The organism is Paenibacillus thiaminolyticus (genome assembly GCF_003591545.1).
Taxonomy (GTDB): Bacteria; Bacillota; Bacilli; order Paenibacillales; family Paenibacillaceae; genus Paenibacillus_B; species Paenibacillus_B thiaminolyticus_A.
This window is the reverse complement of record NZ_QYZD01000015.1, coordinates 57,672-115,342: the sequence shown is the minus strand read 5'-3', so window position 1 is coordinate 115,342 and position 57,671 is coordinate 57,672. Positions and strand designations below refer to the sequence as shown.

51 protein-coding genes, 2 pseudogenes and 1 riboswitch (2 of these 54 cut by a window edge) are annotated in these 57,671 nt (G+C 55.0%); of the genes and pseudogenes, 14 read left to right on the top strand and 39 right to left on the bottom strand.

Going from position 1 to position 57,671, the window contains the following annotated elements; all coding sequences use genetic code 11:
* From DQX05_RS33215 to DQX05_RS17050, 4 genes are all read right to left on the bottom strand, one after another.
* On the bottom strand, positions 1 to 320 hold the 5' portion of the coding sequence (locus tag DQX05_RS33215; protein ID WP_119794735.1) for a MauE/DoxX family redox-associated membrane protein. 181 nt of this gene lie to the left of the window's left edge; only the first 320 of its 501 coding nucleotides appear in the window; it begins with the start codon at positions 318 to 320; the stop codon falls past the left edge of the window.
* 24 nt (positions 321 to 344) lie between these two features.
* On the bottom strand, positions 345 to 752 hold the full coding sequence (locus DQX05_RS17060) for a TlpA family protein disulfide reductase (protein WP_119794734.1): 408 nt from the start codon (positions 750 to 752) through the stop codon (positions 345 to 347).
* A gap of 20 nt (positions 753 to 772) precedes the next feature.
* Positions 773 to 1,255, bottom strand: a complete 483-nt coding sequence (locus tag DQX05_RS17055; RefSeq protein ID WP_119794733.1) for a thioredoxin domain-containing protein — start codon at positions 1,253 to 1,255, stop codon at positions 773 to 775.
* 275 nt (positions 1,256 to 1,530) lie between these two features.
* A complete protein-coding gene (locus tag DQX05_RS17050) occupies positions 1,531 to 2,358 on the bottom strand; it encodes a C45 family peptidase (RefSeq protein WP_119794732.1) in 828 nt (275 codons plus the stop codon).
* A gap of 367 nt (positions 2,359 to 2,725) precedes the next feature.
* Between DQX05_RS17050 and DQX05_RS17040 the strand changes: the two are divergent.
* Positions 2,726 to 3,271 (top strand): annotated as a pseudogene (locus tag DQX05_RS17040) (DUF2087 domain-containing protein); the annotation flags it as partial.
* A 283-nt stretch (positions 3,272 to 3,554) separates the two neighbouring features.
* Here the strand turns inward: DQX05_RS17040 and DQX05_RS17035 are convergent.
* The 5 genes from DQX05_RS17035 to DQX05_RS17015 all read right to left on the bottom strand — a co-directional run bounded on the left by DQX05_RS17035 (position 3,555) and on the right by DQX05_RS17015 (position 9,577).
* A complete protein-coding gene (locus DQX05_RS17035; protein WP_119794730.1) occupies positions 3,555 to 4,568 on the bottom strand; it encodes a zinc-dependent alcohol dehydrogenase in 1,014 nt (337 codons plus the stop codon).
* A gap of 24 nt (positions 4,569 to 4,592) precedes the next feature.
* Positions 4,593 to 5,414: a carbohydrate ABC transporter permease gene (locus DQX05_RS17030; RefSeq protein ID WP_119794729.1), complete on the bottom strand. Its 822-nt coding sequence runs from the start codon at positions 5,412 to 5,414 to the stop codon at positions 4,593 to 4,595.
* A 43-nt stretch (positions 5,415 to 5,457) separates the two neighbouring features.
* On the bottom strand, positions 5,458 to 6,390 hold the full coding sequence (locus tag DQX05_RS17025) for a carbohydrate ABC transporter permease (RefSeq protein WP_119794765.1): 933 nt from the start codon (positions 6,388 to 6,390) through the stop codon (positions 5,458 to 5,460).
* Positions 6,391 to 6,511: 121 nt separating this feature from the next.
* Positions 6,512 to 7,831, bottom strand: a complete 1,320-nt coding sequence (locus tag DQX05_RS17020; protein ID WP_259392070.1) for an ABC transporter substrate-binding protein — start codon at positions 7,829 to 7,831, stop codon at positions 6,512 to 6,514.
* Positions 7,832 to 8,185: 354 nt separating this feature from the next.
* Positions 8,186 to 9,577, bottom strand: a complete 1,392-nt coding sequence (locus DQX05_RS17015) for an extracellular solute-binding protein (protein ID WP_119794728.1) — start codon at positions 9,575 to 9,577, stop codon at positions 8,186 to 8,188.
* 319 nt (positions 9,578 to 9,896) lie between these two features.
* On the opposite strand from DQX05_RS17015, the gene DQX05_RS17010 reads away from it, so the two are divergent.
* Both DQX05_RS17010 and map read left to right on the top strand, forming a co-directional pair.
* Positions 9,897 to 10,832 (top strand): helix-turn-helix transcriptional regulator, encoded by a 936-nt coding sequence (locus DQX05_RS17010; protein WP_119794727.1) that lies wholly within the window; start codon positions 9,897 to 9,899, stop codon positions 10,830 to 10,832.
* A gap of 261 nt (positions 10,833 to 11,093) precedes the next feature.
* Positions 11,094 to 11,843, top strand: coding sequence for a type I methionyl aminopeptidase (gene map / locus DQX05_RS17005; protein WP_119794726.1), 750 nt, complete (start codon positions 11,094 to 11,096; stop codon positions 11,841 to 11,843).
* A gap of 114 nt (positions 11,844 to 11,957) precedes the next feature.
* On the opposite strand, the gene DQX05_RS17000 is transcribed toward map, so the two are convergent.
* Positions 11,958 to 12,350, bottom strand: a complete 393-nt coding sequence (locus tag DQX05_RS17000; protein ID WP_119794725.1) for a rhodanese-like domain-containing protein — start codon at positions 12,348 to 12,350, stop codon at positions 11,958 to 11,960.
* A 248-nt stretch (positions 12,351 to 12,598) separates the two neighbouring features.
* On the opposite strand from DQX05_RS17000, the gene DQX05_RS16995 reads away from it, so the two are divergent.
* Entirely contained in the window at positions 12,599 to 12,961 is a 363-nt protein-coding gene (locus tag DQX05_RS16995) for a VOC family protein (RefSeq protein ID WP_119794724.1), read from the top strand.
* A gap of 189 nt (positions 12,962 to 13,150) precedes the next feature.
* Here DQX05_RS16995 and DQX05_RS16990 read toward each other — a convergent pair whose 3' ends face one another.
* Positions 13,151 to 13,483: a MazG nucleotide pyrophosphohydrolase domain-containing protein gene (locus DQX05_RS16990; protein ID WP_119794723.1), complete on the bottom strand. Its 333-nt coding sequence runs from the start codon at positions 13,481 to 13,483 to the stop codon at positions 13,151 to 13,153.
* A gap of 78 nt (positions 13,484 to 13,561) precedes the next feature.
* Here DQX05_RS16990 and DQX05_RS16985 point away from each other — a divergent pair, with 78 nt between their 5' ends.
* The 5 genes from DQX05_RS16985 to DQX05_RS16965 all read left to right on the top strand — a co-directional run bounded on the left by DQX05_RS16985 (position 13,562) and on the right by DQX05_RS16965 (position 17,777).
* Positions 13,562 to 14,140 carry an LOG family protein gene (locus DQX05_RS16985; protein WP_119794722.1) on the top strand — a complete coding sequence of 193 codons (579 nt, stop codon included), beginning with the start codon at positions 13,562 to 13,564 and terminating at the stop codon, positions 14,138 to 14,140.
* A gap of 969 nt (positions 14,141 to 15,109) precedes the next feature.
* Positions 15,110 to 16,027 carry a transposase gene (locus DQX05_RS16975; RefSeq protein ID WP_119794763.1) on the top strand — a complete coding sequence of 306 codons (918 nt, stop codon included), beginning with the start codon at positions 15,110 to 15,112 and terminating at the stop codon, positions 16,025 to 16,027.
* Positions 16,028 to 16,483: 456 nt separating this feature from the next.
* Positions 16,484 to 17,128 (top strand): hypothetical protein, encoded by a 645-nt coding sequence (locus DQX05_RS16970; RefSeq protein ID WP_147385198.1) that lies wholly within the window; start codon positions 16,484 to 16,486, stop codon positions 17,126 to 17,128.
* A gap of 32 nt (positions 17,129 to 17,160) precedes the next feature.
* Positions 17,161 to 17,310 (top strand): YjdF family protein, encoded by a 150-nt coding sequence (locus DQX05_RS32200; RefSeq protein WP_259392069.1) that lies wholly within the window; start codon positions 17,161 to 17,163, stop codon positions 17,308 to 17,310.
* Between the two features lie 20 nt (positions 17,311 to 17,330).
* A complete protein-coding gene (locus DQX05_RS16965; RefSeq protein ID WP_259392068.1) occupies positions 17,331 to 17,777 on the top strand; it encodes a DUF2992 family protein in 447 nt (148 codons plus the stop codon).
* 106 nt (positions 17,778 to 17,883) lie between these two features.
* Here DQX05_RS16965 and DQX05_RS16960 read toward each other — a convergent pair whose 3' ends face one another.
* Positions 17,884 to 19,626 (bottom strand): protoglobin domain-containing protein, encoded by a 1,743-nt coding sequence (locus DQX05_RS16960; RefSeq protein ID WP_119794719.1) that lies wholly within the window; start codon positions 19,624 to 19,626, stop codon positions 17,884 to 17,886.
* A 225-nt stretch (positions 19,627 to 19,851) separates the two neighbouring features.
* On the opposite strand from DQX05_RS16960, the gene DQX05_RS16955 reads away from it, so the two are divergent.
* Together DQX05_RS16955 and DQX05_RS16950 are read left to right on the top strand one after the other, a co-directional pair.
* Positions 19,852 to 21,345, top strand: coding sequence for a gluzincin family metallopeptidase (locus DQX05_RS16955; RefSeq protein WP_119794718.1), 1,494 nt, complete (start codon positions 19,852 to 19,854; stop codon positions 21,343 to 21,345).
* A gap of 113 nt (positions 21,346 to 21,458) precedes the next feature.
* Positions 21,459 to 22,527, top strand: a pseudogene (locus DQX05_RS16950) (IS3 family transposase); the annotation flags it as partial.
* Positions 22,528 to 22,613: 86 nt separating this feature from the next.
* On the opposite strand, the gene DQX05_RS16945 reads toward DQX05_RS16950, so the two are convergent.
* From DQX05_RS16945 to cobD, 25 genes are all read right to left on the bottom strand, one after another.
* On the bottom strand, positions 22,614 to 23,489 hold the full coding sequence (locus tag DQX05_RS16945; RefSeq protein WP_182914793.1) for a sugar phosphate isomerase/epimerase family protein: 876 nt from the start codon (positions 23,487 to 23,489) through the stop codon (positions 22,614 to 22,616).
* A gap of 85 nt (positions 23,490 to 23,574) precedes the next feature.
* A complete protein-coding gene (locus DQX05_RS16940) occupies positions 23,575 to 25,551 on the bottom strand; it encodes a hypothetical protein (RefSeq protein ID WP_119794716.1) in 1,977 nt (658 codons plus the stop codon).
* A gap of 36 nt (positions 25,552 to 25,587) precedes the next feature.
* On the bottom strand, positions 25,588 to 26,655 hold the full coding sequence (locus tag DQX05_RS16935) for a Gfo/Idh/MocA family protein (protein WP_119794715.1): 1,068 nt from the start codon (positions 26,653 to 26,655) through the stop codon (positions 25,588 to 25,590).
* Positions 26,656 to 26,731: 76 nt separating this feature from the next.
* Entirely contained in the window at positions 26,732 to 27,595 is an 864-nt protein-coding gene (locus DQX05_RS16930) for a sugar phosphate isomerase/epimerase family protein (protein ID WP_182914792.1), read from the bottom strand.
* Between the two features lie 625 nt (positions 27,596 to 28,220).
* Positions 28,221 to 28,961 carry an ankyrin repeat domain-containing protein gene (locus DQX05_RS16925; RefSeq protein ID WP_119794713.1) on the bottom strand — a complete coding sequence of 247 codons (741 nt, stop codon included), beginning with the start codon at positions 28,959 to 28,961 and terminating at the stop codon, positions 28,221 to 28,223.
* 129 nt (positions 28,962 to 29,090) lie between these two features.
* Positions 29,091 to 31,103, bottom strand: a complete 2,013-nt coding sequence (locus tag DQX05_RS16920; RefSeq protein ID WP_119794712.1) for an endonuclease MutS2 — start codon at positions 31,101 to 31,103, stop codon at positions 29,091 to 29,093.
* Positions 31,104 to 31,771: 668 nt separating this feature from the next.
* Positions 31,772 to 32,713, bottom strand: a complete 942-nt coding sequence (locus DQX05_RS16915; RefSeq protein ID WP_119794711.1) for an AraC family transcriptional regulator — start codon at positions 32,711 to 32,713, stop codon at positions 31,772 to 31,774.
* Between the two features lie 222 nt (positions 32,714 to 32,935).
* Positions 32,936 to 34,405 (bottom strand): MDR family MFS transporter, encoded by a 1,470-nt coding sequence (locus DQX05_RS16910; RefSeq protein WP_119794710.1) that lies wholly within the window; start codon positions 34,403 to 34,405, stop codon positions 32,936 to 32,938.
* A gap of 308 nt (positions 34,406 to 34,713) precedes the next feature.
* Positions 34,714 to 35,415, bottom strand: a complete 702-nt coding sequence (locus DQX05_RS16905) for an ABC transporter permease (protein ID WP_119794709.1) — start codon at positions 35,413 to 35,415, stop codon at positions 34,714 to 34,716.
* Between the two features lie 15 nt (positions 35,416 to 35,430).
* The gene (locus DQX05_RS16900; protein ID WP_119794708.1) at positions 35,431 to 36,327 is read right to left on the bottom strand and encodes a glycine betaine ABC transporter substrate-binding protein; all 897 of its coding nucleotides are present in this window, start codon (positions 36,325 to 36,327) and stop codon (positions 35,431 to 35,433) included.
* A 62-nt stretch (positions 36,328 to 36,389) separates the two neighbouring features.
* A complete protein-coding gene (locus DQX05_RS16895) occupies positions 36,390 to 37,049 on the bottom strand; it encodes an ABC transporter permease (RefSeq protein ID WP_119794707.1) in 660 nt (219 codons plus the stop codon).
* Between the two features lie 3 nt (positions 37,050 to 37,052).
* Positions 37,053 to 38,216, bottom strand: a complete 1,164-nt coding sequence (locus DQX05_RS16890) for an ABC transporter ATP-binding protein (protein ID WP_119794706.1) — start codon at positions 38,214 to 38,216, stop codon at positions 37,053 to 37,055.
* Between the two features lie 335 nt (positions 38,217 to 38,551).
* Positions 38,552 to 39,067, bottom strand: a complete 516-nt coding sequence (locus DQX05_RS16885; protein ID WP_119794762.1) for a DUF2179 domain-containing protein — start codon at positions 39,065 to 39,067, stop codon at positions 38,552 to 38,554.
* A 389-nt stretch (positions 39,068 to 39,456) separates the two neighbouring features.
* Positions 39,457 to 40,281, bottom strand: a complete 825-nt coding sequence (locus DQX05_RS16880; RefSeq protein ID WP_119794705.1) for an alpha/beta hydrolase — start codon at positions 40,279 to 40,281, stop codon at positions 39,457 to 39,459.
* Between the two features lie 741 nt (positions 40,282 to 41,022).
* Entirely contained in the window at positions 41,023 to 42,636 is a 1,614-nt protein-coding gene (locus tag DQX05_RS16870) for a cobyric acid synthase (RefSeq protein WP_119794703.1), read from the bottom strand.
* Positions 42,637 to 42,641: 5 nt separating this feature from the next.
* Positions 42,642 to 43,481 carry an adenosylcobinamide-GDP ribazoletransferase gene (cobS, locus tag DQX05_RS16865; protein WP_119794702.1) on the bottom strand — a complete coding sequence of 280 codons (840 nt, stop codon included), beginning with the start codon at positions 43,479 to 43,481 and terminating at the stop codon, positions 42,642 to 42,644.
* A complete protein-coding gene (gene cobU, locus DQX05_RS16860; protein ID WP_119794701.1) occupies positions 43,478 to 44,089 on the bottom strand; it encodes a bifunctional adenosylcobinamide kinase/adenosylcobinamide-phosphate guanylyltransferase in 612 nt (203 codons plus the stop codon). The genes cobS and cobU overlap by 4 nt, the downstream gene beginning before the upstream one ends.
* The gene (gene cobT / locus DQX05_RS16855; protein ID WP_119794761.1) at positions 44,086 to 45,165 is read right to left on the bottom strand and encodes a nicotinate-nucleotide--dimethylbenzimidazole phosphoribosyltransferase; all 1,080 of its coding nucleotides are present in this window, start codon (positions 45,163 to 45,165) and stop codon (positions 44,086 to 44,088) included. Before cobT ends, cobU begins: the two co-directional genes overlap by 4 nt.
* A 364-nt stretch (positions 45,166 to 45,529) precedes the next feature.
* Positions 45,530 to 46,465 carry an ABC transporter ATP-binding protein gene (locus tag DQX05_RS16850; protein WP_259392067.1) on the bottom strand — a complete coding sequence of 312 codons (936 nt, stop codon included), beginning with the start codon at positions 46,463 to 46,465 and terminating at the stop codon, positions 45,530 to 45,532.
* Complete coding sequence (locus DQX05_RS16845; RefSeq protein WP_119794700.1) at positions 46,462 to 47,505, bottom strand: FecCD family ABC transporter permease; 1,044 nt, start codon at positions 47,503 to 47,505, stop codon at positions 46,462 to 46,464. The genes DQX05_RS16850 and DQX05_RS16845 overlap by 4 nt, the downstream gene beginning before the upstream one ends.
* Before the next feature lie 20 nt (positions 47,506 to 47,525).
* Complete coding sequence (locus DQX05_RS16840; RefSeq protein WP_119794699.1) at positions 47,526 to 48,521, bottom strand: ABC transporter substrate-binding protein; 996 nt, start codon at positions 48,519 to 48,521, stop codon at positions 47,526 to 47,528.
* A gap of 329 nt (positions 48,522 to 48,850) precedes the next feature.
* Positions 48,851 to 49,072: riboswitch (cobalamin riboswitch) on the bottom strand.
* A gap of 149 nt (positions 49,073 to 49,221) precedes the next feature.
* Complete coding sequence (locus tag DQX05_RS16835) at positions 49,222 to 50,106, bottom strand: histidine phosphatase family protein (protein ID WP_119794698.1); 885 nt, start codon at positions 50,104 to 50,106, stop codon at positions 49,222 to 49,224.
* Positions 50,107 to 50,138: 32 nt separating this feature from the next.
* Entirely contained in the window at positions 50,139 to 51,101 is a 963-nt protein-coding gene (gene cbiB, locus DQX05_RS16830; protein ID WP_119794697.1) for an adenosylcobinamide-phosphate synthase CbiB, read from the bottom strand.
* A gap of 95 nt (positions 51,102 to 51,196) precedes the next feature.
* On the bottom strand, positions 51,197 to 51,934 hold the full coding sequence (locus DQX05_RS16825; RefSeq protein WP_119794696.1) for an adenosylcobinamide amidohydrolase: 738 nt from the start codon (positions 51,932 to 51,934) through the stop codon (positions 51,197 to 51,199).
* Positions 51,935 to 52,183: 249 nt separating this feature from the next.
* The gene (gene cobD, locus DQX05_RS16820; protein ID WP_119794760.1) at positions 52,184 to 53,281 is read right to left on the bottom strand and encodes a threonine-phosphate decarboxylase CobD; all 1,098 of its coding nucleotides are present in this window, start codon (positions 53,279 to 53,281) and stop codon (positions 52,184 to 52,186) included.
* A 332-nt stretch (positions 53,282 to 53,613) separates the two neighbouring features.
* Between cobD and DQX05_RS16815 the strand changes: the two genes are divergently transcribed.
* Entirely contained in the window at positions 53,614 to 54,072 is a 459-nt protein-coding gene (locus tag DQX05_RS16815; RefSeq protein WP_119794695.1) for a phosphatase, read from the top strand.
* Between the two features lie 92 nt (positions 54,073 to 54,164).
* On the opposite strand, the gene DQX05_RS16810 is transcribed toward DQX05_RS16815, so the two are convergent.
* On the bottom strand, positions 54,165 to 54,722 hold the full coding sequence (locus DQX05_RS16810) for a nitroreductase family protein (protein ID WP_119794694.1): 558 nt from the start codon (positions 54,720 to 54,722) through the stop codon (positions 54,165 to 54,167).
* A gap of 150 nt (positions 54,723 to 54,872) precedes the next feature.
* On the opposite strand from DQX05_RS16810, the gene DQX05_RS16805 reads away from it, so the two are divergent.
* Positions 54,873 to 55,877: a lipoate--protein ligase gene (locus DQX05_RS16805; RefSeq protein WP_119794693.1), complete on the top strand. Its 1,005-nt coding sequence runs from the start codon at positions 54,873 to 54,875 to the stop codon at positions 55,875 to 55,877.
* Between the two features lie 94 nt (positions 55,878 to 55,971).
* Here the strand turns inward: DQX05_RS16805 and DQX05_RS16800 are convergent, their stop codons facing one another.
* Complete coding sequence (locus DQX05_RS16800) at positions 55,972 to 56,829, bottom strand: MurR/RpiR family transcriptional regulator (RefSeq protein WP_119794759.1); 858 nt, start codon at positions 56,827 to 56,829, stop codon at positions 55,972 to 55,974.
* 208 nt (positions 56,830 to 57,037) lie between these two features.
* Here DQX05_RS16800 and DQX05_RS16795 point away from each other — a divergent pair, with 208 nt between their 5' ends.
* A protein-coding gene (locus DQX05_RS16795) for a DMT family transporter (RefSeq protein WP_119794692.1) crosses the window boundary here: on the top strand, positions 57,038 to 57,671 show its 5' portion. 281 nt of this gene lie beyond the right edge of the window; the window shows 634 of its 915 coding nt (coding positions 1–634); it begins with the start codon at positions 57,038 to 57,040; its stop codon lies beyond the right edge, outside the window.

The window sequence follows — 57,671 nt, the reverse complement described above, 5'->3', positions numbered from 1 at the left end:
ATGGGGTATTTGTTTAGAATGCTATTATTTCCAAAGCATGAGCAACTCCCTTGAAGTCTTATCTTTTTCTTTTTTACCAAAATAAGAATAAAAAAGCTTAAAACGATAATAGTCACTAGTTCTCTCCAAACATGAAAAACATCAAAAATGTAGAAAACAACTAATGAAAACTCAATTACTAACAACAAGTAAACAGCAATGACAGTCAATTTTTTGTTGAACATTCGTAATGAATTAACTTCTTGAATGAAAACTTGTATGTCTAGTAATTTAGAATAAACGGACAACGCGAATATAAACGAAAGAATAAATTGCAACATTATACTCAAACTCATGTCTCACACCTAAAACATATCCATGACTTCAGAAATATCAGACGCCTGAGTTTGTCTCATAACTTGTCCGTCTGGACTAACAAGAAGTAGATATGGGGTTTTCTCAGTACCTAATTTGTTTAAGGGTCCACGATAAGAAATGATAGGGAATGTGAAATTAAAATATTTATGTATTTCAGCATTATCTTCCTCGGTTCCATCAGTCACCAGAATAAAAGTATTGCTGTCATTTATTCGCTTAAGTTCCGGCAGGAGATCAATACAATGAGTACAACTGAGAGAAATGAGACAGAAAACGCTTTTCCGAGTGATTGGTTCCTCTAGTTTCAAAAGTTCGAAAGGAAATCGGTTGCTGTTAAATTCGTGATTATCAGCCATTTCTTTCTCTGCCTTTTGAAAAATACTTTTTAAACTCATTAGAAACCCTCCTAAATTATCTATATATTCAATTTTTTTAATGGTTCCTTAAGTTTGTTGTACCAATACTCATCACTACAAGTTTCTACAACCAATACCTGGCCAAGTTTATTAAGTGTATATCCCTTGGGAAATTGATATATACTCAATTCTTCATTCATCCTTGTTTTAGATAACAAAAATATCCTGAATTTGTTACTATAATATTCTTTTAGCATGTCCAATATTTCTTCTGAAGTGTTTACAAAGCCCACGATATTCAAATTCGAATTCTGATCATAAAATCTATCTAAAGCCTCCATAGCTGGTTGACATGAATCACAATCTGTACTAAAAAATGCAGCAATCATATGATCATTTTTTATTAATTCGTACATTCTTACTGTCCCCATACCATCATTTAATATGATGTCGGTCATATAATCGCCCACGTCTAATTTTCGATGTGAGGGCATTTTAAGAAATTTCTTGTGGATTTCGGCTCTCGTCAAAGTATTGTCCATCGTATCCCCCTATGCATTTACGAAATTGGAAATTCAGGTTAATTCTGTTCTTTATCTATATATTACCTTGTATTTCATCCTTTTTCCATATATAATTTACTTTTATTTTTTTATTGACTTAGAACGTGTCTTCAAACTATAAAAACACTCCAAAACATCGTAAACTTTTATCAAACTGGTCCAAAATATAAAAAACTATTGCCTACAAAGAGGCAATAGTTCTTTCCTTCCCTGTCGATTTTGAATTCGGTCTAATCCTAACATTCAAGAGAGGATTACATTTCTCTCCAAAATTGATCCGGATCATCAATATGCACATCTTCATATTTGCACACAACTTCTTGAATTCCTACGGGCTCATCAAAGTCAAAAGAGTGCCATTCATTCATATCCGGAGGGCCAAAACTAACCTTCAATTTCTTATCTGTTACATCAAATATCATACTTCTGAGCGTTCCCATTCCACTTGAATAAAAATGGCAGCATGGGCCAAAGGGATACTTTGTCGACATTAAGTTCGTTATCTTGTCATGATCAACGTTTGGTGCTACCCGCAATAAAGTATTCCAGACAGCGGTATAACGCATTTCCGAATGCCAAAAATGATATTCATCGAACTCTTGCATTTCATTGCTCAGATAGTGATTGGTAGCAAGGGAAAAGCCCATGTGCTTGGGTTTTCCTTTTACACGGGTAATGCACAAACTTCTCTCGTCCCTTACAAAATACTCATAACTTCTCCCAACGTAAAAGTGCCCATCACTTGTATTTGAAGGAAGAACAGCGAATTGACAGCAATTCGGGGCGGTATGAAATGAATTGGCGTAACATACAATTTTTTCTGGTTCCGTATTTATTTCATCAGCAAATCCCTGTATTTCATCAGTAAACCCGGGACACATTTTATCAATCATCATCATTCTTTTATGGGCCTCAGTCGAACAGAGAAAATCCTTTCCTTCCATAGGAGTGATATAGTAGTCAATATCTTCCGGATAATGTTCCTTAAATGTAATCGCCCGTTGCTTGCCTACCTCATAGTGGGTTCCTTCCGTGACATGGATATCAAAAATCATCGGTTCTTTATGATCGCTATTTTCCATAAGGATCACCCTTTCCGCCGGTTAATTGTTGGTTTTGTAATTCGCTATATGCATATTTTACTATATAATAAATTTATTTCAAATTTTATTGATTACGACTTCATTGCGTCCAAAAACGTTAAGAACATTCCTGATTCTCGGCCGGGGCGGAGTAGACAAATGCAACAGGGTGCGGGGAAAGGACACCACTAGACAGGTACCTTCTACGTGTTTGTTTTGATTAAGAAGACATGGGTTAAATATCAGGCCTGTTGATAACCGCTTAACGGATTCATAGTTTGTTCCATAGTATATACACCACACCATCGGACCAGCGCCTGCATGCGCTCCTTGCCATCTTCCGAAAGTCTCCAATGCTGCTTGACAACTCGTCCTTATCGCCCAAGAGGAGTACAGCGGGCAGCGGCTGGCCGAACGGCTCGGCGTTACCCCGGCCACCATTACCCACCATGCCGCCAAGCTGAGGGAGGCCGCCCTCATTAACGAACGCCGGGACAAAAATACGATCTATTTTTCATTGAACGATTACTTTATGAAAATAAACGCGACGGCGACCTTTGACTTCATCTATCGCCATGCCGCCCACAAGGAGGACAGTCTTATGCAAGACCAAGAAGCCCAACAGAAATACCAGCAGTCCGTTATCAACAATTTCTTCACGGCGGATGGCCGCTTGAAGACGATTCCGGCCCAATTGAAGAAAAAGCTCATCGTGCTCGAGCATCTGGTCTCGCGCCTGGAGCACGGGCGGAAATATACGGAACCGGAAATCAACGCGTTCATCCGCTCCTATCACGACGATTTCGCGACCTTACGCCGGGAATTTGTTATGCAGCATTTCATGTACCGGGAGAATAGCATCTACGAACTGAACCCGCCCGAAATGTGGGTCTCCTGGAAACAACTCAAATAAACCGGCCCGGGCGCCTCAAGCTAGAGGAGACAGGAGCCGACGCTGGCTGTCAACCTTCAAGACATGCAAGGAAAGTACGGGTAACAACGCTACGGAGCCAACTCCGAACAGAATAAACGCAGAACTGAGCAACAACGCAACGGAACTAACTCGGAACAGAGTAAATGAACAACCAAGCAACAGCGCAACGGAGCAGACACGGAACCGAGTAAACGCGCAACAGCCCGGTCCGGGGCTGGATAGCATCCAATCCCGGAACCGGGCGCCTCATTCGCGCCGCTTCCTATGGCCGGCTGGCTTCCGCATAGCGCAGCACGACGCCAATCGTATCCTTCGGCGACTGCTTGTAGCGCGCGTAAGCGATGTCCGCCTTCTCCATCGGCAGCTCCGCCGAGATAAGCGGCTCGACGCGAATCCGACCCCCGGCCAGCAGGCGGACATACTCGGCCACATTGCGGCCCTCCGTCCAGCGCACATAGCCGAGCGGATAATCGAATCCGCCCACCTCATAGTCACGCGCATACCGTCCCGGGCCGCCTGCCCGCGAGATAAGCACCTCCGCTTCCTTCGCGAACATGCGCCCGCGTTCGAACTCCATTTTCAGGTCGCCGACGATGACGACCTTGCCCCGATCTCGCAGCCAGCCGAGCGACCTGTCGATCAGATCGGTGGCGCTGCCGCCGGCGCAGAGCAGCACCGCATCGGCACCCTCCCCATTCGTCAGCTCCCGAATCGCCGCTTCCAGCTCCTGCCGGTCGGCATAGACCGCCTCGACGCCTGCCTGCTTCAGCATCGCGCACCGCTCCGGCAGCAGGTCATAGCCGATGACGGTATAAGCTGCCGCATGGGCCACTTGCGCGATGATCTGCCCCAGGATGCCGAGGCCGACCACCACGACCCGCTCCCCGAATTGAAGCTGCGCCTGCCGCAGCGCGTGAATCGCAATGGCGCCGAGCCCCGCGAAGGACGCTTTTCGCAGCGATACTTGCGGGGGCAGCGGCGCGGCCAGATGCTTCGGCACGGCGAGCAGCGAAGCGTGATTGACGAACGGCGCCCCGTAGCAGGCCACCCGGTCTCCCGGTCGGAGATGGCTGACGCCCTCGCCGATCTCCCTGACGATGCCGGCGGCGCTGTAGCCCAGAGCGAACGGCCCCTGCACCTTTTGCTGCATCGACATCTCGGTTCCCGGACTTATCGCCGAATAGACGGTATCCACCAGCACGAAATGAGGCTGGAGAACCGGCGCCTCCTTTTCCACGGTGTGGACGACGCCATCTGTAGATACGACTGCTCTCATGGGTAATCTCCTTTTTCTATGATGTTAAGAGTTGATACCGGACATGGCGATCCCTTCCGTGAAATACCGCTGGAAGAAGACGAAGATGAGGAAGGTCGGCACGAAGGAGATAGCCGCTCCCGCCATTTCGATTCCGAAATTCCCTTCTTTCGTCAGCAAGGACGCCAGTCCGACCGTAATCGGGTACATCAGTTCCGATGTCATGAAAATCAGCGGCGTGAACAGATCGTTCCAGCAGCTGATGAACGCGAACGTCCCGATCGTCGCGATGGCCGGCTTCGCCAGCGGCAGCATAATGCGGAAGAAAATCGTGAAATCCCCTGCTCCGTCGATATAAGCCGCTTCCTCCAGATCCTTCGGGATCGTCATCATGAACTGCCTCACGAGGAAGACCCCCATAATGGCCCATAGCTCAGGAACGACAATCGCCCCGTACGTGTTGATCCAGCCGAATTGGCTAAACATGATATACTTTGGAATAATGAGCAGCTGGCCGGGCACCATGACGACAGCCATCATGAGCCAGAACACAATCTCCCTGCCTGGGAACTGCTTCTTGGCGAAAATATATCCGAGAACCGCTCCGAAAAATATCTGGGTCGCCACCGGGATGAGTGTGATGACAAGCGAGTTCTTAATCCAATGCAGGAACGAACTCTGCCCGATAATGTACGTGAAATTGTACAGCGTCGGGTTCGTCGGAATCCAGAACAACGGATCAGCCGTTGCCTTCTCCACCTTTTGCAGCGAACCGAGAATCATCATCGCAAAAGGAAAAAAGAACAGGATGCCGAGAATGACGAGCAGCACATAAATGGCGGCTTTATGCTTCAATCGAATATTCATGCGAGCCCCTCCTTCGGATGCCGGCGTTCACTGCGGGCGCGCATCAGTAATGCACCTCTTTGCCCAGCACGCGGCGCTGCACGAGCGATATCGCGAAAATGATGAAAAACAGTGTATACGCAAGCACGCTGGCATATCCAAGGCGAAGTCCGGTGAAGCCTTCCTCATACAAGTAATACACCAGAGTCGTCGTTGCATAGTTCGGTCCCCCGCCCGTAATGAGGAACGCGGAATCGAAGACTTGAAAAGAACCGATCGTCGTAATGATGGCAACGTAAAAATGAATCGGCAGCAGCAGCGGGAACGTGACGCTCCAGAATGTGCGCCAGCGTCCGGCGCCATCGATCTTGGCCGCCTCGTACAAGTGGTTCGGAATCGATTTGAGTCCGGCATAATAGTAGACCATCGTGCTTCCCGCCACTTTGAAAATACTCAGCCCCGCCAGCACCGGCAGCGCCTGCGACGAATTCGAGAAGAACAGCTGCGGCTCAATGCCGAACCAGCTGAGCGCATAGTTCATCATGCCGTATTCGGTTCCTTTGAACAGCCACAACCAGATTCCCGAGATAATAACGAAGGAAGTGACGACGGGCAAGAAGTACAAGCCCTTGAAGAAGCCGGCCGCGCGTACGCCCGAGTTGACCAGCAGCGCCAACAGCAGCCCGACCCCCATCGTCGGAACGATATAGTAGACCGAGAAGAGAACCGTATTCCAGATCGCCTTCCAGGCAATCTCATCCGTGAAAAAATAACGCCAGTTCGCCAGCCCGACGAAGGACGGCGAGCCGATGATGGGCCAATCCATGAACGTCAGCACGAGACTGAAGGCCAGCGGGAACACTTGGAAAATAAGAAAATGGATCAGTATCGGAATCAAAAATACGTACACGATGGCGTTCCGCCGGAATTCCTGCCGGAACCGCTCTCCCGGCGGCCGCCGTGCGGCAGATTCCCGAGCGGCGGCTCCCTGCTTCACTGTTTGCACGTGCTATCACCTTCCATCCCTGTTAATGAGGCCGGCAGCGCCACGCGAGACAGCGGGCTGAGCAGCGGCCGGCATATCCGATCCGCGCCCTCCCGCCGCATCCTGCCAAGAGTTAGCTTTTATTCATATCGTCCTGAATCGCCTTCGCCGCCGCATCCGCCGCTTCCTGCGGAGCTTTGCCGCCTTCCAGCATCGCCGCGAGCTCGGCCTGGATCTTCGGCATAATGGTGCGCGCCACTAGACTCATCACGCCGGGACGAGTATAAGGCGTTACCGTCAGGAAGATTATCATATCTTTATCCCCTTCATAGATGGACGAAGCCGACTTCCGGGTCGGGATATAATTGGCCAGTTTATTGAACTTCTTCTGCGCTTCCGTATTGGTCAATACTTTGATGAACTCCACCGCTGCTTGCTTGTTCTTGCTGTTCTTCGGCACGGCGAACATGCCGACCGTTCCGAAGCTGGCTTGCTCCGCGCCTTTGAGCGGCGGGCCGGCCGCATAATTGAACTTCTCTTCCTTCAGTACGGTTTGGGTCAAGCCCGAGCCCCAGACCGACAGCATTTTACCGGACAGGAATTCCGCAGACTGATCCTGGTTCGAAATGGAATCCTTCGGAATCCAACCCTTGTCGTACATATCTTTAATCATCTGGAACGTGCGAACGCCCGCTTCGTTATTGATGACGATCTCGCCGTTGCCGTCGATGACGTCGCCGCCTTGCTGCCACAGAATCGGATACAGCGTTGCGTTGCAGCATGCGCTGCCGCCGTTGAAATCACGGGCGTAATAGCCCTTCGCCACGGCCTTCTCAGCCCATACATTGAACTCATCCCATGTCTGCGGCAGCGCCGAAGGGTCCTCGCCAATCTCCTTAATGATGTCCGCGTTGTAGAACATGAGCTGCGCTTCCTGCAGAATCGGCAGCGCATACAGCGTATCCAGATATGTGCCCGCCGCCAGCGCGCCCGGGGTGAAATCATCCATCTGATTGTCATCCATATAAGGGCCTAGCGGCTCAAGGACATCCTTGCTTGCGAACTGCGGGATCTGGTCGGGAAGCTGATAGAATACATCCGGCCCGTTCCCTGCCGCGATCGCTGTTAATATTTTTTGCTCCCGGTTCTTCCACGGAATTTCCTCCAGCTTCACCTTCACATCCGGATATTTGCTGTTGTATTGCGAGATAACGCCGTCGAACACCGCTTTCATGTCGTTCTTTTTCTCCTCCGACACATAAGGATGCAACCATACCGTAATCGTGCCGGACAGCGTTTGCTCTTGCTTCCCCTCCGGCTGGTCAGCGCCCGGAGTGGCTGTTTCATTTCCCGGGGACTCGGAGCTTCCCGCTCCTCCCGAGCCGCAAGCCATCAGCAGCATGGACAGCGCCAGCACAAAGGCCAGCATCAACAGACTGGAACGTTTCGTCATCTTGTGAGACCATCCCTTCTTTTCATAACTTTTATAATCTAGATGTAGACCAATCCCCTTCGCTTCCGTCCTGACTGCAGTTTCTCACTACCTTTGAAATGAAGATAATTTGACAGCTCCCGCCTCTCCTTCCTTGCTATTTTGTATCAAAATCCTTAATTACCCCTGATCATCATGCATGGATTGCAATGAGCCAGACAAGTTGGATTGTAGTTCATATCTGGTATGTAAAACATCATAGACTCCAAAGAAAGCGCTGTCAATCCTGTTTTTAAAAAGACGAATTAAAGACAGAACGGAAATTCGCGGCCATGCCACGGGCGTCCTTGCTTATGGCACATAAAAAAACCGCCCTTAACGGGCGGCCCTCTCGGACAGCAGGCCCTCCAGTCTGCTGCACATCGCTGCTTCGTCTTCGAGACGCGACCAATACAGCTTCAATGCATTGCATACGTGCTGCAAATCCGCGGAACGCAGCCCCACCTCCGTGAAGAAGCGGAGGGATGGAATAATTTCGCGGTACATCGAGAAGCGGCTCGGCCGCGGGAACATTTCCTTCCCGTTCCATTCCGCCGCCTTCTTGTGTGCCGGGATGCTGAACGTATGCTGCCGGATATGGAGCTGGGCTTCATATGAGAGCAAGTAATCGACCAATTCAAGCGCCGCTTCCTTCACCGCCGACGTCCGGTTCACCATCAGGCCGATAACGAGCAGCAGCGACTTCGCCTCGTTCAAGTAAGGCAGCGGCGCCACATCGAACGCAAACGGCGCATCCTTCAAATGGTTCAGGCTGAAGTAGGTCGCGATAATGACCGACAGCTTGCCCTGCAGGAACAGCCGTTCGGCATCCATATCATTCTCCGACAGGTAGGCCGGATACGCGCTCTGCCTGTCGATCAGCTCGCGGGTCAGCCGGAGACCCTCCATGAGCTTCGTCCCGCAGACAGGGACATTTCCCGCTTCGTTGGGCTCGAACCGTCCGCCGCTCTGCAGCAGGAACACCGGCCAGCGGTTGTTCGAGAGCATATGGAAGTAGAAGCCGAACGTGCCCGGCTCTTGGCCGAGCCGCTCCGCCGCAGCCATCAGCTCGGACCACCGCCAGCTGCTGTCGGGCTCGGGCAGATCATGCGCCAGGAAATGATCCCGGTTGTAGCAGAGCATGACCGGCGAGAAGATGAACGGCAGGCCCAAGAGCTGCCCTTCATGCCGGAAGCAGTCCGCGATGAACGGATACAATTCTGAGCGGGGAGCCAGCGGCTCCAGCAGCTCATGATGCCCCTCATCCGCGAGCGAGAGGAAATCATTGTAATTGACCGTCGCCACATCCAGCATGTCATGCCCGATATAGCCGGAGACCGCATCGGGATAATTTTCGTACGGAAGGGGAACGAGCTCTACCCGTATATGCGGATGAGCCTGCTGGAATCCCGCGATAAGCTGGTCCAGCGCCGCCTCCTGGATGACGGAGCGGTAATATCCGAACCGCAGCAGCACCGTGCCAGAAGCTCCCGGATCCGCGATCCGGTTCCCGACCCGGGGCACCTTCTCGATCAGCTTCTCCTCGACGAGCCGCTCCAAGCCTTTGCGGACCGAGTTTTTGCTTAATTGAAATTGCTCCGCAAGCGCCACCTCCGAGGGCAAATAATCGCCAGCGGCCCGGCGGCCCGTAATAATATCGTCCCGCAACACGGTAACCATTTCGTCCAATCGCTGTCTAAACGTAGTGCGGCTTGGTCTGCTCGTCATCCTGTACGCTCCTTCAACTTATCGTTACTTGCAGCTCTCTATCATCGCTCTTTAAGCGTTACTTTCAGCACTCTATCGGTACCTCTCTAAGCGTTACTCTCTAATGATTAAGTTATCGCTCTATCGTTCATATTCTAGTATATATCTAGTATATTACTTCATGATATCGGCCCGAAGCCAAAAAGTCAATGAACGCTCCCCCCCCCCTCCTTGCCCGCCTCTTTCCCCGCACTCCACCATCCACTACAATAGAGGAAAGAGCAGCTTCCCGTGAGGGGATGCCGCTGTACGATAATCGATACTGTGGAGGACGCCAATTGTGAAAATCGATCGCCTGCTCAATATCATCATTCTCTTGCTGAATCGCCCGATCGTGCAGGCCAAAGACTTGGCCGAGCGGTTCGAGGTCTCGGTTCGCACCATTTACCGCGATATCGACGCGATTAACCAGGCCGGCATTCCGATTGTGACCTACCAGGGAGCGAACGGCGGCATCGGGCTCGCCGAAGGCTACCGTCTAGACCGGAACCTGCTGACGAACGAGGAGCTGGCCGCGATCGTGACCGCGCTCCAGAGTGTGTCCTCCTCCTATCCGGATGAGGGTCACGCCATGCTGGTGGAGAAGATCAGCAGCATTATTCCCGCCTCGCAAGCGGAAGACTTCCAGTTCCGGACGAAGCAATTTGTCGTTGATTTATCCCCCTGGGGGAACCATGACAAGCTGGAAGCGATGATTTGGACGCTGAAAAAAACGATTGAAGAACGGCAGGCCGTCCGCTTCTTCTATCGCAACGCCGAGGGAGTGGCAACGGAACGGACCGTGCATCCCTACACCCTTGTGCTAAAGGGGCATGCCTGGTATTTATACGCTTATTGCACCGGCAAGCTCGGGTTCCGCTTCTTCAAGCTCGTCCGCATGAAGCGGCTGGAGCCGCTGGACACCCGATTCGAGCGGGAAGACATCACCCTGGAGGATCGGCCATGGGACAAGGAATGGCATGCGCCCGAATGCACCGTCTCCCTCACGCTTCGCTTCGGACTTGGCATCCGGCATGTCGCCGAAGAGTGGTTCGGGGCGGAGTCACTGCAGGAGGATGAGACGGGACATTCGACCGCAAACGTCTCCTTGCCCGACAATGCTTGGCTGTATGGCTTTATTCTCAGCTTCGGCCCCGAAGCCGAGGTGCTGGAGCCGGAATCGGTACGCCTGCGCATTCGCGACCTGGCCGCCGGCATCGCGGCGAACTACCGCTAATTATTCCGTACGCAATCACTCACCATCGCGCATTTCAGGCATATATTTACTGCAAAGGACCCTAATCGGTTGATTGACCGCATGCCGGCGGAGTGTCACAACCGCTCTGCGAGCCGCTGCGGCTGTTACCGATCAGCCCGTTTTAGATCTGACCGCTTTCCCCTAAAAAGCAGAATTCCGGTCATACAGGATTCTGTGGAAGCATGATCGAATGGAGCAGGGATTCCGATGAACAGGTTCTGATGAAGGAGAGACAATGCGATGGTGAAGCTGAAGACGGCAGCGGAGATTGAGCAGATGAGAGGGGCGGGGCAGCTCGTCGCAGCCTGCCACCGCGAACTGGCCAAGCGCATCCGGCCCGGCGTCAGCACGCTGGAGCTGAACGATTTCGTGGAGCGCTACATTGAAAAGCAAGGCGGACAGCAATATACGAAGGGCTACAAAGGATTTCCGTATGCGACCTGCGCCTCGGTGAACGATGTCATCGCCCACGGATTTCCCAGTCCGGAGCCGCTGCGGAACGGCGATATCGTCAAGATCGACGTCGTCGCGGTGTACGACGGATGGGTGGGAGACTCCGCATGGTGCTATGCGGTCGGCGACATATCATCAGACGCGCGCCGGCTGATGCGGGTCACGAAGGAATGCCTCGATCTCGGCATTCAGCAGGCGATCCCGGGCAACCGGATTGGCGATGTCACCCATGCCATCCAGAGCCATGCCGAGGCGAACGGCTACTCGGTCGTCCGCGATCTGCTCGGGCACGGGGTCGGCCGCGCCCTGCACGAGGAGCCGAAGTTCGCCCATGTCGGCAAGCCCGGGCGAGGCTTCCGCCTGCGGGAAGGCATGGTCATCACAATCGAGCCCATGCTCAACGAAGGCACACCTGAGATGTGGATCGACGATGACGGCTGGACCGCCCGCACGTGGGACGGCGGCTTGTCGGCCCAATACGAGCACACCGTGGCCATCACGAAGCATGGCCCGATCATACTGACAGAGCAGCGCTAAGACAACCCGGCTGCTCTGTCTTTCTTTTTCCCGGCAGGCAGGCTCGCTTCTGCAGCCGAGCCTGCCGGACTTCTCCGCCTGCAGCGGCCGTGACGTGCATCGGCCGTACTCTGCTTACGCGCAGCCGCAGCAAGGATGCACGCGCGGCGCGAACGCCTCGCACGGGTACATATACCCGTACAGTCGGCCGAAGCCGCGGCGCTTCAGCAGTCGCGCCGCCTTGCGGATATGCCGCTTCCGCGCCCCGATCAGCACGACAGTATCCCCTGGGCTCAGTTCCTGCCTCCATACATAAGGCAAGCGGCCGACATACATCGACACCGCCTCCTCCATATGTCGGCAATAATAGTCAACCGGCTCGCGCACATCCACCTGCTTCACCGGGGAGTCCCCCTCGCGAAGCGCCTGCAGCTCATGCGGCTGCAAGTATCGCAGACCCTGCACCGGCCGGTGCGTCCACCCGGCATACAGAAGGCCCAATATCAATAACATGACGAGAATCCACACCGGCTTCTCCCTCCTGACATATACCCCGTACTGTATAAAAGAGAACAAAAAAATGATCAGCATACATACCCTGATGGGTATGTATTATACACAAATTCGACCGCATTGTAAATGCACCCGCTATGTCTCTCCAACCGTGGTTCCCCAGATAATGAGGCTGTCTTCCAATCTGAATGCGGATACAATACCATGCTGATAAAATATTTTCTTACGCCCGGCGCATATTAAAGAGAAAAGGAGGCATTTCTATGATCAAGCAAATCGCCACCGTCGCGATCTATGTCGAAGATCAGCAGCAAGCCAAGCGCTTCTGGACTGAACAGGTCGGCTTTACAGTGACCACGGAACATCCTATGGGTCCCAACGCCATGTGGCTGGAAGTTGCTCCGGCAGGCGGGGGAAGCCGCCTCGTCCTCTATCCGAAATCGATGATGAAGGGCTGGGAAGAACAAAAAGCCTCCATCGTGTTCGAATGTGACGACATCATGTCTACATACGCAACAATGAAGGCCAACGGAGTTGAGTTCAATGGCGAACCTAATGAGATGCAATGGGGAACCTACGCCAGCTTCTCCGACCCGGACGGCAACCAGTTTTTGCTGAAGGGCTGACAGCTCAGGTTAGGAAGAGACTGCTTCTCCCCTGTGGAGAAGTGTCTCCCTATCCAGCCAAGCCTGCAATGTCTGTTCCCCCGCTATTCGTTTCATGGAGCATGGGCAACCGCTCTCGCTAGCCTAGTTCCCCCCCCAATCATCTGCCCGCCCTATCCAACGCTAGTTTCCTATTACATTCCCCTGCTTCTATTGGTCCGGCGAAGCCGTACCGAACCGTTCCGACAGCTTGTTCATATGCGCCTCGGCAATCTCGGACAGACCGATTCCGTATTTCTCCGACAGAATCAACAGATTGGCCAAAACATCGCCCAACTCCTCAACCAGCTCCTGTCTGATCTCCGCCGAGGATAATTGCGTCTCATCCGGACGATCCCGGCCGATTTCCAGAGCACGGACCACTCTGGCCACTTCCCCGACTTCTTCCATCAAAAAACCTACTCGAATAAAAGAATTATATTGCGACCATTCCCGCTTCTTGTAAAATTCGCTTACCCATTCCTGAAATACATTCATATCCATTTCCGTCTCTTTCCTTCCTTATGTAAGATGTCTATACTAGATAGTGCGTACTATCGAATTGAAGGAGATGCCATACTAATGAAAAAAATATGTGTATTTGCCGGCTCGAACCTAGGCAACCATCCCGACTTCGCCAACCTGGCCAAAGAACTTGGCCAAGCAATGGCTGAACAGCAATTCGAGCTCGTCTACGGCGGTTCGACTGTAGGGCTCATGGGCGAAGTCGCCAACGAGATGCTCCGTCTCGGCGGCAGAGTAACCGGCGTCATGCCGCGCGGCCTGTTCCGCGGAGAGTTGATGCACAGCGGCTTGACCGAATTCATCGAAGTAGCGGACATGCATGAGCGCAAGGCGACCATGCACCGCCTGTCCGATGCATTTATCTCCTTGCCAGGCGGGCTCGGGACATTCGAAGAACTGTTCGAGGCGCTAAGCTGGGCTCAACTCGGAATCCACAAAAAGCCGATTGGTGTCCTCAACATTCAGGGCTACTTTACGCCGATGATCGAGATGATTCGCCATTCCATACAAGCCGGATTTGCCAGAGCCGAGCACGAACAGTTGCTGCTCTCCTCAACCGATCCGCGTGAACTGCTGGCCATGCTGGGAAGCTTCAAAACGCCTGAGTTCGGCAATAAATGGAATCAGCTCGACTAACCTGTTCCGCTATTGCACTATGCAAGTTCATCTGTGGAGATTTCCACATGGTCTTCCAGGCTTCTCCACAGATAGAACGTAGCATAGCTTCCCAATCGTCCCAATCGACGGCATAACGCCGTATCTCCTCCAAAATCGGCTTTCTCCCCAAGCCCAGCGCCGCTCTCCCTTGACCGTCCGTAACCAAGCAGCCGCTCTCCGAACGGTCCAGTTGCTCTCGGTATTGGCCGAAATCAAAATAATCGGGAACCTCAAGCCGAGCAACATTCCCGCTTCCTTCCTCCGCCCCATTAATAATGCTCCTTCCCTGCACCATTCCCCTCGCCCTACACGCACACTATTCTACCTAGTACTTTATCTTATTTTTCCGATAAGAACAAACGCTCGCTTTTCTCAGTTGCTCTGTTGCTTTTCTTTACTTCTTTTCTTTGCTGCTTTCACTTTGTTCCTTTCACCTTGTTGCTTTCACTTTGTTATTTTCACTTTGTTGCTTTCATTATTGCTTTCATTATTGCTTTCATTATTGCTTCATTATTGCTTTCTTTGCTGCTTTTCTTTTACAGAGCAATTTTTGCAAAACACCTCCTGTTTCTAAATTCCCAGCCAAGTATGGGGTCTTCCGTACCTTAACAGCACTCTCCCATCGAATCAGAATCCTATCCGAATATGTTTTGAGTAATTATTTGAGTAATCATTGAGTAATGATGTGACCAATGATGTGAGTAATGATGTGAGTAATGATGTGAGTAATGATGTGAGTAATGATGTGAGTAATGATTGAGTAATGTTTTGAGTACCTCCTCCTATACAGTACTATCCCTTCCCATCAGAATCGCGCCCCGAAAATGTTATCCTCCAAAAATATCTATCAATTTCCGCAATATTACATTTACACCTTGAAATAAGAACCCATGTTCGATATAATGAAATCAGAACAAATGTTCCTTGTGAAGGAGGCAGACGTTGGTGTTGGATAGTTTAGAGAACATAGCTACTCTAGAGGAATTGTACCGCCGCTTCCCGACAGAGTCCGCATGCGCTGATTACCTTGTTCAATGGAAATGGCCGCATGGCTTCTCTTGCCCGCGATGCAAGCATCACAGTGCTTATATGACGAAGACCCGCCGGCTTCCCATCTATGAATGCCGCGCTTGTCGACATCAGACCACGCCCACCGTCGGCACGGTCATGGAAGGCAGCCGCACGCCTTTGCGCAAGTGGATGGCCGCGTTCTGGTTATTTTCTCGTGCTCAGAAAGGAATCAATGCCGTTCGCCTTCGCTCCCTTATACAGGTTACATATAAGACCGCCTGGTCAATGCTTCATAAAATACGGGCGGCAATCAGTCATGCCCACGCTAAGAAGCAGCTGTCCGGCGATGTTCAGGGCATTGTCGTATTCTATGGCAGAGCCTACCGCCCATCTGTCGAACTCCATCCAGGAGAATGCGCTCTAATCGTCGCTGAATCCATCGAGCCGGAAGGAGAGCTTCCTCAGCTCAAGATGACGCTAGTTGACAGGAAGCATGTTATCGAAAAACGCCTGTACCGTTCTGGCTCCGAACAGTTTATTAACGATCATGTCGAGCCAAGTTCTGCTTCTCGCGTCTCCCTTATCGACCAGTTTTTTCGGGTACGCAGAAATAGCCCTTTATATCAGACATTCCGACAAGCATGCCGTTGGCTGAACGATACGTTTCACGGAATCGGGCCCAAGTACTTGCAGCGCTATGTAGATGAGTTTATTTTCCATAAAAACTTGGATAACACCGTTAGTCCATGGACACGGCTGCTTTCGTTATGCGCATCCATCGCTCCCCGTTCTTTCCCTGGCAATAGTCCACGTACGGGACCTAACGCATTTCAATCGAAATCACTTGCAGCTTAATCTTTTTATTGTCCGTCTATTTCGGCCCAGCTTGCACACCTAGTCACAGCTAGCTTTATGGGCTGTTAAATCTGAGCCAATGGGAGAGTGCTAATAAGGACGTAAGGACATAGGACCCTTAGCTCGTCCCGGCCTTTCATCTTAGTCACCATCCATAATTCATCTATCTTGCCCTCTCCTCAGAGAGCAACGTTCGTGCACAAATTTTCACTAGAAGTGGATACCCCAATCATCCAATCGTATACTGGTCAATTCTGCTATTTTCCCATATGATTATCCGGTAGTCAGTCTAGTAATTGAACTCGCAACGATACGGACAAAAAGAAATATCGAAGGGATGGCCAATCTGTTCCAACTTGATTCGATGAAGACAGCACTGCCTTCTATCTTGGCATGCTTCCGGCCGGAGTTATCTCAGACGAGGTTATTGAAGCATGGGAATCGCTCGGCAAAAAGGTGAAGAAGACTGGCGAGCTGGGAGAGGTCGCCGGCGATCGCCGCGCAACCGGATTATTGAATGAATACAAGGTAAGCATTCATGGCATACCAGTCGAAGACGATACCATCTCGACCGGAGGAAATTTATATATTTCGTTCCAGACTGTAGCCGATATTTTAGGGCTCAAATTGAAATATGACCAAGCTACGAATACAACCTATGTCGGGTCGATTCCGGACTCCATTTTGAACCCTCCGAAGAAAGATTCTGCCAAGAGCAAGACGGCCCAGAATAAAAAGTCAAAGATGTATGATGTGGCCGCAAGTGGAGATATGAAAGGTTGGCGCTTGCTGAAGGGCCATCCTAATGAAAAGAGTATTGCCGTTTATTACAAACAAGATGGTTCCATCTTGCAAATGGAATTCAAAGATATCCGTAAAGTCGATTTGAAGCGCAAAGTGCAGTGGTTGGATGACAATGGATTTAAGCATACCAACACAGTTGGAGAAATATACCAACTGTTCACATTAAGCAATCAGTACACGTCGAATTGGTTCACCTCTAAATTCGGCAAGCTGTATACTGACTGGATGATGGTTCAGGCCTTTCATGGCGACACACTCGTAGAAGATTATTTGAGATCGAAAGGCAAGCTGAAATAGGCAAGCGTCGTCTGTGCATCAAGATTTGTGCTATGGCGATCCGGATTGTGAGACTAACCGGTTATTTTGAGGACCCGTTCTGGGTGGGCGTAGTTGAGGAGCAATTCGGCAATCACGTGAAGGCTTGCCGCTATGTGTTTGGCACCGAGCCCAAGGATACCGAAGTGATGGAAAATTTGTGAATACCCGGATGAATCCGCTAATGGAGAAGGTTCAGTCCGGTGTTGGAACGGAGACCACCTGCAAACGTCCGGTCAATCCGAAGCGGCTTGCCAGAATCGTCGACAGAGAGATGCAGCGGCACGTAATATCGTCGCACTCTCAGGGAGCGATGAGTCTGGATCTCGAATCGAGGAAGAAAGAGCGGACGGTACGTTCCCGCGAACAGAGCGAGGCTCTCAAGGAGAAAAACGGAGCATTCGCATCCAGAAGAAAAAAGATGAACATAGAGGCAGAAGTCTCGTGCAATCTTGGAAGCCCCGAACGCGCAAGCGCAACGGGGCTTCTCTCTATTTTCGATAGCCGATACGAGAATTACAGTATCCTTCCCTGCCTGTCGAAATTCATTTCCCGGGCAATCATCCTATGTCGATTTCATCAGGCAGCAACTGTCATCCTCTATCATCCCTTATCCTTGTACTATGCGTAGCGGTAATTGGGTGAATCTTGATCTGATGCTATACGTAGAGGTCTTTGGGTGAATGTTGATCCTGATGCTATACGTAGGGGTATTTAGGTGAATGCTGATCCTGATGCTATATGTAGCGGCACTTAGGTGAATGCTGATCCAGCAGCGTTCGCAGGCCATCGAGATCCTCCAGCAGTTGCGAAGATAGCTCACCAAGCTCTCGATAGCTCTGGATGGCTTGCTCCGTCTGTCCGGCGTCGATCTGCCGTGCTGCCGTTTCCGCCAGAGAGTGCACTTGTTCATGCCGTTCAACCATCTCTCGGAACGCCGGCTGGTGATTTACCAACGACTCCGGATTGGCCTTCTGAGCTTCAATCCATTTCCCGAGCCGGCATTGATGTGAATTGCCGATAATATCAATATCGCTCTTATCGTAACCAAGCATCCGGTTATAGATCCACCATTTCCATAACAAATGGTCGGTCTTGAGAACCCGCAGAAGCTGAGAATCGTTCAAATGATGGAACCATTGCAGCGACTCTGACCGCAGTCCTTCCACTGAGCGGCTCGTATCATATACTTGTTCCCCTGTGTCTATTGCCAGCGTAACGACCTGTCGGGTCTGATCGACGATTTCCTTCATATGCTCCGTGATTTCCACCGTGGCCGCCGCTTGCTGTTCGACAATCGAGGCTATCGACTCTTCCGACATTCCCATGTCGTCGATGGCGCGCATCATTCCCTCCAACTGTTCGAATGCCCCACGGTTCTTCTCATGCTGCAGCTCCATCTTGCCGGCCATCAGGTCGGTACGTTCCTGAACGGATGTTGCCAGCTGCTGGATGTTGGCGATGACTTCATATACCTCACCTACGGAGGTCTTGGTCTGTTCCGACAGCTTCCGCACCTCGCCCGCTACGACAGCGAACCCGCGCCCTTCTTCGCCTGCCCGCGCCGCTTCAATAGAAGCGTTCAGCGCAAGCAAATGAGTGGAATCCGCAACGGAGTTGATCATATCGACGACTCCGGACAGTTTCAGCAGCGACTGCTGAAGTTCCTCGAACCGTGATTTGGTGTCGCGGAACAAGTCAGTCATTTCCTCCAATCCGTCTATCGTCTGCTCGACGATGGAACGGTTATCCTGGAGCGTGCCGAGCATTTTTTCCGTCGTGGCCGCAGCTTCGGTCGTCTGCGAGGACACTTCCTCGATAGAAGCTGTCAGTTGCTCCGCGGACTCCTGGATATGCTGGGCATCCTTCATTGAAGCTTCGGCAGACATTAATAATGTATGTATTCCGTCCATTTGAATCAGCTTCTCCATCGTCTCGCTGTTCGTATCAAGCAAACGGAACTCGTAAGCGGACTGATAGGCCTCCAGCACGATCTGGGCATCCAGCATCAAAATACGGTGCAGGGCCAGCAGCAGGTCTGATGCTTCAGCAGTTCGAAAGTCCTGCAAAATCAGTGGGACAAGGAATTCGTATATTCGTAAAAAGGAGGATACGAACCATTCCGGTGCCAATTGGATATGGCTATGCATAATGCCAATCCTCTGCCGTACCCGAATATACTCTTCATCCAGTTGAACATCCGGAATGGAATTCAGATAGATGATGAATGTCTTGGTTAAGCGTTCACGCGTGCTGTGACGCTCAATTAATTGCTTCATCTCGGGAATTTCGAATAGCAGCTTATAGTGACGATCGGTAATGGCTTTGGCATACTTTTCGAAATAAGGGATCAAACGCTTCAACAGCTTCAAGTCATGGGTCGTCATCTGCAGAAACATCAGCTTGGTTCGAAGCGAGGGAAGCGTTTCCATATGTACGGCCTCGATCTCACCTGGCATCTTCGGCTTACGGTATATCAAAATATCCTTCCTTTCTGGAACCAGTCATGATTTCTGTTTCAATAAGTTTTTTCACACTTATGTAATAATACCATATTTTTCTGTGACAATAGTCCTGAATTTTTTATCGGTTGCGGATGACAAAATCGTAAGCATGACGTAAGTCAATTCAATAGGACCCGGAACGTCCCTTCGATACAATGAACATAACATACGAGAGGACCGATAACGGAAGGAAGATGGCCAATGAGGCTAACGGACGTTTCTATATACAATACACCCTTGCTGCGGCATGCCGGCATCTTTATCTCCCTGCTTGCCCTTCTAGCCGTACTTACCGGGTGTACGGGAAAGGACAGCAGCGCACAGGCCCTTCAGGGATCATCTCCCATTCAGTATCAAGTGACCGCCGTCTGGGATGATGCCACTCATTCGCTGAAGGCGACGACGGTGCTGCATTTTCGCAATGAATTCAATCATGCCTTGAAGGAACTGGTCTTCCATTGGTATGCCGACAGCTACCGCATTCCGGACACGCAGCCCGTTCATGAACGGAAGCTCAATCAACGTCTCGCCTCCGAAGGACTACTGGGGACCGCTCTATCCGACCTGCCTGCCAGCGGCGCCGGAGTCACCACTACCGCCGTAACGCTGGAGAACGGCCAGTCTCTGGAGTACGAACATGTCAATCAGTCTCTGACTGTACAACTGAAGCAGCCCCTTGCTCCGAACGGCTCCGTTTCTCTCCGCATCCGCTACGAGATCCAGCTTCCGTACGGGGCTTGGCGGCTGGCCTACAATGAACAATTCGCTGGCGGCACCTATTGGACGCCGCAGCTTGCGGTATACAACCCGTTGCGCCATGCCTGGAACCGGGTGCCGAATTATCCCGGATACACGAGCGATTATTTTTATGCGGCCGATTACGACGTTCATCTCCAGCTGCCCGCTTCCTGGCTCGTCGTCACGACAGGGCAGCAGTTGGATCATCGCGTGCAAGACGGAGTGCAATCCACTCATATCCGCGCCAATGGCATCCGCCAGCTCGCGTTCTACGCTAGTCCGGACTACACTGAGACGAAGCGGCCGCTCCCGGAGGGGAAGTCCCTTTCGGTCTACACATTGGACGACGGGGAACAGCCGTCCGAGCAATGGCTTGACGCCGCAGCCGATGCTATCGCGTTCTACTCCGATGCGATCGGGGAGCTGCCGGGAAAGCATTGGGCGTTCGTCGAAGCTCCATATGCCGGGATGAACGACAGCCTTGATGGCATCATCCTGTTCGGCCGGGAAGAGAAGCTGAACGGTCCGCTCTCGCCCGACATGCTTCGCTTAATTGCGAAGCAGTGGTTCGGCTCCGCGATCGGCATCAACTCGCGGACCGACGGCTTCCTTGATGAGGGGATGTCCGAGTTCGCCGCACGCTTTTATCGCCATCAGCGGCTGCAGGAGCCTTGGCCATCCGCCTCAACAACCGATTACCGGGCACTCGTGCTCCCTGCTGCCCGGCTCGGGGACGACGCCGTGACCATCTACCGGGAACGGGGCGCCGAACTGCTCGCCGCCTGGACGCAGGCCGTCGGAACCGATGCCGTTCCTGTGGTATGGAAGAGCTACTACAATCGCTACCGTGGGCAATTCGCGACCATCGACGGCTTCCTTAATGTAGCAGAGGATGCGCTCGGGCAGGAGGCGCATGACCGGCTCTGGCAATTGCTGAACAATCCACCCTCATCCTAAGAAGAAAAAAGCCACCCGTGAATTAAACTGTACCCTATCGAGTAGACACTTTAAAAAAGTCTCTCGATAGGGTACTTTTGTTTATAGCAGAAAAATGGGAATGAGGAATTATAATGAGCAAGAAATTATTAACAGATGAAGAAATCAAGCTGTTATCTAACAATCCTTATGTGAAGTCCGTTTCTTCAAAGCCAATCACGTATACGGATGCGTTTAAGCAATTGTTCATCTCAGAGAATAACTAGGGCAAACTGCCGAGAGAAATATTTGAAGAATGCGGTTTTGACGTAACCATCATCGGGATCCAAAGAGTCAGATCTTCGGGAAAGAGATGGCGTGCGAGTTACCAGGAGAACGGAGTTTTAGGTCTACAGGATACAAGAAGTAGATCATTAGGAAGACCCCTTTAACGGGAGCTGTCGCTGGAAGAGAAATATGCCAGGCTGGAGGCTCAGAATGCCTTGCTAAGAGCGGAGAACGAACTTTTAAAAAAGATTCGCTTCGCGGAAAGGGGCCCGTTCCATCAAGATGACATTGGAGGGGCAGTTTAAGGTTATCTACAATTTGAAACGGATTAGGAGGATTATGAAGAAATACGGCATTGTGTGCCCTTTCAGGAAGGCCAATCCCTAAAAACGGATGATGAAGGCTACTCAAGAGCACAGGATCGTTCCTAACCTGCTGAACCGGGAGTTTAAGCAGAAGAGCCCCGGTAAGATATTACGGACGGACATCACCTATTTATTTTACGGATCAGGCAAGAAAGCCTATTTATCAACTATCAAGGACAGTTCAACCAATGAAATCTTGTCATATCATGTGTCAGACCGAATCACGATGGATCTTGCGACAGATACCCTCCTGAAGCTTAAGAAAAACCGAAGGTTTAAGAAAGCAGATGGTGCCTTCATTCATTCTGACCAGGGATCTCATTATACAAATCCGGATTTTCAAAAAATGGTTAAGAAAATGAAATTGAAACAATCCATGTCCAGGCGGGGAAACTGCTGGGATAACGCCCCTCAGGAATCCTTTTTTGGACATTTTAAAGATCAGGCCTCCATTAAACCTTGTTTGACTTTGGACGAGTTAAAACGGGAGATTAAGGACTATATGACTTATTACAACCACTACAGGTATCAATGGAATTTAAAAAAGATGACCCCTGTTCAATACTTCAATACAGAGATCATCTTCTTCAATCTGCCTAGACTTTTTTTAAATGTCCTTTACATGGGGTACAGTTTAGAATCGGGTGGCTTGCTTGTTTAACCTTTATAACGCTTAATGAATTCAACCGCTTTGCGGATGTCAGTCTCCGGAGAGTCGCCGACTTCGCGTTCGATGGTCAAATAGCCGGTATAGCCGATATCAATCAAGGCTTGGAAATAAGCATCGAAGTCTACTTTGCCTTCGCCGAGCGGTACTTCCTGGAATGGCCCATCGGTCGCCATGTCCGCAATCTTCTCATGCGACATCGGATCGAATCCGAGCATGCCGTAGACGAGGCGCGGATCGACTTCACGCAGACGGACGCCGTCCTTGACGTGCGTATGAACGATATAATCCTTCAGAAGATGAACGCCTTGCACCGGATCGTCCCCGGTCACCATCACCATGTTCGCCGGGTCGAAGTTGACGGCGACCCCTTTTCCCGACAACGTATCCAGGAACGACTTCAAATGCGCCGCCGGCTCGGGTCCGGTCTCAATCGCAAAATGCGCGCCCAGGCTGTTCGCGTACTGGCTCAGCTCTTCACAAGCCTGCTGCATCGCATAATAAATCTCGTTCTGCTCATGCGGCACGATGCCAATATGCGTCGTAACGACATTGGTTCCCATATCAAGCGCCAGATCGAGGATGCGCTTCGACTTCTCGATTTTGGCCGGATTGGCCTCCTTGTCCTGGAAGCCATGCCCGCCCAGATCGCCGACCAGCGCCGATATTTTCAAGCCGAGCGAATCGATATACTTCGCCAGTTCTTTGCGCGCATCCTTCGACAAATTCTCCGGATCCATCTCCCCGCTGACTGCATAGATTTGCACGCCATCCGCGCCTACTTCCTTCGCCTTGGCCAGCGCTTCCCGAAGTGCAAGACGGAAGCTGTCCGTAATGACACCGATTGGATTCGTTAACAATGCCATGATGAATCACTCCTTAATCAAGTTTATGATTTTATTGCGCTGCTGCGCGTGTTCAGAATTCAATTGAGCCGGCCTAGTAGCCGGTCTAGCGGTTCGGGTAACCCGTTCCCTTCCGCCGCTTCGCGGCATGCTCTTGGAAGTGGGCGACAAGCTCATCCTTCAGTTCGCCGACCATGAGCCCGCTCGCAATCTCCGCCACCGTCCAGCCCGATTCAATCGCCCATGGACCCCAGCCCATGTCGGACGGCGATCCGAATACTTCACCGAGCTCGACGTCGTACGCCCGTGCCCAGGCGCCGTCGATGTCCGGGTTCGCGCTGCTGAGCTGAGCTTGGACCATGAAGTCCGAGCTCTCCTTCCACAAGTCAAGGAACTTGCTGTCTCCTGTCACGAAGTAAGCCTGCATCCAAGCCATCGGCAGCCAGTTGTTGGAGTAGAGCAGGTCGACGACGGGATGCCCGTTCTCGGTGACGAGCGAATTGTCCCGCATCCCGTTCTCTTCCCACATCGGCGCCTTATAGCCTTCATCCCATTCCAGATAAGCACCGCTCGTATGCTTGAAGCGCTGCAAGTCTTCCGTTACCCGGTACAGCCACTCGCGATGCCGTTCATCCTGCGTCGACCAATAGAGCCAGCTCAGCGGCAGGACGAGGCGGCACAGCTCCTGCGTCTGGCTCTGCTCCCGCACCGTATCCGGGTAGACACGCATCAAGGCCTCCAGCCCTTTTCGCCCGGCATCAAGGAACAGCCGAATGCCGGTGAGCTGGTACGCGAGCAGCAGCGCCGCGTAATAATAAGCGTTGTAATGCGCGCTCGGGAAGTGGGCCGGCTCGCTGCGCATTCTATGGAGTTCCTCGGGATGGCGGTCGAATATCATATTATTCGTGCGTGACACCCGCATGCCATCCGACCCGGTCGTCTTCAGCAGGAAGTTGAGCGCCAGCAGACAGTCGTCCAGATGACGCTCGCTGCCCTCCACGAAGCACTGCCACATTTGCGGCAGGATAGCGCGCGAGACGTCATCCTGATAACAGATGCTCCACGCCTCTCCGTTAAAACGCATCATGCCGGACCAGGGGACATCCTCCTTGCACAGGAAGTACTGGAATACATAATCATGTAGACGATTGGCGATGGCAAGGCTGCGCTCATCGTTCGTCACCTTGTAATGCATGAAGTAGGCCATCGCCGTCTCGCCGATGCAATCGGCCCGCTGTTGGCGGCTCAGCCGCTGGCTGCCGTCGCCGTATATCTCGGTGCCCCAGCCTTCATGCACTCCTGTGCGACCTTCATCATACAGCACGCCCGACTGCTCGAACCAGCGGATGGCGCGTTCCGCGGCTTCTCTGTAGGAAGCGGCCCGCCTTCCGTCAAGGCCGGTGCTGACGACCGGCTTCAGCGGAGACAGAGCGGCGACCTCGACCGGGCGATCCAGCAGCCAGCCGATGACAAAGGCGACGACATGCCGGATTCGCTGCAGCGGAGAATAGCGTGCGCGCCGCCACGGGCACAGCCGGAAGCCGCAGACGAGCAGCGAATCCTGCTCGAACCAGAGCGCGCGGTCGGACACTTCCCCGAAGAAGGAATCATCCAGTTCCACGCGATCATGCGCATGCACCCGCGCATACTGCAAAATCGGCACATCATGCAGGCACGCCCCCGCGAAGGGGCGCAGCCGCAGGCCGCACTGGTCATCAAGCAGCGCGCCGAGCGGCAGGCCCGCCAGATCCGTCTCCTTGGAGCAATAGATGAGACGATGGTACCGCGTCGACTGCGGGGGCTCGCAATAGACGTGACCGATGCTGGCCACATATTCCGCGAAAATCCGCTTGCCGGCCGCAATCTGCCTCTCCAGCAGTACGCGTTGATGCGCGGGGAACAGAAGAGGAGTCTCTTCCGTTCCGCCAAGCAGCGCAATCGCCTCATACGCATCCAGCACGCCTTCCCGCACCTCATCTGGATGCAGGACGGCCACATTCGGCTCAATCAGCCGAATCGCCTGCAGCAAATCATTATCATTGCTGCGTGTTATTACAGCTAAAGCGGGGTACAAGCCGTTCATGCCGTTCTTCCTCCCTCCCGCTTCTTCGCCATAACATTAAGAGAAAACAATTTCGGTTCCCTTCGCGCTCGACTCGTAAATAGCACAAAGGATTTTCATCAGCTCCACGCCGTCTTCCACTGGACAGATCGTCTCGGTGCGACCGAGGCAGCAATCGATGAAATGATCGACTTCTTTTTGGAAGCCCCGCTCGAAATCAAAGCTGAGATGGTCGATTTGCGGCGTCATGTTCAAAATCGTATTATGCTTCTCACCCATAATGAGCAGCTTCGGTTCAACTTCCGCGCCCCCCTTGTCCCCGAACAAACGGACGCTGATCTCGTCCTGCTTCAAATGCAGCGCGAAGCTGACATCGACAGCGAGCGACGCTCCGTTCTCGAAGCGAATAAGCGCGTTGGCCATATCCTCGACCGTATTCACGTTCGCATCATAATCCGCTGCCTGGTAAAAGGACAGATTCTCGATATGGTTCCGGTTGCCGAGGCGGTTGTACGCATTGCCGCTGACCGATTTAACCTTCGGCTTGCCCATCAGATACCAGCACAGGTCGATGACATGAACGCCCAGGTCGATAAGCGGCCCGCCCCCGGAGCGCTCTACATCGCTGAACCATCCGCCCGGATTGCCCAAGCGGCGCAGACAGGATGCCTTCGCATAGTAGATTTCGCCCAGGTCGCCGGCATCGATGAATTTTTTCAGTACGCGGGTATTCATGCCGTAGCGGCGGACATAGCCTACTTGAAGCGTCTTGCCGCTTTTCTTCTGCGCTTCCTGAACCGCCAGCGCCTGCTCTACCGTCTTGCAGAGCGGCTTCTCGACGAGGACATGCTTGCCTGCTTCCAGCGCGGCAATGGCAATCTCAGCATGAGAATTGTTCCATGTGCAGATGCTGACCGCTTCTACGTCCGGATTCGCAAGCAGTTCATGATAATCCGTATAAATCTTCGCATCGGGAGCCCCGAATTGCGCCGCTTTCTCCTTCGCCCGATCCGCGTTCAGATCGCAGACCGCAATCAGCTCGGCCTCATCGTTTTTCTGATATCCTCCGAAATGCATTTCCGAAATGGAACCTGCGCCAATGACGCCTACTTTGACTTTGCTCATGATGGACTTCCCCCCATAGATTTGATAAGAAATGGTTGCTTAACTACGGTTATAAAAAAATCGTATTATGACGCGTTTACACTTCAGACCAGATGCGCCGCGCATTTTCGATTCCGATTTTCGTGCCTCTCAGGCAATCTTCCATGCCTTCAAATTCGATGCTGACATATCCATCATAGCCCGTTTCCTTCACGGCGCGGATAATATCATACATTGGCAGATCGCCTTGCCCCACGATGGCGCCGCGCAAGTAATTGCCGTGCAGCGAGCGGAACCAGCCTTCGCCCGGATTGCGGTCTGCCGGACGGATGTAGAAATCCTTCAGGTGAACCATAGAAGCCAACCCGATGTTGTTGCGGACGGCATTCAGCGAATTCTCGTCCGCGCACGTGAAGTTGCCCACGTCCATCGTCGTGCGGAAGTTCTCGCGATCGACCGCGAGCACGAGACGCTTCACCCGTTCGCTTGCCTGAATGTAGAAGCCGTGGTTCTCCACGCTTGTCGTAATACCGAAGCTTACCGCATAGTCGGCGATTTGGCGGCATGCCTCCACGAGCGCCGGGAAATCCTGCTCGAAGTAGCTGACATCGGTCTCCGGATAGGACCGCCATGCGACATCATGACGCATACGCTTCACGCCGAGACGATGAGCCACGTCCACATGCGACTTGGCGCGCGCCACTTCCTCAGCGAACGCTTCGTCGTCGAGTCCGGCGAAGTTCGCCCCGATGCAGTAATTGGACAATTCCAGCCCGATTTCCGTCGCCTTCTCGCGGATGGCATCCACTCGCTCGGGATGATTGGCCAGATCGAGATCCATATCCACGATCTCCGCATGATCGGCTCCTTGCGCCTTCATCCAGTCCAGCACGTCCAGTACCGTCATCCGTTTGTCCTGCAGCGCGGCATGCAAGCTGTAAATACTGACTCCTAATTTCACCTGGCTCACTCCATTTCGTCTTGGTTCAACCGGCTGCTTACCGTCCTGCTTCTGCAAACGGTTACACTTCCGGCCGCTCCTCTCACCTCTATTATAGGAAAGCCCGGGCAAAACACATTGAACTATAGTCCACAATTGTTGGACTTTCTTACACAAATAAACCCGGCAAGCCCAGGCTCCCAGGTAAATTGATAAATCAATACGTTCGTTGAGCAGGGTCGACGCGGCTGGGCACTGTGCAGTACAAAAATCACCAGCTCTAATCATTCCCCCTAGCCTCTTACGACCAATATCCCATCGGCGTAGGAAACGAACTGCTCGATGCCTCTTATGACCACTATCCCATCGACACAGGAAACGAACTGCTCGATGTCTCTTATGACCAGTATCCCATCGACACAGGAAACGAACTGCTCGATGCCTCTTATGACCACTATCCCATCGGCGCAGATAAAAAAATTGACCTGACTTAATGGGATAATACACATAAGGACATAAAAGGGTGTTAGACGAGCAAACGGGGAATCTGAACCGATGGGATAGTAAACATAAGAGCACGGAGACAAACCACTGCGCCGTCCTGCGTCGTTGCACCCAGCCGTTTCAACGCGAGGCGATGCCGTCTTTAAGGCTCATCCGCCTTGGCTCCAGCTTGCTCCAACAGCCGCGCAATCTCGGTGAAGCCGCGGGATTGAGCATGGCTGAGCGCGGTCACCCCGTCACGATCCGGGATGTTCACGTCCGCGCCATGCCGGATCAGCAGCTCCACCGCCTGCTGGTGCGGCTCCCTGCCGCTGCCCAGCACGACCGCCTCCATCAGGGCGGTCCAGCCAAGGTTGTTCACATGGTTCACATCCACATCCGATGACGTCAGCAAATACTCGATGACGTCGAGATGTGCATGCTCCGCCGCCGGGATGAGCGCCGTTCCGCCGAAGCGGTTCGTTCGCTTCGTGTCTGCGCCGGCTTCAATCGCCAGCTTCAAAATATCGAGCAGCCCCTCCGCGCCCGCATACAAATACGGGTTGTCCAGGTTATCTGCCTGTATATTGACATCCGCTCCCGCCTCAATCAGAATGCGAACGATCTCCGTATTTCCGCCAATCGTCGCCAGCATCGCCGGCGTGCGCCAACTGCCGTCCTGCGCATTGACACCGGCACCTTCCTTAATATATCGCCGGACATCTTCCTCCTTGCCCTTCTTCGCCGCATCAAGCAGCGCCGCATCGCGGGCCTTTGACTCCCTGCTTCCGCTGTCCTTCCCCGGTTCGGCCTGCATATGGCCGCCTGCGGAGCGATCCTCCGCAGCGCCGCAGCCCGACGCCAACACGAGCGACAGACAGAGCAGTACTGCGCGTAGCATCATGAATCCCCCTCCTCGATTAGCCAATTATCTCGCTCTACTGTATCACGTCCCCATCGATACCTAAAATATTTACATTGTTCGCGCTCCATATGATTCGGATCTGACGGGGCCCGCAGGCCCCGCCCGGCATCACTGCTCCGCCTCATGGACAATGCTCAAGCCTTCCACATGCTTGCGCTCCATCAGCTTCCGCTTTTTTCGGTTCTCCTTCGTCTCGAACACGATGTCCATATCATAATCTTGCGGATACAATTCTTTGCCTTCGATATAGAGTGACAGCCGTTTATGATTGATTTTGACCTTCTGCCGCTCAATCATCACTCCGACATTGCCACGTGCATCCGCTGCTTCATATACGATTCCGGTCCGTCCCAGATACGAGATGTAGACGCAATCTCCAATCTCCAGCGGACGGTCCTGCTTCTCTTCCTCTCCAGCCGCATTCTCCGCTGCCCCATTCTCAAGCGAAGCGGCCTCCTTATCATTATCGGACGCCTCCGAGTCAGGCATCGGCCGGCTCACCGATTCCGACAGGGAATCGCCGGATTGCAGCAATGCGGCGTCGTAACCTGCCGCCGTCCCCGCTTCCGCCTCCACGCGCAGCCCCGGCCCTTCCTCCCGGCGCGCCGCCAGTTCCTCCGCCCTGCGGATCAGTTCCGGTGTCAGCCCGAGCTTCCGCGAGATGAGGAAGGCGTAGCTGCTGCCGGCTTCTCCGATGCAGAGCCGATAGAGCGGCCGCAGCGTATCCGGATCGAACTCCATCCGCGCGTTGCGGAAGCCCGGCGTGACGCCGGCAAAATGCTTGATCTCATTGTAGTGGGTGGTCGCGATGACCATCGTCCCGCGCCGCGCCAGTTCCTCCAGCAGCGCGATCGACAGGGCAACCCCTTCTCCCGGATCGGTGCCTGAGGCCATCTCGTCGATAAGCACGAGCGTCGCCTCATCCGCAAAGGTCAGCATATCGATGACCCGCGTAATATGAGCCGAGAACGTGCTAAGCGACTGCTCCAGACTCTGCCCGTCGCCGATATCGGCCGCGATATGGCGGAATACCGGGAAGCTGCTTCCTTCTCCGGCAGGCACGAGCAAGCCGGACTGAACCATCAGGCACAGCAGCCCGACCGTCTTGAGCGTCACCGTCTTGCCGCCCGTGTTCGGCCCGGTGACGATCAAGGCCCGGTAACCCCGACCGATCTGAATATCGAGCGGCACCGTGCCGCCGCCGAGCAGCGGATGCTTCGCCTGCCGCAGATCGACGACGCCGTTCTCGTTCAACCGGACCGGCTGACCTTCGATCGATTGCGCATACTTCCCCCGCGCGAATACATAATCATACCAGCCCACCGTCTCCGCATTGCGGCGCAGTTCCTCCGCCTTCTCTTCGAGCAACTCTGTCAAATAGCTGAGAATCTTCGCCTCTTCCTTCCCTTCCTCAATACGAAGGATCCCTAGCTCCTGCTGCAGGACGGCCAGCTCTTGCGGCTCGACATAGACTGTCTGCCCGCTGGACGATTCATCAACGACGCTGCCCTTGATCTGCTTCCGATACTCCTTTTTGATCGGAAATACATAACGTCCGTTCCGCTGGCTGACGAGATTTTCCTGCATCAGCGAGCGGTACCGGTTCAACAGCGCGTCGATTTTACCGCGGATCTTGTCTTCGATGGCCGTCAATTTGCGACGGATCTTATGCAACTCCTTGCTCGCCTCATCCCGAATCCGGCCGTGCGCGAGGCAGCGGTCGATCTCGGACGCCACCCCGTCCAGCGGATGCATCGAAGCGGCATAGGCGGCAACTGTCGGAGCGATTCCCTCCTTGGTCCGCATGTAGGCGATCAACTGCGAGCAGCTGTGCAAGAACTGCCGCACATGCGCGATATCCTTCTCGGCGAACAGATACCCAGACCCAAGCAGAGACAGCACCGTGTCCATTCCTTGCAAGGAAGGGATCGGAACGCTTGCCCCCTTAGCGAGCATCCGGGTCGCCTCTTCCGTCTCCAGCAGCGCGTGCTGCACCGCTTTTGGATCGGTGAGCGGCTTCATCTCCTCAATATGCCGCTGCCCCGCATAGGAGAGGGCATACTTCATTACCTCCTGCTTCACGCGTCCGTATTCCAGGCGCTCCATCATTTTGTCGTCCATTGATCAGCACTCCTTCTCATATCTTCATCCAATACAGATGTCCGCATACGACAAAAAAAGGCAGAAGAATGCGCGCCTATCGCATCTTCTGCCTTCTGTCATAACGTGTCGCGACCCGACGCTCCCGGTCCCTCCCTGGAAGCGCAATCTCGTGCGAGGATCTGGAGTGCGTGCCATAGGCGTGCGTCTCCCCCTTCTCCTGAACACAAAAAAACCGTGCTCTAACAACAGCACGGATCGGTGTCGCCTGCAGACGTTAATCTTTGGCTTCAAATGAATATCCGCTGTTCTTAACTAATTCCGGAAGTCTGACTCGCACATGATCGAATAAACGTCCAGCAAGACGTATTTTCGAACCTATGCCAAGCTTCTTCCCTATGGAATTGATTAGTTAAGAACGACCGCCAACATTAACATCTCTCCCTGTATATGGATAATTTCATCGTAAACGATTGCATTCGCAAAGTCAAGCAAAGCATGCCTCCAAGCTCCCCAGACCCACTGGCTCCGCGCGCGTCTCCGTCCGCCTGGGGCACGGGACTGCGCCCACCCAGAGCGAGGGCCTGCGCCCACCCAGAGCGAGGGCCTGCGTCCACCCGGAGCGAGGACCTACGTCCACCCGGAGCAAGGCGTGCGTCTCGCCGCTTGACAAATAGGCGGATTCTCTACTACAGCCGCCCAGGCGCCTTCTTCTTGTATTGAGAGGGAGACAGGCCGGTATGACGCTTGAATATCCGCGAGAAATAAGCCAGATCGTTAAACCCGACGCCGAAGCAGATTTCCGTAATCGACATATCGGATTCCAGCAAGCAATCGACCGCCTTGCGCACCCTGAGATCTATCAAGTAATCATTGAATGTCTTGCCGGTAAAGCGCTTGAACAAGTAGCAAAAATACGTCTTCGACAAGCTGAACTCGCGGCACAGCCGTTCCAGCCTCAGCTCTTCCGCGTAGTGAAGATGAATATACTCGGTGACGGAGGTAATCACGTCCCGGTATTTTTCCACCCGATCGTCCTCTTCGCTTGTCTTGTCGGCCGGCTTCGTATACTCGCGGATAATAATCGCCAGCAGCCGGAGCAGATCGGCCTTCAGCACCAGCTCGTAATAACGGCGGGTATGCTGATACTCCTCCAGCATCTCCTGCAGCAGCCGCCCCACCTGGATATCGGTATCACCCGTCAAGGCCACCTTCGGCGTCGACTGCTTCTCATCCATCAGGAACTGCTCCAGATAAGAAAAGTCAACCCCCCGCTCGCCGTCGCGCTCCGCCGGATCAAGGACGAAATGCGGCAAAAATTCGCAGCCGATAATCTCAACCTCTTGCCCGGCGACCATCTCGACTCGATGGACCGCGAACGGCGGGATAATGAATAAATTCCCTTTGACCATATGATAACTGTGATGGTTGATCGTATGCTTGAACTCGCCTTTCAGCACGTACCAGATCTGAATGTAGTCATGAGTATGATCCCAGATGTTGCCGATCGACTGATCCAACCGGTACACCTTGCAAGGAAGATGGGCCTGCAGCTCCTGTTCCGAACGAAATTCGATGACGCCGCGCGCCTCAGCCTCGCTGTCATGACCGCGCCTGCCGTCATGTGACATGTACATCACCCTGTCTGTCCATTTAAGAGGTTGTTCACAAAGTCCGCTTTAGATCACGAACTCATCACGAAGAGATTTGCAGGAAGCAATCTCAGTATCGAATCTTGAGTCACGCTGATTTCTTTTGAACACGTGTTTTCTGATTGCCGATCATCTCTTATTGTACAACGCTTGAATGCGTTTGCCCATCATCGAATACAATTCATCCATTATCCGTAGAAATTATTCCCTCGCTGAAGAAATGGGAAGCTTACGAGAAGCCCCTCGGTCACCGGATGCCGGAAGCCGGTCCGGCGTGCGGCTGAGCAGATAGACGAGCGGAAGCCCGAGCAAGGTCAATCCGACGCTAATCAGGTTGATATCATTGATGCTCATCGTATATGCCGTGTCGTGCAGCTGCGACGGATCCGCGATGATACCGCGCAGGCCGGCCATATGCGCAATGGTGCGCGAAGCCAAAAGCGAAGTAAACAGACTGATGGACAACGACGCCAGCCCTTGCCGCAGCCAGCTGTTGATCGAAGAGCCGTAGCCGGACAGCTCCCGCGGAATCGCCGTCATTCCCGCATTAGTCGCCGGCGTGTTCGCCAGGGCGATGCCGACGTTGCGCACAGCCATCCAGGCCGTGATATACCAATGCGGCGAATCGAGATGCAGCCGGCTCATCGCGTAGGTGGCGACAGCCATCAGCAGAAGCCCGACGGTAATCAGGCGAACCGGACCGAAGCGGTCGTACCAGCGCCCGGTGAAGGGCATGACGAAGGCCATCAGCGCGGATGCCGGCAGCAGGACGAGACCCGCGGTCAGCGTCGAAGCGCCCTGAACCTTTTGCAGGAAGAGCGGCGTCAGCAGCGCTCCGGCATACAAGCTTATCGTGAAAATGCACACGAGCATCATGCTGACCGTATACCGTTTGTACATGAACAGCCGGAAATCGAGCAACGGCTTCTCCTGACGCAGGGAATGGCGGACAAAGAAGGCGATAATGACCGTCCCGCAGAGCAGGAGTCCCATCGTCTTCCCTGACAGCCAGCCCCAGGTCGAGCTGTTACCGAAGGCCAGCAGCAGCGCCAGACTCCCGGCGACGACGCTGACGAATCCGATCTTGTCAAAATGCCCCTGACGGTCCAGCCGGTAATACGGAATGAACCTCGCGACGGCAAGCAGCGCCACCGCCCCGATCGGCACATTGAGCCAGAACAGCCAATGCCAGTCGCCCACGTGCACGATGAAGCCGGCCAGCGTCGGCCCGACGGCCGGAGCAAGCATCGCCGACAGGCCCCACAGGCTAATAGCGGTCGCTTGCCGCTCCTTCGGAACAGCCTGGTAGACGATCGACATCGTCGTCGGCATAATGATCCCGCTGAAGGCGCCCTGCAATACGCGGAACGCGATCAGGCTCCATTCGCTCCAGGACAGAGCGCACAGAATGGAGCACAGGATGAAGCCTCCCAAGGCGATCATATAAAGCCGCTTCGTGCTGAAGCGGTTGCCGAAATAACCGACCACAGGCGCAATGACGCCCGTCGCCAGCATAAACCCGGTTAACACCCATTGAATCGTCTGGAGCTCCGCGTGAAAATGATCCATCAGCACGGGAAGCGCGATATTGATCGTGTTGGTGCTCAGTACGGCCAAAAAATTGCCAAAGAAAATGGCGAACATAATGCTCCAAAAGGAGCGGTTCGTCATCGTGTCCCCTTCTCCCATCCTTCCACAGCCTTTCTCATTTGCCTATATCGCAATAAATCACATCATGCGATAAGATTTGCAGACAGCCTATGCGCATTCATGCAGGTGCTCCCGCCATGAGTGCCTGTAGCTGTTCCTCCAAAATTGTAAAGGCGGGATAGCTATAATGTCAATATTGACATATGTAATTATTGAAAAATCCACAGCCGAACAACCGCAGAACAGGTCTGGCTTGAGTGCTTCAACCCGCCAACACGCAATAAGGCCCGCAGCCTGATCGGCGATCCGGCTGCGGGCTTCAAGCCGCGTTATGTGGCGGAGCGGGTGGAGTCGGCCTGAACGCCGTTCTTCCGAGACTTGCGCTCCGCGAGGTTCCAGCGCTTCTGCAGGACGGCGAGCAGCACATCCGCGGCGATGGCGAGCAGCGCCGCGGGAATGGCGCCCGCATAGATGCGCAGCGGGTTCTGTGAATTGATGCCGGCATAGATTTCCCGGCCCAATCCGTCCCCGCCAACGATAGGCGCAATCGTCGCGACCCCGATCGCGATGACGGCCGCGATGCGCAGTCCGGTCAGCATATAGGTCAGCGCCAGCGGGAACTGCACCTTGAACAGCAGCTGCAGCGGGCTCATGCCGACGCCGCGTCCGGCTTCGACATAGCTCGAATTGACCTGCTTCAGCCCGACGTACGTATTGCGCACGATCGGGTTGAGCGAGTACAGGAGCAGGCCGACGACGACTGTCTTCGTGCCGAGCCCGAACGCGAGCATCAGCAGCACGAGCAGAGCCAGACTCGGGATGACCTGCAGCGTGCTCGTCACCGCGAGAATGAGCTTGGACAAGCCTTTGTACCGGGCGCACAGCACGCCGAGCGGAACGCCGATGACGAAGGCAAGACCGACGCCGGTAAGCACCATGATAATATGGGTCACGAAATATTCCCATAATAAATCCGTATTGCGGCCCATATACGCGAGCAAATCCACAATTGTCCATTCATAGCTTCCCATAGGGGGCCTCCTTTCTTACTGAAGCAATCCGACTCGTTTTAAATAATTGACGGCGACTTCCCGTTCACTTTTCTTTTCGACATCCACTTCATAGTTCAAATCGATCATCGTCTTCTCGTCCAAGGTTCCCACAAGCAGGCCGAGAACCTCCTTCAATTCCGGATGCTCCGCCAGCACATCATTGCGCACCACGGTCGAAGCGTCATAAGGCGGGAAAAATTGCTTGTCATCCTGCAGCGTCTTCAATTGATAAGCTCTCAGACGCGAATCGGTGGAATAAGCAAGCACAATATCGACCTGTTTGTTCGCCACCGCCTCATAGACGAGGCTTTGCTCCATCGGGAATTCCTTCCCGAACCGGAAGCCATACTCATCCTGGAAACCCTTGTATCCGTCCAGACCCCGCTCGAGCCAGGTCGTATCGACGCCCAGCCGTAGATTACCGGCATCCTTATGCACATCGGATATTTTCTCATATCCGCGATCCTCAGCCAGATCGCCGCGTACAGTGAATGCATACGTATTCTCGAAGCCGAGCGGATCGAACCACGTAAAGTCAAAATATTGATCGAAGCCCTCCTGGGCCTGCTTCAATACCTCATCCCGCTGCTTCGTCTCGACGACCGGGAAATGGTTGTTGAAAATCTCGCCCGTATAGAGCGTGGCAATCTGCAGCTCGTTCTTCTTCATCGAGTTAATGATGATGCCGCTCGCTGCCAGGTCTGGCAGCACCTTAGCCTTCAAGTCAGTACGGTCTTCAATGAGCGCCTTGTACATTTCGGCCAATATTTTTGCCTCGGAATAGGTCTGCGCCCCGATGACAAGCCGATTGTCGAGCCCGCAGGAAGACAACAATATCGTCAACGCCAGCAGGGCGATCGCGATGCCCGCCGGCCGTGTTCGTCCAGTCATACCGAATCCTCCTCCTTCATTCACTCTAGTCCCGGACCGTACACCCCGTTACGGACGGCAAATTAAGCAGACAAACTGCTCGTCCGTCCAAAACGGCGTGTAAGTGCTTTTTCCAATAGCCCGAGAAGTCCGTCGATAACAAACGCGAGCACGATGGCTCCGACGGCTCCGGTAACGATCAGCTCCGGCTTGTTGACGCCTATGCCCGATACGATCAGCTGTCCAAGGCCCCCGGCCCCAATCAAGGCAGCGAGCGTCGCCCAACTGATAATATAGACCGTCGTCACGCGCACGCCGGACATAATATATGGCAAGGCGAGCGGAAGCTGAATGCGCACAATGCGCTGGAAAGTCCCATAGCCCATGCCACGGGCCGATTCCAGCACGCTTCGGTCCACAGACTCGAACCCATCGTATGTATTACGCAGAATCGGCATAATCGAATAGAGGAACAAAGCGAAGATCGCCGGCTTCATGCCGATGCCCATCAGCGGAATCATAATGGCCAGAAGCGCCAGACTCGGCACAGTCTGCAGCAGATTGGCAACGAAGAAGACGATGCTGTTCAGCCAGGACAAGGTGTTGTAGATAAGTGCGATGCCAAGCGGAATCGCAACGAGGCACCCGATCAGCACCGAAGCGGCCGAGATAACCATATGATCAGCCAGCGCTGTGAGGATGTCGCTTCCCCGCTCTTGCAGAAATGTCCACCATCCACCCATCGGTTACGCCTCCTCTCTGAACGTATTCGGCGCGCTCTCCATGATGGAAGGATACACGTCCGCCAAATGCTTCACGACGCTGCCGCGAGTAATCAAGCCGATGAACTTGCCGTTCTCGTCGACGACCGCCAAAATCGTAAGCCGATTGTCGTTCATAATCTGAACCGCCTCCGGCAGCGGCGTTCCCGGACGGACGAAGTAGCCGATTGGCCGCATCACATCCTTCACCCGCTTGTTCTCCTCACCGTATTGGTCCAGCACCTTATAAATGGATACGATGCCTTGCAGCTTGTCCTCACGGTCGACGATGAATAGCGAGTCCACCTTGCGGCTCTCCATCAGCTTGATCGCTTCCGCCAGCCCCCGGTTCGGATACGCCGTGACCGGCTTCGGCACCATCACTTCATCCACAATCGGAATCTCGAAGCCGGACGCTCCTTCCAGCCGCTTCTGCCCGATGAACGTGCGGACGAAATCATTGGCCGGATGCCGAAGAATACTTTCCGGTGATCCGGTCTGTACGACCTCTCCATCCTTCATCAGCACGATCGTATCCGCGATTTTGATCGCCTCATCCATATCATGGGTGACAAAAATAATCGTCTTGTTCAGCTCCTGCTGCAGCCGGATCAGCTCATCCTGCAGCTGCTCCCTGCTGATCGGATCGAGGGCGCTGAACGGTTCGTCCATTAAAATAATGTCCGGATCGGCAGCGAATGCACGGATGACGCCAATACGCTGCTGCTGGCCTCCGCTCAGCTCGGAAGGATAGCGATCGCGGTACACTTCCGGATCGAGGTGAACGAGCCGCAGCAGTTCATCCACCCGTTGTTCGGTCCTGGCTTTATCCCATTTCTTCAATTGCGGGACGACGGCAACGTTTTTGCCGATGGTCATGTGGGGGAATAATCCGATGTTTTGAATGACGTAGCCGATATTGCGCCGTAGCTCGACAGCGTTCTGCTCGGCAATATCTTGGCCGTTAATGAGGATTTTTCCGTTTGAAGGGGTCATCAGACGGTTAATCATTTTCATCGTGGTCGATTTGCCGCATCCGCTCGGTCCGATCAGGACGGTGAGCTCGCCCTTCTTGAATTCCAGATTGATGTCTTTCAACGCCTGAAAGCCACCTTCGTACACCTTATTCACTTGTTGGAATTGGATCATACACCATCACCTCTTTTTATAAAAAATATTGATAGAAGCTGTTGGCCCCTGCGGGTGCTGCCAAGTATGTAGATGAGTCCGGCCGGCCTGACATAGGAAGCAGTTATGTGTAATGTGTACGCGAATCAGCACACGGAATAGAACGCGCCCTCGCTGAGAGCGCATCTACACATAAGCATACTTTATAATTACACCTATCCTGACCATATGAAACAAAAGACTTATATTTCGACAAAAACTCAGGTCTCTGGTCTTCATTATCTGCAATTTTTGGATTCTTATGTTTACCAAAAAAACCGTCCTTCTCCAAGCGCAACAAAAAAAGGCCTCGCGCCCTAACGGCGCGTGACCTTGGTCCAAAATCCTCCGTGAAGCTGTGTCGGCTCGGAGGTGACGATAAATGCCTTCGGTTCGATCTCCAAAATCGATTGTTGGAGCATACTGCGGTTCTTCCGCTTCGCCAGCACCTCAAGCATGAGCCGATTCCCGTCCCGGCCGCTTCCGATCCAGGAGGTAACGCCGAAGCCATGATCCCGCAAATAATTCGGCAGCGGGCTGTCCGGATTGTTGACGATGACCTTGAAGACGACATAGCCGAGCGCGATTTTGTCCTCGATCCAGGAGCCGACCAGCACCCCGATGCCGTACCCGACCGCGTACACGATCAGGCTGATCGGTTCGTCCAAATATTTGAGCACCATATTCAGGCCAAGCACATAGATGATAATCTCAACCGTGCTGATTGAGGCGGCCAAATACCGCTGTCCCTTCAAGGTCAATATCATGCGCAGCGTGAAAAAAGAGACATAGATGATTTGTATCGTGAAAATGGCGATGAGAATCATAAACATGGCGTATTCCTTTCCTTCCGCCGATGCAAATGCAACGCGAGTAATATAGATCTTTACCCCTCTTCTCCCTTCCGGAAACGCGGACAACAAAAGAGAGGGACTCAGGCCGGCAGCCAGACTCCCTTGATTGTAATCTCTTTACAGCTGCAACACAAGCGGCTTCTGGCGGACAGCCCTTGCCAAATCAAGGCTTCAGCCCCACCCGTTGTTGGGATGGCCGAAGGCATTGTTCTTCTTCGCCTGCCGTCCTTCCATGCGCCCTGCGCGTCCTTCCATGCGCCTTGCTCGTCCTTCCATATGCCCTGTGCGTCCTTCCCCCCGTCACCGTCTTCCGTTCCGGCACGCTCGCGTCCCGTACCTGCTATCCGCCCCGCTCCGCTTGAACGGCTCTACCTTCTTGCCAGCCTACGGTCCATCCACCCGCCAATGATCGGGACAGCCCATCCGACATGCTCGATCATAATCATATGGCCCGCATTGGCGACGACCGCCAAATCCTTCTCCGTCGTGTCCAGATTGCAAAAGACCTCCTTCGTATAGTCAAGCGGCAACATGCCATCCTTGTCCCCCGTAATCACAAGCGTAGGCAGGCTGAAGCCGTTGATATACCGTTCATCAGGCACATACCCGAAAAAAGATGCCCATGAGCGGACCGACCATTTGCGGTGCCAAAGCTTATCCTTGAACATGGCCAGCAGGCGGAGCTTGTTGTCGAACAAATGCCATGTCATCCTCAGCCCCATCATGAAGGGCAAAGAAATCATTCTCTCGGGCTCATCCCCATATTTGCTTAGTAGGGAGTCAATGCGCCGCTTGTCTATCGTCACGGGCAGATTCATAATATCCCATGCATTGTGCAAAATAAGGCCCTTTAGTCTCGGCTCGCGGACCGCGGCGTAATAAGCAACCGACGCCCCGAAGCTCGTGCCGAATAAATAGACATCCGGCCCATACTTGCGGATCGCGGCGTCCACGGCATCAAGCGTATCTTCCAGAAGCTCCTCATACGTGTCGAGCCCTCGCTCCCCCATGCTCTTGCCATGCCCGCGAAGGTCGACAGCGATAACCCGCAGTCCTTCCCTCCTCAACCGGCTCATCAGGCCGGTATAGAACCCCGCATGCCAGCCGATGCCATGGACAAGGACTAACGTCGCCTTGGCGTCTTCATCGCCCGCTGCATGCGCGCCGAATCGCCTTCTTTGATGGCCTCCTATTCATGAAAAGCTGCCGCGCTGCCATTCTATTAGTTTATAATGATAATCATTATCAATTATGTTGTCAAACGAGGCTTTGCTTAGCTCATGCTCTATGAACATGATGAGGGAACTTGCTCCATGAACAATGCTTTATGAACATCTCTATGAATATGCTTTATGAATATGCTTTATGAACATGGTGAGGACATGCATGGGAACAGAGGATAAGGTACGGTTTTTGCCCCTTACGACCACTCTCCCATTGGGTCAGAAATCCGGGGCACACGAAATATAGAGAGGGGATACATCGGGAGGACACGATATAGCGGCAGAGAAAATACATCGGGAGGCACTCTCCATTGAGCGAGGACACTACATCGGAAAAGCGCGATACATCAGGCGGCACGCTCCATCAGAAGAGCAACGGAGCGCTATACATCGGGAGAGGACGACTATTCGGGCGGTACGATTCATCGGGAGGCATAATACCTCGCGATGCATAATACATCAGAAGAACACCGAGGCGCTATACATAGGGAGAAGACGACTTATCGCGAGGGCACGATACCTCTGGGACAGAAGCATTTTTGAGCAGGACAGATTCTGAGTAAAAGGGAGAGTGCTCATAAGAGGCTGAGCCCCCCTCCTGCCCCCACCCATTAGCGGGCGCCACAAGCCCGGCACCTGCAGCGCAAGCGCCGGGCTGCCCGCTATCCGATGACCATCCAGCGGGGAGGCGGCATTGTTGCCCATCCCCTTCTACTGCGGATCCGCAATCCGCAATATACGATAGATCCGCTCCATGTCCAATTGGCTGCGAGCCTGATCCGCCAGGCGGTCGAAGGCAGCCTCCCGCTGGGCGGCAAAGTTCAATTCGACGGGCAGAGGCGCAAGCCCCTTCGCCTCACGGAGTCTGTTCAACCAGCCCCTGCGGAAGGCATCATTATGGAACAAGCCATGCAAATAGGTGCCCATGATGCGCCCATTCGGATGCAGCAAGCCGTCTTGCCCGATGCATACCGCATCCGCCTCGTCCGCAGCCCGCAGCTCCAGCAGCGGTTCGGCCAACATATCCTTTCCTGTCGGCAGCGAACGGCCCATATGAATCTCATAGCCTTCCATAGGGCAAGCCTCAAGCGCCGTCCCGCGCAGTCCGGAAGCGATGACCGTTCCCCGCACGCGCTCCGTCCGCTTCTCAGCGGCGAACACCGTCTCCATCGGCAGCAGCCCCAGGCCGTCCAGGACCGCGCCCGCTTCGGCCTCCGCTCCGTACGGATCGCGCAGACACTCGCCTAACATTTGATAGCCTCCGCATATGCCCGTTACGACCCCTTCCTTCGCATAGGACACCAACGCGTCGGCCAGCCCGTTCTCTTGCATCCATTGCAGATCGGCTATCGTGCTCTTCGTCCCCGGAATAATGATGGCATCCGGGGCGCCGAGCTCTTCGGGCTTGCGAATATAGCGGATGCGCACATCGCGCTCCGCGGCCAGCGGATCGATATCGGTGAAGTTGGAGATGCGGGGCAAGCCCACGACCGCAATATCCAGGTCGTTCTCCGGGAGCATCTTCCCCTTCCATTGCTCCAACGCGACCGAATCCTCCGCTTCAATGTCCAGATCGTCGGCATAAGGTAGCACGCCGATCACAGGAATGCCTGTGCGCTCTTCGAGCCAGTCGAGTCCGGGCTGCAGCAGCGTGACGTCGCCGCGGAATTTGTTGATGATGAAGCCTTGAACGCGCTCACGTTCATGCGGCTCCAGCAGCTCCAAGGTGCCGACGATCGAAGCGAACACGCCGCCCCGATCGATGTCCGCGACGAGCAGGACAGGAGCCTCCGCCCAGGCAGCCATGTTCATATTGACGATATCATTTTGCTTCAGATTGATCTCGGCCGGGCTGCCTGCCCCCTCCATGACGACAATATCGTAGGCGGCACGCAGCCGGTTCACCGCGTCCACCACGGTCCGCTTCGCTTCGGGCAGGAAGCCGGAACGGTAATCGCGGGCGCTCAGATTCTGATAAGGCTTGCCGTGGACGACGACCTGCGAATGCATGTCCTTCGTCGGCTTGAGCAGCACCGGGTTCATATCGGTCGTCGCCGCGATCCCGCAAGCTTCCGCCTGCACGCCCTGCGCGCGCCCAATCTCCTTGCCGTCCGGCGTCACATACGAATTGAGCGCCATATTTTGCGACTTGAACGGGGCTACCCGGAACCCGTCCTGCTTGAATATGCGGCATAGCGCCGTCGTCACGACGCTCTTACCGACATCGGAAGCGGTTCCTTGCAGCATGATCGTCCGCCCCTGCGGCCGTTCTTCCGTCTCTTTCGCCCGTTCCGCGCCTTGCCCGGCGCCGGATTTCTCGCTCATATCCTTCACCCTTTCCCGGTTGCCGCCAGGAGAAGCAGCAGCAAGCCGACGGTCTCCGTCCATTCGTTAATCGCGCCGTACGTATCTCCGGTCAGCCCGCCAAGCTTTCGCGATAAGTATTGCATCGGCAGGCAGGCCCCCGCCGTGCACAGCAGCGGCGCGGCGACGCTCATCATGATGATGGCATCCGAAGACGAGAGTCCTAGTCCCGTGAGCACGCCCAGGCTCGATCCGGCATCTGCCGTTCCCGATGCTGCGACGGCCAGCGCGGCAAGCGCGAAGCCTAGCAGATAGGCGATCGTGACATGCCCGGTCTTCACGCCAAGGAAAAACCCGCCGAGTCCCTCTTCCGGGCGCGCCTGAGGCTTGCTCGCCAGTGCCAATACCATCGCGACACGCGACCAGATGAACGGAACGACAACCCAGCCGTTCCACAAGCCCAGCTCCATCAGAGAGACGAGGAGCGTCCATTTGAGCAGCAGCAGCAGAACACATGCGATGACGCCCATCGCGCCGCTGCGGCTATCCTTCATAATCTCCAGCATCCGTTCGCGGGAACGCGAGCTGAGCACGCCGTCGGCCGTGTCCATCCAGCCATCCATATGCAACCCGCCCTGAAGCGCAACGGCCAGGGTAAGCGTCAGCGCTGCCGCCGGGAAGACGGGAAGCAGATGCTGCAGTCCCCAGCCTGCCGCCCAGACCAGCCCGCCGATGCAGAAGCCCGCCAGCGGGAAGAAGTAGGTGCTTCGCTTCAGCACCTCATTCGTGAACGGGACCGAGAACGGAATGGGAATTCGGGTCAGAAATTGCATCGCAGCGACGAGTCCTTGCCATGTTCGCCTCATAGCTGCACCTCCCGGCGCTTCAGCTCGATCGGAATGCCTGCCGTCACCAGATACACTTCATCCGCCTTGGCGGCGATGCGCTGGTTCAAGCGGCCGGCCGCGTCACGGAACATCCGGCCGAGCTTGTAGACAGGAACAATGCTGTCCCCGACTTCGTTCGTAACCATCACCAGCGTGCCGCGGAAGCGGCCAGCTTCCTCCGCCAGCCGTTCGATGCGCGCCTCCAGATAGCGCTCGGCTTCCAGGCTCTCTCCCCATTGCCGCTCCGCCTGAAGCAGCTCGTTCGACAGCCAGAGCGTCAGGCAGTCGATGAGCACGGCCGGCCCTTCATGGGCGGCCTCTGCATCCGCGCTGGTGATGGCGAGCCATTCCGGCAGCTGGAGCGGCTCGTTCACCGTCTTCCAGCCATAGCCTGATTGCTCGCGGTCCGACTGGTGGCGGCGAATCCGTTCGCGCATCTCGTCATCATGGGCTTCCGCGCTCGCGACATAAATGCCCCCATCCGGGATGCGCTTCATGAACAGCCTCTCCGCGAAGCCGCTCTTGCCGCTGCGCGCGCCGCCCGTAACGAGGACAAGCTTATTTCCTTCGGCAGTCGTGCCCGTCATGCTTGTCCCTCGCTATCGTCGGTGTCTTTGTTGGATACGCCCGCTTGGGCGAAGGTCGCCATCTCTTGCATAATGCGCAGCGCAGCGTCGATAATCGGGAACATTAGAGCGCCGCCCGTTCCTTCGCCCAGGCGCATATTCAAGTGCAGGCCCGGCTTCAGGCCAAGCTCGGCCAGCAAGGCCGTATGACCGCGCTCTTCGGACAGATGCGAAGCGATCAGATAAGGCTGCACCACCGGGGCGAGCCGCACCGCTGCCAGCGCCGCCGCGCTGGAGATGAAGCCGTCGACGACGACCGGGAGCCGATGGGCCGCCGCGCCGAGAATGACGCCTGTCAATCCGGCGATCTCCAGACCGCCGACCTTCGCGAGCACATCCAGCGCATCGTTGCGATCAGGCTGGTTCACTTCGAGCGCCTGGCGCACGACGTTGCATTTATGCGCCCATTGCTCATCGCCGATGCCGGTTCCCCGGCCGACCGCCTCTTCCGGCGCCAGTCCGGTCAAGGCGCACAGAATAGCGGCGCTCGGCGTCGTATTGCCGATGCCCATTTCCCCAGTAGAGAACATGCGAATTCCAGCCTGGACGCATTCGTCCACCGTATCGACGCCAGCCAGTATCGCCGCCACCGCCTCGTCCCGGGTCATCGCCGGGCCTTGGGCCATGTTGCCGGTTCCGCAGCGCACCTTGCACGATTGCAGCTGGGGATGGCTCAAATCGGCGTTAACGCCAACATCGACGCAAATGACCTCGGCTCCGGCCTGACGCGCCAGAACATTGACGGCTGCGCCGCCGGCAAGGAAGTTCATCACCATCTGCGGAGTCACTTCAGCCGGGAAGGCGCTGATTCCTTCCGCGCATACGCCATGGTCGCCCGCCATCACAACAATCGCCTTTTGCTTAAATTCAGGGGTGACTGTCCCCGTAATGCCGGCCAGTTGAACCGCAATCTCCTCCAGCAGCCCGAGGCTTCCCGGAGGCTTCGTCAGCTGATTTTGATGCGCAGCGGCTGCCTCCATCGCCGCCTTGTCCACACCAGGGATCCGCCCAATTACTTCGCTAAGCCGTTCATTCATCGCATTCATCGCATTCATCTCATTCATCTCCGTCTTCACATAGTTGGTTGCTAGCTGTCATTGCCATTGATGTTCATCCCAATTACAGAAATGATTCTTCTCCTGCGTGTTCGTCACTCCATCTTCCGCCATGCCGTGGAATCGGCCTGATTCCCGTTCATGGCTTCCTCGTTACCGGCTCTCGCCGCTTTCACGCCCCGTAACCTTTACGTTACCGCTCCTTCATGCTGTCGCTGCCTTCACGTTGACGTGCCTTCACGACGCCGCTGCCTTCACGTGGACACGCCTACATGGCGCCGCTGCATTCACGTGGACACGCCTACATGGCGCCGCTGCATTCACGTTGTCGCTGCCCAATCTCTCGTCATGCTCTGGCCGCTTCATCTTCATCTGTCCTGGCTTCCTCTTCATTCCGTGCCTCTGTTACCGCCTTCTGTTCGGCTTCCGTATGGGCCGGACACATCAGCAGCTGCGGACGGCCGTTCCCCGGATGCGGCACGACGGCGGCGCGGGTATCGAAGTAGCGTGCGATGACATCCGGCGACATCAGCTCTTCCGGAGTGCCATCAGCTGCGATGCGCCCCTCATGCACGACGACAAGCCGGTCGCAATACAACGCTGCGAGATTCAGATCGTGAAGCACCGAGACGACTGTCAAGCCGCAGTCCTGCTGCCAGTCGCGGACGACATCCATGAACTGCACCTGATACCGGATGTCGAGATAGGTCGTCGGCTCATCCAGCAGCACGATAGACGGCGACTGCGCCATCAGCTTCGCCAGGGCGACCCGCTGGCGCTGGCCGCCGCTGAGCCGGTCGATCGGCCGATCCTCCAGTTCCGTGAGCTGCAGCCGCTCCATAATCGACTCGATATAGGGTCCGCTGTCCTCCGCCTCCGAGCCGAACCAGGATTGATACGGGAATCGGCCCATCTCGACAACCTCACGGACAGAGTATCCAATCGGCGGAAGCGACTCCTGCAGCAGGACCGCCATCGTTTGCGACAGCGCTTTGCGCGTGTAGGAGCGCAGGGAGCGCCCCTTCAGCTCGATGCGCCCGCCGGCAGGTGAATCGGCGCCGGACAGCAGCGACAGCAGCGTCGACTTGCCGCTGCCGTTCGGCCCGATGATGCCGACCCATTCCCCGGTGCCGACGGTCAAGGAGACATCGTTCAGCACCGTTCGGCTGCCGTAGCTTTTACTGATATGCTCGGCCTGAAGAATCGGCTCTCCCGGGCGGATCTGCCCGGATGAGGCCCCAGGCTTCGCTGTAATTTCCCGGTGCGCGGCTCCCGTCTTCATGACCATCTCCTCCGTTTCGACCGTTTATTTCGGATTAGCAGATACGCGAAGAACGGAGCGCCGATGAAGGCGGTCACCACGCCCAGCGGTATTTCCGTTGGCGCCAGCGCCGTCCGCGCGATTGTATCCGCCCACATGACATAGATCGCTCCGCCTACAGCCGAGAACGGCACGATCAAGCGATAGTCCGGGCCGACCAGCAGCCGAATCATGTGCGGGACGACGAGCCCGACGAAGCCGATAACCCCTGATACGGAAACGGCCGCCGCCGTAATGAACGTCGACACGAGCAGAACGACCCACTTCGTGCGCTCGACATTGAGCCCGAGATGAGACGCCTGCCGCTCCCCAAGGGCAAGCAGATTGAGCGGGCGGGCATAGGCGATCAGGGCGATGAGCCCGATCGCCATATACGGCGCCAGCACGGCAGAAAAAGACCAGCCCCGCAGCGCCAGGCTTCCCATGACCCAGTACAGAATCTCGTTGATTGTCTGATTCGACATCGCGACGAGGAAGGAGACGATCGAGCCGAGGAATGCCTGCGTAACGACCCCGGCCAGAATCAGCGTCTCGATCGGGATCTTGCCGTCTTCTCTCGCCAGGCGCATGACGGCCAATAGCGTAAGCGTGCCGGTCACGAAGGCGACGATCGGAACCGTCCACTGGCCGAGCAGCGCATACTGCAAGCCGAAGTAGATCAGGAACGCGGCGCCGACGGAGGCCCCGGAAGACACGCCCAGCGTGTACGGATCCGCCAGCGGATTGCGAAGCACGCCCTGGAAGCCCGTCCCCGCCAGCCCGAGCGACGCACCGACGAGCATCGCGAGCACGACGCGCGGGAAGCGGACCTTCAGCATTATGGTCGCCGAAGCATCGTCCCAGGTGACGGGAATGAGCGATTCCAGTCCGGGAACGTGATGCAGCAATATTTTCGCAATCTCTCCCATCGGCATCTTCACCGATCCGACGGACAGACAGCCTACAATAGATAAAAGGAGCAGCGCCAACATCGCTACTCCAAAGCCAAACCCTTTTTTCATCGATATGTCCATCCCATCATCTATTTGAACAAATCAGGATAGATCGCCTTCGCCACATCCTGCAGCGCTTCGCCCACACGCGGGCCCGGGCGGCTCAGCTTGTTGTTGTCCAGTCCGAACAGCTGATTGTCCTTGATCGCAGTGAGCGCTTCCCAGCCGCTGCGTCCGCGGATAATGTCCTCCAGCGTCTTGTTCGTCTCGCTGTCGATAAGATCCTTCGCGAACAGAATGACGTCCGGATTCTCCTTGATGATGTTCTCCTCATTAATCTGGTTCCAGCCGGTCATGTCCGCGGCCGCAATATTGACGCCGCCTGCCAGCTCGATCAGCTCATTCATGAATTCGCCGCTGCCGACGGTCCAGCCCGGAGAGAATTCAATATAAACCTTCTTTTTGTCGGTTACGCCCTTGACCGCTTCAGCAACGTCATCGCGCACCTTTTTCATCTGATCGGTAATCTCTTTTGCTTCCTTCTGATGATCGGTAATAAGACCATACAGCTCGATGTTGCTGATTACGTCGTCATAGGTTTTCGGCTCGACCTTGAAAATTTCAATGCCCAGCTCGCGGAATTTGTTGACGGCTTCTTCCTTCATCGAGATGCCGGTAAATACGACATCCGGCTTCGCCGCAATGATCGCTTCCTCATTCGGTTTCGTGATACCGCCCATTTTCGGCTTCTGCGTCGCTTCTTCCGGGTAATCGTCATAATCGGACACGCCGACGATATTGTCGCCAAGGCCAAGGGCAAATAATGATTCCGTCTCTGCCGGCGATACGGAAATGATCCGTTCCGGCGCTTTGTCGAACGTGAATTCATGCCCGGTCGCATCCTTCACCGTCAGCGGATAGGTTGTCTTCGCGGCATCAGAAGCCGCATTGCCGTTCTCCTGCTGCTGCGCAGAGTCAGGAGCCTTGTCCGCCTCCTTCGACGGAGCCGCTCCGCAAGCCGCCAAGCTCAAAGCCAATACAGCCGCTGCCGCGACCGCTATCGTTCTGTTCCACCATTTGCTCATCATGTTTTTCTCCCTCACTTACCTGAATATCATACCTGCTTCATTGCCGAAGCGGTGCGAACGCCTTTCCTTCACGCGGAAGGACTGGCGCCCAGTCTTCTTCCCAGTGTGGCATCCTGCCTTACCGGCTTCTCCATCCGCTTCGAGGCGGAATTGTCAAAGAACGCACAAACACAAAACCCCCGATCCTAGGATCGGGGGAACGCAGTCTCCTGGATAGGACCTTCCGAACTGATCTGCAAAGCGATCTCACGCCGTTAGACAGCATGACCGCTCAGCAGCAACAGGAAGTCCATTCCAATGACGCCGCTCCTCTCCGCGAAGGAAATAACTCGTCCTCCTATCGGGCAGGTCTCCTGACTTAGGAGCATCTTGCTGTGCTCGCCTTCCCATCAGCGGATTCACCTGAATCCGCGCAGACAGTGGCATTCTGAGCGCAGCACTCCATTTACAGTGGCGGGACCGTGCCGGATTCACACCGGCTTCCCTATTATCCTTGGGCATAAGCTCAATGCTCGTGCGGCGCAAGGACCCGATAGATTACTATTCGCTTGTCTTTCCATCATAGCTTGACTCATCATAGCTTGACTCATCATAGCTTGACTATTGATTATAGGGGAATTGCCCTGTCCTTGCAATAACATTCCTCACTTACTTCAGGGCATCTATCTGTTCCCTCGTTCACCCGCCGCTCGCTCCATCAAGGCAGCCGCTCCGCCCGCAGGAACTTCCAGCGGCGGGGAGACTTTGCAGCCGTAATCAAGATCCCCGCCCCGATCGGGACGGTCGCTTCCCAGAACGTCTTCTTCGGGAAAGCGAGTGTGTACAGCCTCCGCACCATTCCTCCGTGCGTCACGACCAGCACATCGGGCCGCGCCTCATACGCATTGCCTACCCGGCCAGGCCGCTTCCGGCGCAGCCGGGCCGTTCTGCACCGCTCGCTGCCCCGATCAGTCCCGTCCCTGTCCGGATCGCATTCCCGCCGATGGCGATGCCCGCGGGCTCCTTGTCCCGCCGCCACAGCCGTCTGTCTGCTGGCCTTCTGCAGAATCTCCCACCAGACATGCGCCGTCCGCGTGCTGAATGTCTGCCAAGGCTCGCCGCGCGGCGGCTGAACGGAGGTCATATCATCCAACCAGCGGCGGTAGGACGGATCCTCCTTCAGATCGTTGTACGTCAAGCCTTCCCACATGCCAAAATCGTATTCGCGCAGCCTCGTATCGACATGAGCCCTTCCCGCATCGCGCGGACGCAACTGAGCCAGCGTCTCGCGGCAGCGCCGCATATCGCTCGTATACAGGAGCGGCGCCGGATGGGCGACTGCCCTGCGCATCGGCCGCAGCACCTCTTCCGCTTCCGGGAGAAGCGGGCTGTCCGTATAGCTGATATACCGCCTCTCTACATTCGCCTGCGTCAGCGAATGCCTGACGAGCGCGAACCGCACGATGACGCTGGACGCGCCTGCACGGCGGCGGATATGCCGGGTGCCGCAGCGCGGAGGCTTGAGCCGGGCTTGTCGTCTAGCTCCTGCTTGACGCCGCTTGCGGCGAACGGGGGGAGCTTTGTATGTGCGCTTTTGTTTCATTTCATCCCATTACTCCTTCATTCGCCTTTCGTCTACAGGAGCCATCCGCCGCAGGCCCAGAGGACGCTTGCGGCCAGGATGGCGAAGAGCAGTGTGCTTCGGGTCAGCAGCCTGCACACTGCCGCAATATGTTCCCCTCCCGTCTCGACGACGGGATCGCCCATATAGGCACGGAAGGAACATACGCCTTTGTAACAATTCAATCCGCCAAGGCGGATGCCAAGTGCCCCGGCGGTTGCCGCTTCCGGCCAACCGCTGTTCGGGCTCGGATGCTTCGGCGCATCGCGCAGCGCCGTCTTCCATGCCCGCTTCGCGTCATAGCCGAACAGGGAGCATATGACGATCAACAGCGCGGTCAAGCGCGCCGGTATCCAATTCGCCAGATCATCAAGCCGCGCGGAAGCATAGCCGAGATTGGCGTATTTCTCATTTTTATAGCCGACCATAGAATCCAATGTATTGATAGCCCGATAGGCCATAGCCAACGGCGCGCCGCCGATAGCCGCGTACAGGAGCGGAGAGATAACGGCATCCATAATATTTTCAGCCACTGTCTCGACGGCAGCGCGAGTAATTTCCGGTTCATCGAGCGTCTCGGTATCCCTTCCTACGATCATGCCGACCTCGCGCCGCGCTCCGGCCAGATCACCTTCCACCAGTCGCCCATAGACGGCCATTCCGGCATCGCGAAGCCCTTTGGTGGCGATGGTCGTTCCGATGAGCAGCGCCTCAACCGCCGCGCCCAGCCAGACGTTGATGGCATAGAGTCCTGCCAGCACACCCCACGTCAAAGCAAATGCCCCGCCCGCCATCACTAGCGGAAGCAGGAAGCCCAGCGGCTTGAGCGCCGCTTCGGACGGAGCCGCTCTCCGGATAAGGCGTTCCAATGCCGAGATCGCTTTCCCCATGCCGATGACCGGATGGGGGAGCCACCTTGGATCGCCAACGATTCGATCCCATACATATGCTGCGATGATTATTAATGCCGCGATCATGATTGCTCACCTGACTCCTCTTGCCTGCAGCCCGTTCCTCCACTGCCGCCGTAGCGCCGTTCCCCGGCTGCCTGGCAGTGGCGCGCCTGCTTCTCTTATTCGAACAGCGGCCCGTCGTCTTCCCGCTGCGTGCGTACCGCCTCCGCCACGGTACCGTACACCAGCCGCCCCACGGCGGCGCCCAGCGTCGTCGCCGTGCCCGCATAACGGTGTACGGCCTCGTAGCGCCCGCTGTCGACGATCGCGATCGCCACCGCATCGGTTGTTGTTCCCGTCGCAACGCGGCCCGTCTCCTTGTCGATCACCCGCAGATCGTCCAATGCCGCACACTTGGCTTCCGTGGCGGTAATGACCGCATTCCATACCGCCGCTTCCGCGAGCTTGCCGTCCAGCACGATGATCGTGTTGATCGTGCCCGGCTTCAGCGGCTCGTAAGCGGAGTATACCTGCCGCGCCAGCCCGGCGCGGGCGGCGTTGCCCGTTCCGGCCGTCGTGACGCACAGCAGAGAGAAGCCGTCACCCTCCTCTTCCATCACGGACGCATGGGTGACCTTCGCCGCCGTCATCAGGCCGACCGTCGTCGCCGGCGCGTATCCTTGCTGGAGGCATATCTCCTGCATATATGCGACCGGATCGGTGCAATCGAACCCTGTCCGAACCATCCGGTTCATGATGCGCGACGCCAGCTTGGAGCCGCCGTTCCATACCGCGCTGCTCCATACCGGAGTCCACTCCGGCAGCTCCACGGTCATGATCTCGCTGCCCCAGCATACCGTTACGCCGGACATGACTTCCGATGCATAGCTGCGAATGCCTTCGCGGCAAGGCTGCATCACGCTTCCCCCTTGCTTGTCCGCTCCGTCTGCGTTCTGTCTTCACAGATACCGTGCTTAAAAGGCGCTGATTTTCCTGGCACCTTCCCGGTTTTGAAAAACCGGCTTTTTGAACACGCGCTTCCAGAGCCGGCTTCATCAAAATGATCTATCGACCCGATACCGGACATCCTCACAACTCGTTCTTCATATCCTGGCAATGAGCAAAGCCAACAGGAGAATGCCTCTGCACATTGCAGGATCCACATCTTATAAATGTAACACAGCTTGCAGGGCCTCGACTAGACGTTTATTTGCCTGACGATCCTTCACCGCGATGCGGAAATGTCCGGCCCCCAGCCCTGCATACCGGTCACAATTGCGGATCAGGACTCCCCGGCGTCCAAGTTCTTCCTGCAAGCTCCGGGCGCTCCACGGCGCCGCGGCCTCAACGAGCAGGAAGTTCGCCCGGCTCGTCCACAGCCGCAGGCCAAGCGCGGCCAACTGCCCGCTCAGCCATTCCCGCTCGCCGGCAATCAGGCTTCGGGTCCGTTCCGCATAGTCATCCGCCGCTTCGTCAAGCAGCAGCGCTTCCCCGGCGGCCAGCGCCAGCCCGTTCACGCTCCACGTGACCTGCTTCGAAGCAAGCGAGCGAATCGTGTCCGGATGGCCCGCCGCATACCCAAGGCGAAGGCCGGGGATAGCGTAGAACTTCGTCAGCGACCGGATGACAAGCACGTTCCGGCTGGCTGCCGCGAACCGCAACAGACTCGCCTCCTCCTCATCCGGGAGAAAATCGATGAACGCCTCATCCATAATCAGCAGCGTACCGTTCCGCTCCGCCAGCCGGCCCGCTTCCTCCAGCATCCCCCGCTCGTATACGGCGCCGGTCGGATTATTCGGCTGGCCGAGGAAGACGACATCGGCATCCGCCATCAGCCGTTCCAGATCAGGCCAATCTGCCAGGTAATCCCGGGAGGCCTGTCCGATGACACGCACGACGTCAGCGCCGAACTGCCGCGACAGCGCCTCGTATTCCGAGAAGCAGGGCGCGACTACGCCGACGGTGCGCGGCGCGTGCGCCAGAATCGCCAGCGCCATGCATTCGGCTGCGCCGTTGCCGATTAACAGCTGCTCGCTTCCCACCTGAAGGCGGCGAGACAGCGCATCCTTCATCCGCCGGTGCCCCGGATCAGGATAATGAATAATGCCGGCCAGTTCCTCCGCGAGCCGCGCCATGACGGACGGCGGCGGTCCGAGCGGATTGATGTTCGCGCTGAAGTCCACGAACTCGCCGCTCGATCGTCCGAAAGCCTCCGCTGCCGTCCATACGTCCCCGCCATGCCCAAACCGTTCAATTGTGACCATAAGCCCCTCCTTGAAGACGGACAGACGGTCGCGTACAATATCTCTATAGCGATTGTTCCAACGGAACTTCGCCATCGTCAATCGGTCCGGTCTGCCCTTGTTCTGCCGTACGCTCCGTACTCCCCAGGTCCAGCCTGAAGGCAGACGGCGCATGATTTCTCATGGTACATTATGCGTAACGCAGACCCATTCGTCAAACGGTTTTTCCTTTTCTACGAAATGCCGAAAAACATTGGCACATCGCACACTGTAACGTTACTGTTAAATGCTGTATAATCACATTGCAGACCGGTATTGGCGCAATGCTATGTCAAGCTCAAGGAGGTTCAATTATGTCGGTGCATCGCAAAACATCATGGGCATCCCTGGGCGCCGCCATTATCGTCACCACCTATTACGGGGTGATACTGTTTCGCCTCAAGGGTGACATCGGTTTGTACAGCACAGAGATGATGGCGCTGGCCCGCAATGTTTTCGGCGTCGCCGCCGTCGTGCAAGCCGTCATGTACTTCGTGAATTTCATGTCCAAGGACGAGCCGGAGGACAAGGAATTGTCACGTCTGATCTCGCTGCAGGCGAACCAGATGGGATTGATCTTCCTCGTACTCTCGGTTGCCTGCTGCGCGGCCTATCTGATCTATGTATCCGATACAAGTACTCTGCTGCTGTCCCCGCTCGTCAGCGCCCATTTGCTGGTCAGCGTGCTGTTGGCCGCCTGGATCATCAAGTATACGGTCGAGCTGTTGCTGTACTACCGCTATCTGAAAGCCGACTCCTCAGACCTTTCCTAATTATGAAAACGATTACTTCCGTTCCTGACATTGACATCACGAAGCAAGCGCAGCGGCCCTAGGCCCTGCGCTTGTCAGTTCAAAATATAATTTTATGATAGCTCGGTGAAGCGTTCCGACGCGTTCGTACGCGGGCGAGCCGGCGGAATCTCATCGAAATGCCCCATGCGCAGCACACCGACGATTTTCTCGCCCGGCTGCACTCCTGCCGTTTCACGGAACTTGCGATTATAAATATAGTCCCCGGTGTGCCACAGCATTCCGAGCCCCTGTTCCCACGCCAGCAGTTGGAAGTTCTGAATCAGAGCGCTTGCGGCCGCCAGATCCTCTTCCCAAATATGCGGCCGCGGATCCTCAGGCATGACGACGATAAGGTAAGCAGGCACGGCCAGGTTCGTCTGGATGAACTTCGCCTTTTGTTCTTCATCCCAGCCTCTCATTTTCGTTCCTTCGACCAGCTCTATTACGCAGCGAACGAGCCGATCCTTCGCCTCTCCCGCCGCATAAATGAACCGCCACGGTTCGCGCAGCCCGTGATTGGGGGCCCAGACGGCATCATTGAGCAGGGAAAGCACCAGTTCCTTGTCGACAGGCCGATCTGAGAAGCGATGAATGCTCCGGCGTTCCCGGATTGTATTGGCAATTGACATTGTTTATCCTCCTTGACTCCCTATTTACTCTCATACTCTTTCTATGCATCCAATATCCTTATTATATTGATAACGATTATCAATATCAAATATAAGTTGTCTTTTGTTCCAAATCGATTACAATTAACAGAAGAAGGAGGCGGACGAGCCATGAAGTTTATCGACAATCAAGGCATCACCGACCCTCGCGTCAACCTGGCGATCGAGGAATTTGTTCTGAAGCATCTGCCGCTGGAAGAGGATAGTTATTTGTTATTCTATATCAACGAGCCTTCCATCATCATCGGCAAAAATCAAAATACGATCGAAGAAATCAATAGCGATTACGTTAAAGCGAAAAACATTCACGTTGTGCGCCGCCTGTCGGGCGGAGGCGCCGTGTATCATGATACAGGAAATTTGAATTTCAGCTTCATCACGAAGGATGACGGGCAATCGTTCCACAATTTCCGCAAATTTACGCAGCCGGTCATCGATACGCTCCGTTCTCTCGGCGTCAATGCTGACTTGACCGGACGCAATGACATCCAGGTCGGAGAGCAGAAAATATCCGGCAATGCCCAGTTCTCCACGCGCGGGCGCATGTTCAGCCACGGCACGCTGCTGTTCAATTCCGAGATGGAGCATGTCGCCTCGGCGCTCAAGGTCAAGCCGATCAAAATCGAATCCAAAGGCACGAAATCGATTCGTTCCCGCGTCGCCAACATTTCCGAGTTTCTTGCCGAGCCGATGACGATCGAGCAGTTCAAGGATACGATCCTCCGTCATATTTTCGGGATGGAGCCGGATCAGGTGCCGCAGTACAAGCTGACGGAGCAGGATTGGGAGACGATTCATCGCATCTCGCAGGAGCGTTATCAGAACTGGGATTGGAACTATGGCTCATCGCCGAAGTTCAACGTCGAGCATTCGAAGAAATTCCCGGCCGGAATCGTCGACGTGCGCATGGATGTCGAGGACGGATTGATTCAGCGCATGAAAATATACGGCGACTTCTTCGGAGTCGGCGAAGTCAGCGATATTGAGGCGCGCCTGCAGGGGGTTCGCTATGAGGAGCAGGCAATTCGCGAAGCGCTTGCCGATATGGATATCAACCATTATCTCGGCAATATCAGCGCGGAAGACTTCATCGGACTCGTCATGCTGAATGAATAGATAACTAGGCCCGGACTGTCTTGGATGCCAAGATGGCCCGGGCCTGTCTATGTTTGCGTGGCAGCCCGCGCATGGACGGCAGGCCGTTCGATTGTCAGTAGAGCTTGTCCTGCACGGCCTGAGCCGTCCGGTTGATGGCGCGATGCGCCCTCTCCTTCGCCTGCAGCGCCACCGCGGTAGACAAAATGTCCAGCACATGAATTTGCGCGATTTTGGATGAAAACTCCCCGCCCTGAAGCGGTGTCTCCTTCGCCTGGATCAGCAGAATCGAATCCGCGTATTTCGTGATCGGCGACTTCGCATGGCTCGTAAGGCAGATGAAAAAAACGTTGTTCTCCTTCGCCAGGCGCACGGCGTCAACCAGATCCTTCGTGCTGCCCGAGGTGGAGATGCCAAATACGACATCTTGATCGGTCATCAGCACCGCGTTCATGGCCATCACATGCGGATCCGTTACGGCCTCTCCCGCGAAGCCCAGCCGCATGAAGCGGTACTGCGCATCCATCGCGGTCATGGCGGACGAGCCGACGCCGAAGAAAAAGATCCGGTTGGAGCGGACGATCGCTTCCACCGTTTTTTGCAGGTCCTTCATATTCAGCAGGGACAGCGTATGCTCCAGCGACGCGACATTCTCCAGCGTCATCTTCTGCGCCACGGCCGCCAGATCGTCCTCCTCATCAATCTCGCTCTCTTGATGCTTGAGCGTCGTCACCAGATCTTTGGCCAGAGACAGCTTGAACTCCTGGTAGCTGGTAAAGCCCAGATTGCGGCAGAACCGCAGCACCAACGTCTCGCCGGCATCCGACTTCTCAGCCAGATCCGTCACCGTCGCATACAGGACCTCATCCGGGCTTCTCAGCACATAATCCGCGATTTTTTTCTCCGTTTTCGTCAATGAAGGATATAAGCTCCGTATTAAAAGAAGCGTGCTCGTATGCTCGCCAGTGGTCATGATGGATTCACTTCCATTCCTCGTTCTCCCCTCATTATACCGAACCGGAAAATAAGCCGTCCACACCGATTCCCGGCACGCTTCCTCCCGCTCCTGGCCCCGCAAGCAAGGAAGCAACTCTACACCAATGCACTGCTTTCTTGCCAACTCGCCGCGCCTGCTGTAAAATTTGAAAATTCATGTGCACATCAAAGGAGCGTCGCTTGCTGTGAAACATCGTAAATTAGTGTCGGATTTATGCTTGTTGTTTGTCGCCTTCGTATGGGGAAGCACCTTCCTCGTCGTCCAGCATGCCGTATTCGTCCTGCCCCCGCTGGCCTTCAACGCCGTAAGATTCGCCGGAGCCGCGCTCCTGTTCGGCTTCGTCGCCCTGCTGAGCAGAAGGCGGCGCCAGAGCAGCAGCCGCTCTGGCACGCGAGCACTGCTTCTGCACGGCGCGCTGCTCGGCGTATTCCTGTTCGGGGGCTACGCATTCCAGACCGTCGGTCTCGTGTACACGACGACAACCAATGCCGGCTTCATTACCGGGCTGTCGGTCGTGCTCGTGCCCTTTATCAGCCTGTGGCTGGCCAAGCAGCGCCTGCAGCCTGCTACCTGGATCGCGGCCGCTCTGGCGCTGGCGGGGCTCTATTTTCTCGCCTTCAATGGCGGTGCGGTTCACTGGAACGAGGGCGACGGCTACGTGCTCCTATGCTCGTTCTGCTTCGCCCTCCATATCGCCTTCACTGGGAAATATGCGGCCATCCATAATACCGTGCTGCTCGTCACGGTGCAGTTCGCCGTCGTCGCGCTGGCCGCGGCCGGCAGCTCCTTCCTGTTCGAGCCGCAGCTTACGGGAGCGG

Excerpts from the sequence above, each read along its gene's own strand:
- DQX05_RS17060 (WP_119794734.1), bottom strand. The coding sequence starts at position 752 with ATGAGTTTAAAAAGTATTTTTCAAAAGGCAGAGAAAGAAATGGCTGAT.
- DQX05_RS17055 (WP_119794733.1), bottom strand. The coding sequence starts at position 1,255 with ATGGACAATACTTTGACGAGAGCCGAAATCCACAAGAAATTTCTTAAA.
- DQX05_RS17050 (WP_119794732.1), bottom strand. The coding sequence starts at position 2,358 with ATGGAAAATAGCGATCATAAAGAACCGATGATTTTTGATATCCATGTC.
- DQX05_RS17035 (WP_119794730.1), bottom strand. The coding sequence starts at position 4,568 with ATGAGAGCAGTCGTATCTACAGATGGCGTCGTCCACACCGTGGAAAAG.
- DQX05_RS17030 (WP_119794729.1), bottom strand. The coding sequence starts at position 5,414 with ATGAATATTCGATTGAAGCATAAAGCCGCCATTTATGTGCTGCTCGTC.
- DQX05_RS17020 (WP_259392070.1), bottom strand. The coding sequence starts at position 7,831 with ATGACGAAACGTTCCAGTCTGTTGATGCTGGCCTTTGTGCTGGCGCTG.
- DQX05_RS17015 (WP_119794728.1), bottom strand. The coding sequence starts at position 9,577 with ATGACGAGCAGACCAAGCCGCACTACGTTTAGACAGCGATTGGACGAA.
- map (WP_119794726.1), top strand. The coding sequence starts at position 11,094 with ATGGTGAAGCTGAAGACGGCAGCGGAGATTGAGCAGATGAGAGGGGCG.
- DQX05_RS16995 (WP_119794724.1), top strand. The coding sequence starts at position 12,599 with ATGATCAAGCAAATCGCCACCGTCGCGATCTATGTCGAAGATCAGCAG.
- DQX05_RS16990 (WP_119794723.1), bottom strand. The coding sequence starts at position 13,483 with ATGGATATGAATGTATTTCAGGAATGGGTAAGCGAATTTTACAAGAAG.
- DQX05_RS16985 (WP_119794722.1), top strand. The coding sequence starts at position 13,562 with ATGAAAAAAATATGTGTATTTGCCGGCTCGAACCTAGGCAACCATCCC.
- DQX05_RS32200 (WP_259392069.1), top strand. The coding sequence starts at position 17,161 with ATGGCGATCCGGATTGTGAGACTAACCGGTTATTTTGAGGACCCGTTC.
- DQX05_RS16965 (WP_259392068.1), top strand. The coding sequence starts at position 17,331 with ATGGAGAAGGTTCAGTCCGGTGTTGGAACGGAGACCACCTGCAAACGT.
- DQX05_RS16955 (WP_119794718.1), top strand. The coding sequence starts at position 19,852 with ATGAGGCTAACGGACGTTTCTATATACAATACACCCTTGCTGCGGCAT.
- DQX05_RS16945 (WP_182914793.1), bottom strand. The coding sequence starts at position 23,489 with ATGGCATTGTTAACGAATCCAATCGGTGTCATTACGGACAGCTTCCGT.
- DQX05_RS16940 (WP_119794716.1), bottom strand. The coding sequence starts at position 25,551 with ATGAACGGCTTGTACCCCGCTTTAGCTGTAATAACACGCAGCAATGAT.
- DQX05_RS16935 (WP_119794715.1), bottom strand. The coding sequence starts at position 26,655 with ATGAGCAAAGTCAAAGTAGGCGTCATTGGCGCAGGTTCCATTTCGGAA.
- DQX05_RS16925 (WP_119794713.1), bottom strand. The coding sequence starts at position 28,961 with ATGATGCTACGCGCAGTACTGCTCTGTCTGTCGCTCGTGTTGGCGTCG.
- DQX05_RS16920 (WP_119794712.1), bottom strand. The coding sequence starts at position 31,103 with ATGGACGACAAAATGATGGAGCGCCTGGAATACGGACGCGTGAAGCAG.
- DQX05_RS16915 (WP_119794711.1), bottom strand. The coding sequence starts at position 32,713 with ATGTCACATGACGGCAGGCGCGGTCATGACAGCGAGGCTGAGGCGCGC.
- DQX05_RS16910 (WP_119794710.1), bottom strand. The coding sequence starts at position 34,405 with ATGACGAACCGCTCCTTTTGGAGCATTATGTTCGCCATTTTCTTTGGC.
- DQX05_RS16905 (WP_119794709.1), bottom strand. The coding sequence starts at position 35,415 with ATGGGAAGCTATGAATGGACAATTGTGGATTTGCTCGCGTATATGGGC.
- DQX05_RS16900 (WP_119794708.1), bottom strand. The coding sequence starts at position 36,327 with ATGACTGGACGAACACGGCCGGCGGGCATCGCGATCGCCCTGCTGGCG.
- DQX05_RS16895 (WP_119794707.1), bottom strand. The coding sequence starts at position 37,049 with ATGGGTGGATGGTGGACATTTCTGCAAGAGCGGGGAAGCGACATCCTC.
- DQX05_RS16890 (WP_119794706.1), bottom strand. The coding sequence starts at position 38,216 with ATGATCCAATTCCAACAAGTGAATAAGGTGTACGAAGGTGGCTTTCAG.
- DQX05_RS16885 (WP_119794762.1), bottom strand. The coding sequence starts at position 39,067 with ATGTTTATGATTCTCATCGCCATTTTCACGATACAAATCATCTATGTC.
- DQX05_RS16870 (WP_119794703.1), bottom strand. The coding sequence starts at position 42,636 with ATGAGCGAGAAATCCGGCGCCGGGCAAGGCGCGGAACGGGCGAAAGAG.
- cobS (WP_119794702.1), bottom strand. The coding sequence starts at position 43,481 with ATGAGGCGAACATGGCAAGGACTCGTCGCTGCGATGCAATTTCTGACC.
- cobU (WP_119794701.1), bottom strand. The coding sequence starts at position 44,089 with ATGACGGGCACGACTGCCGAAGGAAATAAGCTTGTCCTCGTTACGGGC.
- cobT (WP_119794761.1), bottom strand. The coding sequence starts at position 45,165 with ATGAATGAACGGCTTAGCGAAGTAATTGGGCGGATCCCTGGTGTGGAC.
- DQX05_RS16850 (WP_259392067.1), bottom strand. The coding sequence starts at position 46,465 with ATGAAGACGGGAGCCGCGCACCGGGAAATTACAGCGAAGCCTGGGGCC.
- DQX05_RS16845 (WP_119794700.1), bottom strand. The coding sequence starts at position 47,505 with ATGAAAAAAGGGTTTGGCTTTGGAGTAGCGATGTTGGCGCTGCTCCTT.
- DQX05_RS16840 (WP_119794699.1), bottom strand. The coding sequence starts at position 48,521 with ATGAGCAAATGGTGGAACAGAACGATAGCGGTCGCGGCAGCGGCTGTA.
- DQX05_RS16835 (WP_119794698.1), bottom strand. The coding sequence starts at position 50,106 with ATGAAACAAAAGCGCACATACAAAGCTCCCCCCGTTCGCCGCAAGCGG.
- cbiB (WP_119794697.1), bottom strand. The coding sequence starts at position 51,101 with ATGATCGCGGCATTAATAATCATCGCAGCATATGTATGGGATCGAATC.
- DQX05_RS16825 (WP_119794696.1), bottom strand. The coding sequence starts at position 51,934 with ATGCAGCCTTGCCGCGAAGGCATTCGCAGCTATGCATCGGAAGTCATG.
- cobD (WP_119794760.1), bottom strand. The coding sequence starts at position 53,281 with ATGGTCACAATTGAACGGTTTGGGCATGGCGGGGACGTATGGACGGCA.
- DQX05_RS16815 (WP_119794695.1), top strand. The coding sequence starts at position 53,614 with ATGTCGGTGCATCGCAAAACATCATGGGCATCCCTGGGCGCCGCCATT.
- DQX05_RS16810 (WP_119794694.1), bottom strand. The coding sequence starts at position 54,722 with ATGTCAATTGCCAATACAATCCGGGAACGCCGGAGCATTCATCGCTTC.
- DQX05_RS16805 (WP_119794693.1), top strand. The coding sequence starts at position 54,873 with ATGAAGTTTATCGACAATCAAGGCATCACCGACCCTCGCGTCAACCTG.
- DQX05_RS16800 (WP_119794759.1), bottom strand. The coding sequence starts at position 56,829 with ATGACCACTGGCGAGCATACGAGCACGCTTCTTTTAATACGGAGCTTA.